Annotated in this window: 55 protein-coding genes and 2 pseudogenes; 30 read left to right on the top strand and 27 right to left on the bottom strand. The window is 70.2% G+C overall.

Annotated elements, in window-relative coordinates:
- The 7 genes and pseudogenes from ETD86_RS17715 to ETD86_RS17690 all read left to right on the top strand — a co-directional run.
- The coding region (locus ETD86_RS17715) for an ABC transporter permease (protein ID WP_170223130.1) at window positions 1-546 on the top strand (546 nt) is incomplete at its 5' end.
- Window positions 543-1394 carry an ABC transporter permease gene (locus ETD86_RS17710; protein WP_138667251.1) on the top strand — a complete coding sequence of 284 codons (852 nt, stop codon included), beginning with the start codon at window positions 543-545 and terminating at the stop codon, window positions 1392-1394. The genes ETD86_RS17715 and ETD86_RS17710, both read left to right, overlap by 4 nt.
- Window positions 1391-3088, top strand: a complete 1698-nt coding sequence (locus ETD86_RS17705; RefSeq protein ID WP_138667250.1) for an ABC transporter ATP-binding protein — start codon at window positions 1391-1393, stop codon at window positions 3086-3088. The genes ETD86_RS17710 and ETD86_RS17705 overlap by 4 nt, the downstream gene beginning before the upstream one ends.
- A gap of 14 nt (window positions 3089-3102) precedes the next feature.
- Window positions 3103-3858: a (2Fe-2S)-binding protein gene (locus ETD86_RS17700; protein WP_138667249.1), complete on the top strand. Its 756-nt coding sequence runs from the start codon at window positions 3103-3105 to the stop codon at window positions 3856-3858.
- 57 nt (window positions 3859-3915) lie between these two features.
- The gene (locus ETD86_RS58205; RefSeq protein ID WP_246147973.1) at window positions 3916-4062 is read left to right on the top strand and encodes a (2Fe-2S)-binding protein; all 147 of its coding nucleotides are present in this window, start codon (window positions 3916-3918) and stop codon (window positions 4060-4062) included.
- An 18-nt stretch (window positions 4063-4080) separates the two neighbouring features.
- Window positions 4081-4263: pseudogene (locus ETD86_RS58200) on the top strand (2Fe-2S iron-sulfur cluster-binding protein); the annotation flags it as partial.
- Between the two features lie 85 nt (window positions 4264-4348).
- Window positions 4349-5062: an FAD binding domain-containing protein gene (locus ETD86_RS17690; protein WP_170223129.1), complete on the top strand. Its 714-nt coding sequence runs from the start codon at window positions 4349-4351 to the stop codon at window positions 5060-5062.
- Here the strand turns inward: ETD86_RS17690 and ETD86_RS17685 are convergent.
- The 11 genes from ETD86_RS17685 to ETD86_RS17635 all read right to left on the bottom strand — a co-directional run bounded on the left by ETD86_RS17685 (window position 5059) and on the right by ETD86_RS17635 (window position 14861).
- Window positions 5059-6435: an NADH-quinone oxidoreductase subunit N gene (locus ETD86_RS17685; RefSeq protein WP_138667247.1), complete on the bottom strand. Its 1377-nt coding sequence runs from the start codon at window positions 6433-6435 to the stop codon at window positions 5059-5061. The two genes, ETD86_RS17690 and ETD86_RS17685, sit on opposite strands and share 4 nt — an antisense overlap.
- Window positions 6432-7895 (bottom strand): complex I subunit 4 family protein, encoded by a 1464-nt coding sequence (locus ETD86_RS17680; protein ID WP_246147972.1) that lies wholly within the window; start codon window positions 7893-7895, stop codon window positions 6432-6434. Before ETD86_RS17680 ends, ETD86_RS17685 begins: the two co-directional genes overlap by 4 nt.
- Window positions 7892-9697: an NADH-quinone oxidoreductase subunit 5 family protein gene (locus tag ETD86_RS17675; protein WP_138667246.1), complete on the bottom strand. Its 1806-nt coding sequence runs from the start codon at window positions 9695-9697 to the stop codon at window positions 7892-7894. Before ETD86_RS17675 ends, ETD86_RS17680 begins: the two co-directional genes overlap by 4 nt.
- Complete coding sequence (gene nuoK, locus ETD86_RS17670; RefSeq protein WP_138667245.1) at window positions 9694-9999, bottom strand: NADH-quinone oxidoreductase subunit NuoK; 306 nt, start codon at window positions 9997-9999, stop codon at window positions 9694-9696. Before nuoK ends, ETD86_RS17675 begins: the two co-directional genes overlap by 4 nt.
- Window positions 9996-10622: an NADH-quinone oxidoreductase subunit J gene (locus tag ETD86_RS17665; RefSeq protein WP_138667244.1), complete on the bottom strand. Its 627-nt coding sequence runs from the start codon at window positions 10620-10622 to the stop codon at window positions 9996-9998. Before ETD86_RS17665 ends, nuoK begins: the two co-directional genes overlap by 4 nt.
- Entirely contained in the window at window positions 10622-11500 is an 879-nt protein-coding gene (locus tag ETD86_RS17660; protein WP_138667243.1) for a complex I subunit 1 family protein, read from the bottom strand. The genes ETD86_RS17665 and ETD86_RS17660 overlap by 1 nt, the downstream gene beginning before the upstream one ends.
- A complete protein-coding gene (locus tag ETD86_RS17655) occupies window positions 11493-12653 on the bottom strand; it encodes a hypothetical protein (protein ID WP_138667242.1) in 1161 nt (386 codons plus the stop codon). Before ETD86_RS17655 ends, ETD86_RS17660 begins: the two co-directional genes overlap by 8 nt.
- Window positions 12650-12997, bottom strand: coding sequence for an NADH-quinone oxidoreductase subunit A (locus ETD86_RS17650; protein ID WP_138667241.1), 348 nt, complete (start codon window positions 12995-12997; stop codon window positions 12650-12652). Before ETD86_RS17650 ends, ETD86_RS17655 begins: the two co-directional genes overlap by 4 nt.
- Before the next feature lie 392 nt (window positions 12998-13389).
- On the bottom strand, window positions 13390-14016 hold the full coding sequence (locus tag ETD86_RS17645; RefSeq protein ID WP_138667240.1) for a DUF305 domain-containing protein: 627 nt from the start codon (window positions 14014-14016) through the stop codon (window positions 13390-13392).
- 72 nt (window positions 14017-14088) lie between these two features.
- On the bottom strand, window positions 14089-14499 hold the full coding sequence (locus ETD86_RS17640) for a DUF6153 family protein (protein ID WP_138667239.1): 411 nt from the start codon (window positions 14497-14499) through the stop codon (window positions 14089-14091).
- A gap of 152 nt (window positions 14500-14651) precedes the next feature.
- On the bottom strand, window positions 14652-14861 hold the full coding sequence (locus ETD86_RS17635; RefSeq protein ID WP_138667238.1) for a heavy-metal-associated domain-containing protein: 210 nt from the start codon (window positions 14859-14861) through the stop codon (window positions 14652-14654).
- A gap of 146 nt (window positions 14862-15007) precedes the next feature.
- On the opposite strand from ETD86_RS17635, the pseudogene ETD86_RS60090 reads away from it, so the two are divergent.
- The 5 genes and pseudogenes from ETD86_RS60090 to ETD86_RS17610 form a co-directional block, all read left to right on the top strand.
- A pseudogene (locus tag ETD86_RS60090) lies at window positions 15008-15169 on the top strand (FAD-dependent oxidoreductase); the annotation flags it as partial.
- Between the two features lie 41 nt (window positions 15170-15210).
- Entirely contained in the window at window positions 15211-15405 is a 195-nt protein-coding gene (locus tag ETD86_RS60085; protein WP_138667259.1) for an oxidoreductase C-terminal domain-containing protein, read from the top strand.
- A gap of 74 nt (window positions 15406-15479) precedes the next feature.
- Complete coding sequence (locus ETD86_RS17620; protein ID WP_138667237.1) at window positions 15480-15854, top strand: BlaI/MecI/CopY family transcriptional regulator; 375 nt, start codon at window positions 15480-15482, stop codon at window positions 15852-15854.
- Complete coding sequence (locus tag ETD86_RS17615) at window positions 15851-16804, top strand: M56 family metallopeptidase (protein ID WP_138667236.1); 954 nt, start codon at window positions 15851-15853, stop codon at window positions 16802-16804. Before ETD86_RS17620 ends, ETD86_RS17615 begins: the two co-directional genes overlap by 4 nt.
- 43 nt (window positions 16805-16847) lie before the next feature.
- A complete protein-coding gene (locus ETD86_RS17610) occupies window positions 16848-17726 on the top strand; it encodes a F510_1955 family glycosylhydrolase (RefSeq protein ID WP_138667235.1) in 879 nt (292 codons plus the stop codon).
- Window positions 17727-17893: 167 nt separating this feature from the next.
- On the opposite strand, the gene ETD86_RS17605 is transcribed toward ETD86_RS17610, so the two are convergent.
- A complete protein-coding gene (locus ETD86_RS17605; RefSeq protein WP_138667234.1) occupies window positions 17894-18466 on the bottom strand; it encodes a TetR/AcrR family transcriptional regulator in 573 nt (190 codons plus the stop codon).
- 107 nt (window positions 18467-18573) lie between these two features.
- Between ETD86_RS17605 and ETD86_RS17600 the strand changes: the two genes are divergently transcribed.
- Complete coding sequence (locus ETD86_RS17600; protein ID WP_138667233.1) at window positions 18574-18753, top strand: hypothetical protein; 180 nt, start codon at window positions 18574-18576, stop codon at window positions 18751-18753.
- Window positions 18754-18758: 5 nt separating this feature from the next.
- On the top strand, window positions 18759-19280 hold the full coding sequence (locus ETD86_RS17595; protein ID WP_138667232.1) for a DUF2269 domain-containing protein: 522 nt from the start codon (window positions 18759-18761) through the stop codon (window positions 19278-19280).
- Here ETD86_RS17595 and ETD86_RS17590 read toward each other — a convergent pair.
- The 7 genes from ETD86_RS17590 to ETD86_RS17560 form a co-directional block, all read right to left on the bottom strand.
- The gene (locus tag ETD86_RS17590) at window positions 19234-19857 is read right to left on the bottom strand and encodes a MarC family protein (protein WP_211370112.1); all 624 of its coding nucleotides are present in this window, start codon (window positions 19855-19857) and stop codon (window positions 19234-19236) included. The two genes, ETD86_RS17595 and ETD86_RS17590, sit on opposite strands and share 47 nt — an antisense overlap.
- Window positions 19858-20017: 160 nt before the next feature.
- Window positions 20018-20260, bottom strand: a complete 243-nt coding sequence (locus tag ETD86_RS57000; RefSeq protein WP_138667231.1) for a hypothetical protein — start codon at window positions 20258-20260, stop codon at window positions 20018-20020.
- A gap of 401 nt (window positions 20261-20661) precedes the next feature.
- Complete coding sequence (locus tag ETD86_RS17580; protein ID WP_138667230.1) at window positions 20662-21834, bottom strand: NAD(P)/FAD-dependent oxidoreductase; 1173 nt, start codon at window positions 21832-21834, stop codon at window positions 20662-20664.
- Window positions 21835-21915: 81 nt separating this feature from the next.
- Complete coding sequence (locus ETD86_RS17575; protein ID WP_138667229.1) at window positions 21916-22857, bottom strand: RNA polymerase sigma-70 factor; 942 nt, start codon at window positions 22855-22857, stop codon at window positions 21916-21918.
- Window positions 22858-23651: 794 nt separating this feature from the next.
- Window positions 23652-24494, bottom strand: coding sequence for an alpha/beta fold hydrolase (locus ETD86_RS17570; RefSeq protein ID WP_138667228.1), 843 nt, complete (start codon window positions 24492-24494; stop codon window positions 23652-23654).
- Window positions 24495-24925: 431 nt separating this feature from the next.
- Window positions 24926-25876: an LLM class F420-dependent oxidoreductase gene (locus tag ETD86_RS17565; RefSeq protein ID WP_138667257.1), complete on the bottom strand. Its 951-nt coding sequence runs from the start codon at window positions 25874-25876 to the stop codon at window positions 24926-24928.
- 2 nt (window positions 25877-25878) lie between these two features.
- Window positions 25879-26664: an ABC transporter ATP-binding protein gene (locus ETD86_RS17560; protein ID WP_138667227.1), complete on the bottom strand. Its 786-nt coding sequence runs from the start codon at window positions 26662-26664 to the stop codon at window positions 25879-25881.
- A gap of 253 nt (window positions 26665-26917) precedes the next feature.
- On the opposite strand from ETD86_RS17560, the gene ETD86_RS17555 reads away from it, so the two are divergent.
- The 4 genes from ETD86_RS17555 (at window position 26918) to ETD86_RS17540 (ending at window position 30774) form a co-directional block, all read left to right on the top strand.
- The gene (locus ETD86_RS17555) at window positions 26918-27943 is read left to right on the top strand and encodes an ABC transporter substrate-binding protein (RefSeq protein WP_138667226.1); all 1026 of its coding nucleotides are present in this window, start codon (window positions 26918-26920) and stop codon (window positions 27941-27943) included.
- A 20-nt stretch (window positions 27944-27963) separates the two neighbouring features.
- Window positions 27964-28782 carry an ABC transporter permease gene (locus ETD86_RS17550; protein ID WP_138667225.1) on the top strand — a complete coding sequence of 273 codons (819 nt, stop codon included), beginning with the start codon at window positions 27964-27966 and terminating at the stop codon, window positions 28780-28782.
- Between the two features lie 216 nt (window positions 28783-28998).
- Window positions 28999-30300, top strand: a complete 1302-nt coding sequence (locus ETD86_RS17545; protein WP_138667224.1) for an alpha/beta fold hydrolase — start codon at window positions 28999-29001, stop codon at window positions 30298-30300.
- Window positions 30301-30348: 48 nt separating this feature from the next.
- Window positions 30349-30774: a hypothetical protein gene (locus ETD86_RS17540; RefSeq protein ID WP_138667223.1), complete on the top strand. Its 426-nt coding sequence runs from the start codon at window positions 30349-30351 to the stop codon at window positions 30772-30774.
- 48 nt (window positions 30775-30822) lie between these two features.
- Here the strand turns inward: ETD86_RS17540 and ETD86_RS17535 are convergent, their stop codons facing one another.
- The gene (locus ETD86_RS17535) at window positions 30823-31188 is read right to left on the bottom strand and encodes a hypothetical protein (protein WP_138667222.1); all 366 of its coding nucleotides are present in this window, start codon (window positions 31186-31188) and stop codon (window positions 30823-30825) included.
- Between the two features lie 148 nt (window positions 31189-31336).
- Here ETD86_RS17535 and ETD86_RS17530 point away from each other — a divergent pair, with 148 nt between their 5' ends.
- Entirely contained in the window at window positions 31337-31975 is a 639-nt protein-coding gene (locus tag ETD86_RS17530; RefSeq protein WP_246147970.1) for a TetR/AcrR family transcriptional regulator, read from the top strand.
- Here the strand turns inward: ETD86_RS17530 and ETD86_RS17525 are convergent.
- The 4 genes from ETD86_RS17525 to ETD86_RS17510 are packed head-to-tail and all read right to left on the bottom strand — an operon-like array spanning window position 31972 to window position 35653.
- Complete coding sequence (locus ETD86_RS17525) at window positions 31972-32199, bottom strand: hypothetical protein (RefSeq protein ID WP_138667221.1); 228 nt, start codon at window positions 32197-32199, stop codon at window positions 31972-31974. The genes ETD86_RS17530 and ETD86_RS17525 overlap by 4 nt on opposite strands.
- Before the next feature lie 13 nt (window positions 32200-32212).
- Window positions 32213-33550, bottom strand: a complete 1338-nt coding sequence (locus ETD86_RS17520; RefSeq protein WP_138667220.1) for a TRAP transporter large permease subunit — start codon at window positions 33548-33550, stop codon at window positions 32213-32215.
- Between the two features lie 46 nt (window positions 33551-33596).
- Complete coding sequence (locus ETD86_RS17515) at window positions 33597-34469, bottom strand: HpcH/HpaI aldolase/citrate lyase family protein (RefSeq protein WP_170223127.1); 873 nt, start codon at window positions 34467-34469, stop codon at window positions 33597-33599.
- The gene (locus ETD86_RS17510; RefSeq protein WP_138667219.1) at window positions 34466-35653 is read right to left on the bottom strand and encodes a CaiB/BaiF CoA transferase family protein; all 1188 of its coding nucleotides are present in this window, start codon (window positions 35651-35653) and stop codon (window positions 34466-34468) included. Before ETD86_RS17510 ends, ETD86_RS17515 begins: the two co-directional genes overlap by 4 nt.
- A gap of 68 nt (window positions 35654-35721) precedes the next feature.
- Here ETD86_RS17510 and ETD86_RS17505 point away from each other — a divergent pair, with 68 nt between their 5' ends.
- From ETD86_RS17505 to ETD86_RS17495, 3 genes are read left to right on the top strand one after another with little or no spacing between them, the layout of a single operon-like run.
- Window positions 35722-36375, top strand: coding sequence for a GntR family transcriptional regulator (locus tag ETD86_RS17505; protein ID WP_246147969.1), 654 nt, complete (start codon window positions 35722-35724; stop codon window positions 36373-36375).
- A gap of 49 nt (window positions 36376-36424) precedes the next feature.
- Complete coding sequence (locus ETD86_RS17500; protein ID WP_138667218.1) at window positions 36425-37144, top strand: hypothetical protein; 720 nt, start codon at window positions 36425-36427, stop codon at window positions 37142-37144.
- A gap of 21 nt (window positions 37145-37165) precedes the next feature.
- Window positions 37166-37849, top strand: coding sequence for an HAD family hydrolase (locus ETD86_RS17495; protein WP_138667217.1), 684 nt, complete (start codon window positions 37166-37168; stop codon window positions 37847-37849).
- Window positions 37850-37974: 125 nt separating this feature from the next.
- On the opposite strand, the gene ETD86_RS17490 is transcribed toward ETD86_RS17495, so the two are convergent.
- Window positions 37975-38754 carry an inositol monophosphatase family protein gene (locus ETD86_RS17490; RefSeq protein ID WP_138667216.1) on the bottom strand — a complete coding sequence of 260 codons (780 nt, stop codon included), beginning with the start codon at window positions 38752-38754 and terminating at the stop codon, window positions 37975-37977.
- A 91-nt stretch (window positions 38755-38845) separates the two neighbouring features.
- Here ETD86_RS17490 and ETD86_RS17485 point away from each other — a divergent pair, with 91 nt between their 5' ends.
- From ETD86_RS17485 to ETD86_RS17470, 4 genes are all read left to right on the top strand, one after another.
- Window positions 38846-39586 carry a GntR family transcriptional regulator gene (locus tag ETD86_RS17485; RefSeq protein WP_138667215.1) on the top strand — a complete coding sequence of 247 codons (741 nt, stop codon included), beginning with the start codon at window positions 38846-38848 and terminating at the stop codon, window positions 39584-39586.
- A 509-nt stretch (window positions 39587-40095) separates the two neighbouring features.
- On the top strand, window positions 40096-40323 hold the full coding sequence (locus tag ETD86_RS17480) for an ABC transporter ATP-binding protein (protein ID WP_211370110.1): 228 nt from the start codon (window positions 40096-40098) through the stop codon (window positions 40321-40323).
- Window positions 40320-41594: an alpha/beta fold hydrolase gene (locus tag ETD86_RS17475; RefSeq protein WP_138667214.1), complete on the top strand. Its 1275-nt coding sequence runs from the start codon at window positions 40320-40322 to the stop codon at window positions 41592-41594. Before ETD86_RS17480 ends, ETD86_RS17475 begins: the two co-directional genes overlap by 4 nt.
- Window positions 41587-42942 (top strand): aminopeptidase P family protein, encoded by a 1356-nt coding sequence (locus ETD86_RS17470; RefSeq protein WP_138667213.1) that lies wholly within the window; start codon window positions 41587-41589, stop codon window positions 42940-42942. Before ETD86_RS17475 ends, ETD86_RS17470 begins: the two co-directional genes overlap by 8 nt.
- Before the next feature lie 12 nt (window positions 42943-42954).
- Here the strand turns inward: ETD86_RS17470 and ETD86_RS17465 are convergent, their stop codons facing one another.
- Window positions 42955-43806 carry an ACT domain-containing protein gene (locus tag ETD86_RS17465; protein ID WP_138667212.1) on the bottom strand — a complete coding sequence of 284 codons (852 nt, stop codon included), beginning with the start codon at window positions 43804-43806 and terminating at the stop codon, window positions 42955-42957.
- 497 nt (window positions 43807-44303) lie between these two features.
- On the opposite strand from ETD86_RS17465, the gene ETD86_RS17460 reads away from it, so the two are divergent.
- From ETD86_RS17460 to ETD86_RS17445, 4 genes are read left to right on the top strand one after another with little or no spacing between them, the layout of a single operon-like run.
- A complete protein-coding gene (locus tag ETD86_RS17460) occupies window positions 44304-45386 on the top strand; it encodes a hypothetical protein (protein ID WP_138667211.1) in 1083 nt (360 codons plus the stop codon).
- 13 nt (window positions 45387-45399) lie between these two features.
- Window positions 45400-46542 carry a toxic anion resistance protein gene (locus tag ETD86_RS17455; protein WP_246147968.1) on the top strand — a complete coding sequence of 381 codons (1143 nt, stop codon included), beginning with the start codon at window positions 45400-45402 and terminating at the stop codon, window positions 46540-46542.
- A complete protein-coding gene (locus ETD86_RS17450) occupies window positions 46539-48107 on the top strand; it encodes a VWA domain-containing protein (RefSeq protein WP_138667210.1) in 1569 nt (522 codons plus the stop codon). Before ETD86_RS17455 ends, ETD86_RS17450 begins: the two co-directional genes overlap by 4 nt.
- Window positions 48094-48714, top strand: a complete 621-nt coding sequence (locus tag ETD86_RS17445) for a hypothetical protein (protein ID WP_138667209.1) — start codon at window positions 48094-48096, stop codon at window positions 48712-48714. Before ETD86_RS17450 ends, ETD86_RS17445 begins: the two co-directional genes overlap by 14 nt.
- Window positions 48715-48752: 38 nt before the next feature.
- On the opposite strand, the gene ETD86_RS17440 is transcribed toward ETD86_RS17445, so the two are convergent.
- Complete coding sequence (locus tag ETD86_RS17440) at window positions 48753-50831, bottom strand: alpha-galactosidase (RefSeq protein WP_138667208.1); 2079 nt, start codon at window positions 50829-50831, stop codon at window positions 48753-48755.
- Window positions 50832-51096: the final 265 nt, after the last annotated feature.

Below are 51096 nucleotides of genomic sequence, written 5' to 3'. Positions count from 1 at the left end.
GTGCTGGACTCGTTCCCCCAGTTCTGGCTGGGTATGTTGCTCATCGTCCTGTTCGGGGTGCAGCTGCAGGTACTGCCGACGTTCGGTGTGTCGGGCGTCGAGGGCGTGACGGTCTCCGGCGTGCTGCTGCATCTGATCCTGCCGGTGAGCACCCTGACGCTGACCGGGATGGGCTATCTGTTCCTCTATACGAGGTCGTCGTTGCTGACGGTGCTGACCAGTGAGCCGATTCAGCACGCGCACGCCCGCGGCGTCCCGTATGGGCGGCTCGTCAGGCGGCATGCGCTGCGGCCCGCACTGCTGCCCGTGCACACGATCCTCATGATGGAGATCGGCTTCCTGGCTGCGGGCTCGATCGTGGTGGAGACCGTTTTCGCCTATCCCGGGCTCGGCCGCCTGACCTTCGACGCGATCGCGGCCCGCGACTATCCGCTGATGCAGGGCGCGTTCCTGGTGCTGACGCTGATGGTCGTGCTGATGAACGCGGTGGCGGACGCCACGTACCCGTTGCTCGATCCCCGTGTCAGAACCGGAGGCGGCCGATGATGTTCCTGCGCGCGCCCCGCCGCAACCTCCTCGGCACGCAAGGGCTGATCGGCGCCGGGATCCTGGCCGCGATCGTCGGCGTCGCGCTGTATGGCACGCTGCTGCCCGACGACGCGGGTCGCGCCCGGGTGGCGCAGCCCTACGCCCCTCCGGGAGCGGGGCTGCCGCTCGGGGCCGACGATCTCGGCAGGAACCTGCTCGACCAGCTCATCGTCGGCGCCGGCGCCTCGCTGAGCCTGGCCTTCATCGTGGCGGCGGCCACCACCGTGCTCGCCGCGCTGGTGGGCGGGGCGGCCGGAATCGGGCCGCGCTGGCTGTCGGCCACGCTGATGCGCGGCACCGACGTCATGCTGGTGCTGCCCGAGCTGATCCTCTACATCCTCGCGGCGGCGTTCCTCGGCCAGTCCTTCGGCACGCGGGTGACGATCCTGGCCTTGATCCTGTGGCCGGTCCCGGCTCGGGTGCTGCGGGCCGCCGTGCTGACCGCGTGGTCGCGCGGCCACCTGGAGGTGGCCCGCGCGATGGGGGCGCCGCGCTGGTGGCTGCTCCTGCGGCACGGCTCCTACCTGATCGGGCCGCTGCTCATCCCGGTCTTCGTCCGTACGGCGATGCGTGCCGTCATCTACGACGCGACCCTGTCGTTCCTCGGACTTGGGGACCCGACCGCACCGAGCTGGGGCACCACGCTGTTCTGGGTGCAGACCAACGGCGTGTTCCTGTCGGAGGCCTGGCTCTGGTGGGCGCTGCCGCCGGGCGCCGCGATCACGCTCACCGTGCTGGCCCTGGCCCTCATCGGCACCGCCGTCGAGGAACGCCTCAACCCCGCGCTCAGGGAGGCCACCCGATGACGCTGTCACTGCGCGACCTCACCATCTCCTACGGCGGCCTGACGGCGGTGGACGCAATCAGCCTGGACGTCGCGGAAGGCGAGGTCGTCGCGCTCGTGGGCGAGAGCGGCTGCGGCAAGACCTCGCTCGCCCGCGCCCTGCTCGGGCTGCTCCCCCGCACCGCTTCCGTCACCGGCTCCGCGTGTCTCGGTGAGGACGAGCTGGCCGGGCGTACCGACTGGAAGGACATCCGCGGCCGCCGGGTCGCCATCGTGCCGCAGGGCGCGATGACCGGCCTCAGCCCGGTGCACCGGATCGGCGCCCAGCTCACCGAGATGCTCACCCTGCACGGCGGCCACGCGGAACCGGCCGAACTGCTGGAACGCGTCGGGCTCCCACCGGCCATGCTGCGGTGTTACGCGCACGAGCTGTCCGGAGGCCAGCGGCAACGGGTGGCGATCGCCCTGGCGCTGGCGGGCGAGCCACGGCTGCTGATCGCCGACGAGCCCACCACCGGGCTGGACGCGATCACGCAGCGGCAGGTCCTCGCCCTGCTCGCAGGTCTCGGCACCACCATGCTGATCGTCTCGCACGACCTCGCCGGGCTGATGCCGTACGCGGACCGGGTCGCGGTCATGTACGCGGGCCGCCTCGCCGAGGTGCGCCCAGCCGGCACGCTGGCCGCCGAGCACGCTCACCCGTACACCGCGGGCCTGCTCACCGCCACGCCGGTCGCGGACCGGAAGGTGCCGTGGGGGAGCATTCCCGGCTCCGCGCCCGCGCTCGACCTGCTGCCGGAAGGGTGCCGGTTCGCCCCGCGCTGCCCGCTGGCCACCAGCCTGTGCGCCGAGGAAGCACCGCAACTGCGCTCGCACGGCACCGCACAGGTGGCCTGCCATCATCACGACAAGCCCACATTCCCGGTAGTTCCACAAGGCGACCACCCGCTGGGAGCTCCGGTGGTCCGCGTGGCCGGTGTCCATCACCGCTACCGGACGCGGTCCAGGACCGTAGAGGCGCTGCGTGGCGTCGATCTCGACATCCACGCCGGAGAGATCGTGGCGCTCGTGGGCGAGAGCGGCTCCGGCAAGAGCACTTTGGCCAGGATCATCCTGGGCCTGCTGCGCCCGTCGAGCGGCCGGGTCGAGATCGCGGGCGAGGAGCTCACCACGCGGCGCGGCCGCGCGCTGCGCCGCCTGCAGCAGCGGATCGGCTTCGTCCACCAGGACCCCTACGACGCGCTCCACCCCGGGATGCGAGTGGCGAGTCTGGTGGCCGAACCCCTGGTGACGACGGGCACCCCGCGGGAGCACCGGGCCGCGCGGATGCGGGACGCGGTGAGCGCGGCCGGGCTGCCGGTGACGGACGAGTTCCTGCAGCGCTTCCCCGGCCAGCTGTCGGGCGGGCAGCGGCAGCGCGTGTCCATCGCCCGGGCGCTGGCGGCCGACCCCATCCTCCTGATCGCCGACGAGGCCACCTCGATGCTGGACGTCTCCACCCGCGCCGGCATCGCCACCACGCTCCGCACGCTGGCCGTCGAGCGCGGCCTCGCCGTCCTGTTCGTCACCCACGACCTCGGAGAGGCGGTGCAGTCGTGCGACCGGATCGTGGTGCTGCGCAGCGGCACCGTCGTCGAGCACGGGCTGTCCGCCGACCTTGCCAGCGCGCCTTCCCACCCGTACACGGCCCAACTGCTTGAAGCAGCTCAGACCTGACAAGGATGGACAGAGTGACAGACGTCTTCGCACGCCTGGAATCCTTCGGCGACCGCTTCCAGCTCCAGCGCGGGCTGGCGCCGGGAGAGGACTGGCTCGCCTGTGACCGGCTGCTCGATCCGTGGTCCGCGGAGCTGAAACAGGTGCTGGAGGCCGAGCGACGGGCCAGCGGCCAGGTCTCCGATCACGCGACCGCACTGACCGTGATGGCGGTGTACGCGGGCACCGTGACCGCGGCCGCCGTGCTGGCCTGGGCGGTCGACGGCGTGGTGATCGACATGCGGCCGCACAACGTCGCCATCCGGCTCTCCCCGCATCACGGCTTCGAGGCCGTCGCCCTCCGCGAACCCACCGTCACCGACGCGCCCGTGGAGACCCTGGTCGCCTGGGTGCTGGACGATCACCTGCTGCCCCTCGCCCGGGCCATGCACCTCCGTACCCGAGCAGGGTTGCGTCAGCTCTACGGCGGCGTGGCCCATGGCTGCGCGGCCGCCTTCTGCATCGCCAGCCGGCGCGGTGGCGACGTCGACCAGCTGGAGAGCGCCTACCAGACCTTTCTCGCCGCCGCCACCGGCGGGCTCGACCGCCTCGGCGAGGTGATCCGGCTCAGGGAAGGCGAGCGGGAAGGACTCTTCTACCTGCGCAACACCTGCTGCCTCTACTACACCTCGGCAGAGAAGGTGAAGTGCTCCAGTTGCTGCCTGGACACCGTCGAAGACCGCGTGGCGAACTACCGGCGAGTGCTCGCCAACGGTGTAGTCCCGCATTGACGGGTAGGGTGATACCGATAAGTCGTACACCGATGTACGAGATATTCGGAGGCCTTGATGATCCCGGTCCACATGAACGTGAACGGGCAGCAGCATGAGCTGTCCCTGGAGGATCAGGGTGCCTGCGGAGCCTGCACGGTTCTCGCCGACGGCGAGCGGATCAACGCGCGCCTGACGCCCGCCGTGCAGTGCGACGGCGTGTAGATCGTCACCATCGAGGCCATGGCGGGTCACGAGCTGGGCGCCCAGGTGCAGGAGGCGTTCCTCGCGCACGATGGATTCCAGTGCGGCTACTGCACCTCTGGGCAGATCTGCTCAATCGTCGCGATGCTGGCCGAACACCGCGACGGCCGGCCGAGCGCGGTGACCGAGGACCTGACCGGGACCGCGGCGCTCACCGACGACGAGATCAGGGAGCGGATGGCGGGCAACCTGTGCAGGTGCGGCGCCTACAACGCCATCGTGCCGCCATCCGGGAGGTGGCCGAGGCATGAGGGAGTTCGCCTACGTACGAGCAACCGACGTGGCCGAGGCCGTCGGACTGGCGGGCCCGCAGGTGCGATACCTGGCCGGCGGGACGAACCTGTTCGACCTCATGCGCGAAGAGGTGGAGCGGCCCGAGCAGGTCGTCGACATCTCCCGTCTGCCGCTGTCGGCCATCGAGGACGTTCCGGACGGCGGGCTACGCCTGGGTGCGCTGGCCCGTAACGCGCAGGTGGCCGCCGACGACCGGGTCCGCCGGCGCTACCCGATACTCGCGCGGGCTCTCCTGAAGGGAGCCTCGCCGCAGGTGCGGAACCGGGCGACGGTCGGTGGCAATCTGCTGCAGCGGACACGCTGCCGTTACTTCTACGACCTCGGCGCCGCCTGCAACAAGCGGACGCCCGGTGCGGGTTGTGACGCGCTCGCCGGGTTCAACCGCGGGCACGCCATTTTGGGAGCGAGTCCGAGCTGCGTGGCGGTGCATCCCTCCGACATGTGCGTGGCGCTGGCGGCGCTCGACGCGACCGTCAATCTCACCGGCCCCGAAGGCGACCGGAGCGTGCCGGTCACGGATTTTCACCTCCTGCCGGGGGAGACACCGCAGGTGGAGACCATGCTGCGCGCGAGCTGGGCATCGTGGCGTGGCCGCGGCTCTGGCCAACGCGATCTACCACGCCACCGGCACCCGCATCCGGTCCCTTCACACCGGACAAGCTGCTAGAGGGCATTGGCTAGCACGACGCCGCTGCCGACGCCGAGGAGGAGCGAGACCGCGGCGGCGACGTACACGATCCGGGCCGCGCGTGTTGCGACGGTGATCGCATCTCCGGGTTGGAAGGCGGGCCGGATCCAGCGGAGGTAGTAGAAGACGCTCGCCACGGTGTTGATCGCGGCGACCACGGCCAACCAGGCGTAGCCGCCGTCCCAGGCGGCGGCGAAGACCAGCACCTTGCCCACGAAAACGGCCGTAGGTGGCGTGCCGACCAGCCCAAGCAGGCAGACGATCAGCGCGAGGACCAGGCCGGGCGAGCGGCGGGCCAGCCCGGCGTAGCCAGCCAGCCGGTCCTCGCCCACCGCGAGCACGACCGCGAAGGCGCCCAGGTTGGTGATCGCGTACGCGGCCACGTAGAACAGCAACGCCGGTTCGGCGAGGTCGCTCTGCCCGGCCATGGCGATGGGGACGAGCAGGTATCCGGCCTGGCTGATGGTCGAGTACGCCAGCAGGCGGCGCACGTTGTCCTGGTGGAAGGCGGCCAGGTTACCCAGCGTCATCGTGGCCGCGGCAATGATCGCGATCAGCGGCCGCCAGCCGATCTCCAGGCCGGCGAAGACCTCGACGGCCAGACGGAACAGAGCGACGAAGGCACCGATCTTGGGGACGGTGGTGACAAAGGCCGCGACCGTCCGCGAGGCACCCTCCGTCACGTCGGGCACCCAGAAGTGCGCCGGCACTCCCCCGGCCTTGAACAACAGGCCCCCGAGCAGGAGCACCACGGCGAGCCCGGCCGCTCCACCCCGAACCGGACCGAAGTCCTGGTATGCCGTCGTCCCGGCGAGACCGTAGAGCAGGGTGACCCCGGCCAGCATGAGCACGCCGAGGAAGGCGCCCATCAGGAAGTACTTGAGCGCGGCCTCGGTGCCTGCCTCGTCCTTGGCGAACCCGGCCAGCGCGTAGGCGGGGATGCTCGCCAGCAGGTACGCGGCGACGAGAACGAGCAGGTCGCCGGCGCCCGCCAGGATGACCGTGCCGAGCGCGGCCAGCATGAACAGCACGTAGACCTCGGTCTCGCGGCTGTTGCCCCGCGCCCATCCAGCGGCCAGAACGAGGACGAGGAAGTTCGCGACGATGACCGTGGCCCTGGCCACATGGGTCAGCAGATCCACCGAGTAGGCCTCGAAGGCCATCGTGTCCGGCCGGAGAGCCGCGACCGAGGTGGCGGCCAGCGCGGCCACCAGCGCGATCCCGCAGATCCAGCCCACCCATCGTTGCCGCCCGCGCGGCAGGAACAACCCGGCGAGCAGCCCGATCACGGCTCCGGCCAGGATGAGCAACTCGGGCAGGAGGTCGACGGGGTTCTCGGTCATGCCGGTCATCGGCTCACCCCGGTAACCAGCGCCGCCGAGAACGGTTCGATGAAATCGAGCAGCCAGCCCGGCACAATGCCGATCACCAAGGACAGGACCAGCAACGGGGCGATCGAGGCCACCTCGTGTGGCTGGGCTTCGGAGACGCGCAGCTCTCCCAGAGGACCGAGGAACGCCTTCTGCAGAAGCCGCAGCAGCAAGGCGGCAGTGATCAGGATGCCCACGATGCTCAGCCCACCGGCCACGACCGCGCCGGTCATGCCGGTTCCTATCACGCCTGCGAAGATCTGAAACTCGGCGATGAAGCCGGACAGCCCGGGCAGTCCCAGCGAGGCGAAAGCGGCCACGGCGGTCATCAGGGTGAACGTCCGGGCGCTGGCCGCGATCCCCCCGAACCGATCGAGGTCGTAGCTGTGCGCCCGATCCCAGAGGATGCCGGTGAGCAGGAACAACGCACCGGTGATCAGGCCGTGGCTGACCATCTGGGTGACCGCGCCGGTGACCGCGAGTTGCCTGGCCTGGACATCGCCTGCCGCGAGCCCGGCGGCGCCCAAGGCCAGCACGATGTAGCCCATGTGGTTGACAGAGGTGTAGGCGATCAGCCGCTTGATGTTCTGCTGCGCCAGGGCGACGAGCGCGCCGTACAGAACGCTGACCACTCCGACGACGATGATCACCCATGCGTACTGCCGCCACGGCCCGGGGAGCAGGGGCAGGGCGATTCTCGCGAAGCCGTACGTGCCCATCTTGAGCAGGATTCCCGCCAAGATCGCGGAGCCGGCGGCGGGGGCGTCGGTGTGCGCCGGGGGTAGCCAGGTGTGGAAGGGCACGGTCGGCGTCTTGACCGCCAGCCCGATGCCGACGGCCAGCAGCACCAACGCGCCCGCCTCCGGCGGGCTCGCGGTCAGGTCGACGATGTCGAAGGTGCGCGGATCGCTGCCGAGGTAGAGACCGATGAAGCCCAGCAGGAGAGCGAGCGAGCCGAGAAAGGTGTAGAGGAAGAACTTCAGCGCCGAGCGGGCCCGGTCCCCGTGGCCCCAGCCGACGATCACGAAGTACATGCCCACGATCGACAGGTCGAAGAAGACGAAGAACAGCAGCAGGTCCAAAGCCGCGAACAGGCCCGTGGAGACCGTCTGCAGGAACAGGAAGAGCGCGGCGTACGACTTGGGCCGCTCTGCCTGCGTCAGCGAATAGATCGCGCACGAGAGGAACAGCACCGCGGTGAGCGCGATCAACGGCAAGGACAGACCGTCGACGCCGACGTGGTAGCCCGCGCCCACCGACGGGATCCAGCGCAGCCGTTCCTCGTAACCGATCCCTCCGCGGTAGCCGAGCCACATGACCACGACCAGCACCAGGTCGGCCGCCGCGGCGGCTACCCAGATCCAGCAGGCCGGCAGCCGCGGCACGGCCAGCAGCGCCGCGGCCAGCAGCGGCAGGAAAACGGTCAACGAAAGCACGGTCACCTCACCAACATGATCACGATCGCCAGCAGGGCGACGGCCACCGTCGCCTGGGCGAGGTAGGTGTGGACCTGGCCGGTCTGCGGCTTCCTGGCCAACTTGCCCAGCCGCCCGGCCATCGCCGCCGTGCCGCGGACGACGCCGTCCACGCCGGTTTCGAAGGGCGACCGGGCGAACCTGGCCATCGCCATCCCGCCGCGGGACACGGCACGCACCACGCCATCGATCACCGCATCGTCGAAACGCGCCAGCGCCTTGGCCACCACCATCAAGGGCTGCCAGACCACCGCCACCGCGAGCGGCTCCAGGCCCAACCAGCCGGCCAAGAAGGCGCCGGCTTCGAGCTCCGCTCGCCGGCGCAGCCTTACCCCGATCACCAGCATCACCACGGCCAGGGCCAACACGCCCGACGCGGCCAGCTCGCCCGCCCCGGGAAGGGGTCCGGCCGCGTTGAGCAGGCGGGTCCAGCCGCCAAAGAGGAGCCCGATGATCCCCAGCGTCGCGGCGAGCAGGGCGAGCAGAGGCAGCGGCAGGCGTTCGAGCAGCCTGATCCGGGCTCCGTCACGCCGCGCCGCCTCGGGCGACCATACGGCGATCAGCGCCTTGGCGGCGTACGCGGCAGAGAGCACGGCCGCAGCCAGCGCCACCGCATGCAGAGCGGGATCGCCCACTGCGGCGAGCACCATGTCCTTGGTCACCCACAGCGACAAGGGCGGCAATCCGGCCAGCGCCAAAGCGCCGACCCCGAAAGTGACGCCGACGAGGGGATACCGCCGCGCGGCACCCTGAAGTTCTGGCAGGTGCTCAGTGCCGAGCGCGGTCAGCCAAGCTCCGGCTCCCAAGAAGAGCAGGCTCTTGACCGCCGCGTGCGCGACCAGGTGAGCCGCGCCCCCGGCGATCGCCGAGACGCCCGCGGCCAGCACCATGAACCCGATCTGCGCGCACGTGGAGGCGGCCAGCAACTGCTTGAGGTCACGTTGCGCGAACGCGACAGCGCCGAGCAGCAGCGCCGTCAGCGCACCGACCCAGGCAACGACGGTCGCTGCCCAGCCGGTCGCCACCAGCACCGATTGCGTACGCAGAAGCAGATAGGCGCCCGCGGCGACCATCGTGGCCGAGTGCAGCAGCGCCGACACCGGGCTCGGGCCCGCCATCGCACGCGACAGCCAGAAGGAAAAGGGCAGCTGCGCCGACTTCCCCAGCGCGGCCGCGACTAGACCGGCCGCCACGAGGTCCAGCCATGGAGAGCTCGTGGCGGTCAAACCGGTCAGGTTCAGCGAGTGCGATCCCGCGATAGCGCAGCCGGCGGCCAGGTAGAGCCCCATGTCGCCCGCGCGGGTGGTGACGAAGGCGATCGTCCCCGAGCGCACCCGATCCCGCTCGCGCCACCAGAAGCCGATCAGTGCGTAGGACATGGCGCCCATGACTTCCCACGCCATCAGCAACAGGACGAGGTCCGTAGCGGTGACGGTGACCAGCATCGCGCCCATGAAGATCAGCATCAGGCCGAAGAACCGGCCCGTGGACTCGCGGATCTCGCCCGCAGCGAAGACGAGAACCGCCAGCGCGACCACCGACACGGTGACCACCATGACCGCCGACAGCCCGTCGACCGCCAGCCCCGACTCGAAACCGGCGAACAACTCGATGGTCATGGCGGGACGCTGGATCGCGGCCCAGATGGCCAGGAGCACGGTAGCCGAGGCGACGAGGAGCCCGATCGCGGGTCCGGCCCGCCGAAGGATGATCAACGCACCGCCGGAGACGATCGGAAGCGCCGGAAGCAGCAAGACGAGGATGTTCATCCCTTCAGGTCCTTCGCCTCATCCGTCAGGTCGACCTCCCGCGCCCGGAAGAGCGCGGTGACGACGGCGAAGCCCATGGCCATCTCCAGGGCCATCACCGTGATCGCCACCAGGACGAGGACCTGGCCGTCGGCGGTCTCGGGAGCCAGGAAGTACCAGAACGCGCCACCGGCCACGATCAGCCCATTGATCATCAGCTCCAGGCCCATCATCAGCATCACGATCGACTGCTGGGACAGCGCGCCGTACAGACCGACCGCGAACAACGCGGCACCCAGCAAGAGGAAGGACTGGAGCGTCATCCGGACTCCTCGCGAGGATCGGGCGAGCCGCACGAACCGTGCCCGTGATGGTGCTCGGCGGCGGGGAGCCCCGGGCCTTGGCCTGGGCCAGGGTCGAGCGGGCGGCGGCGCTTCAGGTCCTCCCCGTAGCGGTCGTACCGACCCCGATGAGTGGCGAGCACGACGGTCGAGATCATCGTCGCGAGGATGGCCACACCGATGACCATCATGACGAGCATCTTCGATCCCATGATCGCCATCCCGAGCTCGCGGGTGGGATCGGCTGGAGGCTCGCCTCTGCGCTGTGGCCAGGACGTGAGGAAGATCCCCGCCGTCAGGAGGACGAAGACCGCCCCCGATATGATCACGGCCCCACGGTTGTTGTGGACCATCTTCATCGGCATGAGACCCGCCGGGTTCATCATGTACATGATCATGAAGACCGCCATGATCAGCATCTCCATGACCATCATCAGGATGATCAGGACGCCGAGATACTCCAGGTCGATGAGCAGGAACGCCGCCCCGACCGCCAGCAGGGAGGCGAGGAGGGCGAACGTCGCCCGCGCCATCGAGTCGACGACGAACACCACGATCCCGGCGGCCACGGACACGACGGCCAGAATCCAGAAGGCGACGGCCATCACAACACCACGATTCCGACGACGAGCAGCTGAACGAGCGACAGCGGGATCAACACCAGCCAGGACGCCTGGGTGAAGCGATCCATCCTGATGGCGGGCACGCGATGCCGTACCCAGACCAGCAGCCCCAGCACAGCCGCCGTCTTGACCAGCACCCACAACCAGCTCGGCAACACCGGGCCCGCACCACCCCCCAGGAACAGCGGTACGGCCGCCGCGGCGGCCACCACCAGCAGCGCATAACGCCCTGCCTGGAAGAGCAGCCGATCAGGCCCCGACAACTCGGCACGCACGCCACCTGCGAGATCAGTGCCCACCGGCTGGCTCATCGGCCCCCAGAACGCCATCGCCAGCGCGGACACCAGATAGATCAGAAACGCGATCGGCATCCACACCACGAACCAGAGTCCCTGCTGCGCCTGCACCGCGTCGCCCATCCGCAGCGACCCCGCACCGAGCGCCACCGTGATCAGCGCGAACATGTGCGGCAGCTCGTACGCCAGCCCCTGGGCGACGAGCCGGTAGGCGCCGGCCAGCGGATACACCGAATTGACCGCCCAGCCGGTGAGCCAGAGCGACCCCCAGACGCACACCTCCATGGCGTTGAACCAGACGATGCCCACGGCCAGATCCGCGACAGGGGCGTCGCCCAGTGGGATCACGATTCCAGCCAGCACCGGTGCGACGATCAGGCTGATAACGCCGATCCGCAGGAGGAGTGTGTCACGCAGCAACGTGCGCCGACGCTGCTGGACGAGCAGCCGCGCCACTTCGCCGAACGGGGCACCCACCTGGGCCCCACCCAGCCTGGCGTCGAGACAAGCGGCGGAAAGCCCGAGGCCGACGAGTGCCAGCAGAAGAACTGCGCCTTCAAGCATGAGCGACCGCCGGTTCTGGATCGAGGCTGGCGATGATCAGCCTCGCCGTGGCCAGCTCTCCGCCGACGAGCAGCCCGGGGTGCAACGTGTGCCTGACCGGAGGTGCGCCGTCGAGCGGCGTTTCGTCCTCGAGGGCATCGATCGCCGCCCGCGTCCGGGTCAGCCACCCGTCCAGCCTGGACACCGCGTCGCCGTCCTCGATCGATCCGACGTCGCGCAACATCCAGCGCAGGGTTCTGGAGCGACGCACCTGTCTTTCGAAGCTCCTGTACGGCGCGGCGAGCTCGGCACGCGGTGCGTCAGCGAGCAGGCGATCCCTCAGCGCCCTGGCGCGCCTCGCGGCACCAGACCATCCAGAAACCGACAGCAATCGGCCCAGGCTGTCGAGGTAGGCGGCAGCCTGCCGCCGCCCGGCCTCGGCGCGCGTCACCGGGTGGCCGGCCGCCGCCTTGTTCCAGGGCTCGGCCCAGAACGACTCGCCGCTCCCCAGCCACCTGACGGCGGCGTCCTGGATCACGTCGCCTTGCAGGACGCTCTCCACCACCAAGCCACGCGGCCAATCCGACAAGATCGGCCCTATGGAGACGTGCAAGCGGTCCAAGCTCAGCCCGTCACGATCGGGGCCACGACCTGCCATGGGCAGGCCACCGGGATTGCCCATGTGGTGCTCGTGGTGACCGCCCTCATGCCCGTCGTCGTCATGTTCCTGTCCGTGACTCGCATGCGAATCATGGCCGTGATGGGATGAACCCCCGTCCGGCGTGTGGGAGTCGCTGTTCCGGTCCGCATCGGGTGACCATGGCTTGCCCGCCCGAGCAGCGGCATCCCTCCACTGTGCGTCCTTGTCGGCCAGGTGGGCGACCGCACGATTTAGCGCCTGACCGATCGACGGTGGAGTGGCGTCGCTGGGCAGATCGACTCGCGCGCGTGGTCCTGGCAGGTCGTCCCAGACCGTACGGATCGCCGCTTCGAACTCTTCGCCGGGAGTGCCACAGATGACGAGGAGGTCGGCTTCGCTCGCCGGCTCCGCGGGCCGCCATCGCCGCCGCGCGATCTCGGCCTCGCCGAGCAGCCGAGCCCGGGTGCCGTGCTCAGCGGAGACGACGAACGGCCGAGGATGGTCCGCGGCCCGCTTGAGGAGCCACTCCGTCACGACCACCGGAAGGCCCCCTCCCGCCAGGCGTAGACCACGCCGACCATCAGGAGGCCGAGGAAGATGAACATCTCCACCACGGCCACAGGACCCACTTCGGCGACGACGAGCGCCCAGGGGTACATGAAGACCATCTCCATGTCGAAGGCCAGGAAGACCAGGGTGACGGCGTACCAGCGCACGTGGTAGCGGGAGAGGGCATGCTCTTGTGGCCGCGTCCCGGACAGGAACGGACCCGTGCCGAGCGTTCCACGGGGGCTGATGACCAGGGAGACCAGATAGATCGCGAGCACACCGACGGCGAGCAGGGCCACCAGGCCGAGAACGGCCGCCCAGGGTGCCATCGACCTTCCCCCAGAATGTCTACTAAGATCCGTAGTTCCCGCTATGGCTTCTGACAATCATTTACGCGCTCGGGCACATCCCAGCGTCTCGGCGGCGGACCGCCTTCACCCATCGTCCGCGTAGAGAGGCCCGGCTTGGCGGTGGCATTCATGACGGACTTACCAGTTCGTATCCGGCTTCCTCGACAGCGGAGGCGATCCTCGCCTGGTCGATGCCGAAGACGGTCTTCCATCAGTGCTCACATGTCCAGCCGTTTCGGCTTCTAACGGGAAACCCCTCTCCGGTATCTCTCCGACGCGCGATTCTGAGCAGATTGATGGCGCCGGTCAACAGAGACAGCCGGAGGGCGATGACCCGCCCAGGCGCAGGTCGCGCCCGGGCGGGTCAGACATCAGAGCCGATCAAGGATCTTCTGCAGTTGCTCCACCTCGGCTTGCTGAGTGGTCTCGATGGTCTTGGCCAGTTCCTTGGCCTCCAGGTTCGAGCCGTCGGTCTGCTCGGTGCGGGCCATCTCGATCGCTCCGTTGTGGTGGGCGATCATCTGCTGGGCGAACAGCTTGTCGAACTCCTTGGCCTTGGCCGCCTCGAGCTTCTTCATCTCCTCTTCGGACATGACACCCGGCATCTCATGGCCCATGCCATGCCCCGTGTCACCCTCGGAGGCGGCCTTGCCCCACTCGGTGAGCCAGGTCTTCATGGCCTGGATCTCCGGGTCCTGAGCGGCCTTGATCTTGGCGGCGAGCTCCTTGATCTCCGGATCGCTGGCCCGCGTCGCCGCGAGATCGGCCATCTCGACCGCCTGCTGGTGATGGGGGATCATCATCTGCGCGAACATGACATCCGCGTCGTTGAAGGCGGCTGACGGCGAAGCGCTGGCGGTGGTGGCGGCAGGCGCGCTGCTGCTGTTCATCCCCTCATGTCCCGCCATGGAGTCGCCGTCACTCCCACAGGCGGTCAGCAGAGCGAGTGCACCTGCGGCAACGGCGAAGGACAGCTTGCGGTTGATACGCATAGTCATTTGATCTCTCGATGTTGTCGGAACTTTCGGCCTGTCGCGGACGGTCTCAGAGCTCGTCCGCAGGTCATTGGCCTATATGCGCAATATCGAGAGACTTGCCAGATTCACGGACGTGGGCTTCGGCGGAGGGCGGGCGACCTGCCGCACCGACGGCAGCACCCCACTGCTGTCCCCGAGTCGTCGCCGCACTCGGATCCAGGCAGCGACCAACAGCACGACCATGAGCGAGGACAGGATGGCCAGGCACACGCTGGTCGGGTCGAGTCCGGGCCTCTTCTGCTCGGGAACGAATGCCTGCAGTCCCGCCGGAACGGTGAGAGGGCGCTTTTGAGCGACGCCCATGCCGTGGGCATCCGGCGGCGAGCCGGCGTGCCGGCCGTCCACATGTCCCAGGGTGTGCATGCCGCCCACGCCCAGGGCGAGGGCGACGAGCAGGAGACCGCGCGCGACCCGCAACACGAGGCGTCGCCGCACGACTCCCATCAGCCCTCCCCTGGTGATCGACGTATTCCGAGTCCCATAGTACTAACGAGCCTCGTAGTACCGGCCGAAGCCGGCCGGGTGCCGTCATGAGGAGGTACGGCCCCCGGCCGGCCACCGTTCACCAAGAGAAGCCGCTTCCACCGGGCGTCAGGTCAGGCGGAGGCCAGCTCGTAGCCCGCCTCCTCGACAGCGTCGCGGACAAGCGCCTCCTCAATGGGCGCGTCCCCCGTCACAGTCACCTTGCCGGTGGCGAGGTCCACGTCCACGGCCGTCACGCCAGCGATCTTGCCGACCTCGGACTTGACACTGCCGACGCAGTGGCCACAGGTCATCCCGCTCACAGTGTACGTAGCGCTGGTCATCTCAACCTCCTCATCAATACCCCCAACAGGTATCCGTCGCCTGCACAATACGCCAGCATGGCCACCCGAACAACCATAACCCCCTAGGGGTATATGAGAGGTAAATCACGCCGACCACTTATACCCCCTGGGGTATTGTCCTCCGCATGAGAGAGCTGAATGTCATCGCGGTCGTCGGAGCGTCCCTGGCCGGTCTGCGTGCCGTCCAGGCGCTGCGACGAGAGGGCTTCGACGGAACGATCACACTGATCGGCGGGGAAAGGCATCTCCCCTACAATCGCCCACCCCTGTCCAAGAGCATGCTCAAGGGCGACGACGAGGTCACGCTGCCCGCTGTGCACGGGGCCGCATCCAGATCGCCCGCCTGCCGCACCTTGCCGACGCCAGCCGCGTCATCGCCGGATCGCCGCAGGACAACCGCTTCGCGGTCGCCTTCGCCAGAGATGGTGCGCTCGTCGGCGCGGTCGCGGTGAACGCCCCCAAGGACCTGATCCGCGTCAAGCGTGCCATCGTGGCCGGCCACCGCCTGGGCACCCTGGCATAGCGCGAAAGCACGCCTACCCGCTTGTCTACGACCGCCGGTAGCATCAACGAACGGCGGGTAGAAGGGACTGGCAAATGGTGCGTGGTCTGGGGGAGCTCGAATCCGCGATCATGGATCGCATGTGGGCCACCAACGCGCCCGCCTCGGTCAGGGACGTCCTGGAGCACCTGCGGAAGGACCGCGCCTTGGCCTACACGACGGTGATGACCGTGATGGACAAGCTCCACACCAAGGGCCTGCTCAAGCGCAAGCCGGTCGGCCGGGCGTACATCTACGAGGCGGTGTCGTCGAAGGAGGCCTACACCGCCGACGTGATGCGCGTGTCCCTGGCCAAGAGCGGCAACAGGGCCGCCACCTTCGTGCACTTCCTCGAACGGCTTACCCCTGAGGAGGCCAGTGCCTTGGAGGCGGCGCTTCAGGTGTACCCGCCGAGCGGACGCAGCTCGTGACGGTGGCGATCGCTCTCGCGGTGTACGCGGCTTTCGCCGCCGTGGCGCTGCCGCGGCTGCTGCGGCGGGCCGCTTGGACAGACCGAGCGCCCCGGCTGGCCATCGCCATGTGGCAGGCGGCGGGCGCCTCGGTGGTGGTCTCGGTGTTGCTGTCAGCGTTCGCCATCGCCGTCCCCGCCTCCGTGGTGGGGCACGGCCTGGCCGCGCTGTTCGAGGCCTGCGCAGCTCTGCTGGGCCACGGAGCGACCTTGAGCACGCCGAGCGCCCGGATCGGCCTCCTTATCGGTGGACTTGTCCTGGCGCGGCTTGCCTATACCGGTGGAGCCGTCCTGCTGGGCGCGCGCCGCGGACGCCGACGGCATGCCGAGGCGCTCGCCCTGCTCGGCAGGCACGATCACGACCTCGGCGCGCTCGTGGTCGACTACGAGGAGCGCCTGGCGTACTGCCTGCCCGGCCGGAAGGGGCACGCCGTCATCACCACCGGGGCGCTGCGCTCGCTGGCACCGGAGCAGGTCACCGCCGTGCTCGCCCATGAGCAGGCACACCTGCGCGGGCGCCACCACCTGGTGCTGGCCGCCGCCGAGGCCCTGGCGCGGGCGTTTCCCCGCATCCCGCTGTTCGATCAGGCGCGAGCAGAGATCGCCCGCCTGGTCGAGCTGCTGGCCGACGATGAGGCCGCACGCCATCACCCACGCATCCATATCGCGGCGGCCCTGGTCCGGCTGGCGACGGGACGAGTTCCCGCATTCGCGCTGGGTGCGGGCGGAGAAACGGCGCTCACCCGCGTCCGCCGGATGTTGCATCCGCAGGCGCCGCTCGAATGGCGCGAACGCCTCTCGGGGCTCTTGGCGGTGACGGCGCTGCTGGCCGGTCCCACTGCCCTGGCCGCGGCCCCGGGTGTGGGTGCCTTTCTCGCCCACCACTGCCATTCCTTCCTCATCACGCTTTGATCTTCTACGAAGGGCGATAGTAGCGGGTAGTAGACTCGTGCCCATGGGGTGTGTGAGTCGGCGGCTGCGCACAAGCGCCGCAGGCGTGGCGCTTGTGGCGGCCCTGGCGGGCTGTGGTCAAGCGGCCCCGGAGCACGGCGGGCAGGCCGACCCCGACCTGGGTGTGGGCCATGTCCACGGACTCGGCGTCGATCTCGCTGACGGCAGCCTCTACGTCGCGGGACACCACGGACTGTTCAAAGTCACGTCTCCGACGACGATCGCCCGGGTCGCCGACCGCGACCAGGACCACATGGGCTTCACGATCGCCGGCCCGAAGACCTTCCTGGCCAGCGGTCATCCTTCCGCCGAGGACGTCTCGCCGGAACGCCCACCGCACCTCGGCCTTATCAAGTCGACGGACGCGGGTGTCACCTGGAAGGTGATCTCGGCGGACGGCTCCGCGGACTTCCACTCCATCCAGCCCGCCGGGGACAGCCTGTACGCCTTCGACAGCCAGACCTCGAAGGTCTGGCGAAGCTTCGACGGCGGCGCCACCTGGACGCAGGGCACCGAGGAGAAGGTGATCGACCTCGGGGCCGGCGCCGAACAGCCCTCGCGCATCTACGCCACCACACCAGACGGGCTGAAGGTGAGCGAGGACGGCGGCGTGAACTTCACCGACGTGGCGAAGGCACCCCTGCTCAGCCACGTGGACGTGCTCCCCGGCGAGGTGCTGGTTGGGGCCGGAGCCGACAGGAAGATCCACACCAGCCAGAACGGCGGCAAGAGCTGGTCGGCCGTCGGCGAGCTCCCTGGCCAGGCGGCCGCGTTCACGGCCGTGAACCGGCAGCGCCTGCTGGCCGCCATGGAGGACGGGACGGTCCTGGATTCCAAGGACGGCGGCAAGACCTTCACCACGGCTTTCGCCCCTCCCGGCTGAGCGCCGCCGTCAGACGGCTAGACGGCGATACCGCCCGCCTGCCGAGGAGGAATGCGCCAGGTACCGCCTTCTCGATCGCTTGATGATCAGGATGGGTCCGACCGGCGCGGCGAAGTCCCCGGCCGGGACAGCCACCGCGTCGACCAAGGACACGGCCGCCGCCTGGACTACCTCAGCAACCCAGTCAGGATGACCTTGACGAGTCGGCGGGCGGCGACCTCGGACGGCAGTTCACCGGCCGCCGATACGGCGTGGAGGCAGTAGGTTGCGAGCTCGTCCGGCGCGACGTCATCGCGGAACACCCCGCTCCGCACGCCTTCCGCCAAGACGTCCCGGATCATGTCGTGGAGCTGTCGCTGTGCTCGTGCAACCTGCTCGTCGCGGTGCAGGTGCGCCATGAGCGCACCATCGCCGTGCCCCCGGGACCGCTGGGTGATGTGCGCGTACGCCTCCAGCACAGCGTGCAGCCGCGTGTCAGGGCCGCCGGCCTGGTCGCGGACACGAGCGAGTTGTCCGAGATGAGCGGTGATCTGCCGCTCGTGCCAGGCCAGCAGGATCGTTTCGACGTCCGGGAAGTACTTGTAGAGGGTCGCGCGCCCGATCCCGGCCTGCTCCGCGATCTGGGACATCGTGACCGACCGCAGCCCGTGCTCGGCCACGAGTGCCGAAGTGCGGTCGAGGATCGCATCACGTACATCACGGCGATGCGCCTCGATCGTCTCATTCCACAGCCTGGGCATGCTTTGAGCATACGACACGAAAGGATCAATACACTATGTATTGCCATAGACGGAGTGTTTCGTAAACATGAGCCTACGCAGGCCGACAATCCATGGAGGACAGCCATATGGCTGATGAACGCGACCCCGCCGACAGCGATGTCGGCATGCCACGCTGGGTGAAGGTGACGGGGATCATCGCCGCCGTTCTGGTCCTGCTCTTCGTCGTCCTGCTGCTCAAGGGTGAGCACGGGCCCGGCCGCCACTCGGCTGCGACGTCGGCGGTCGCAAAACTCGTCACCTCATGAGGACCATGGCGCCCCCGGTCCGCAAACTGGTCCTCACCACGCACATCACCTCGTCGGTGGGCTGGCTCGGCGCCGTCCTCGCCTTCCTGGCCCTGGCTGTCATCGGCTTGACCAGTCAGGACGATCAGACCGTACGAGCCGTCTACCTGGTGATGGAGCCGGCCGCCTGGTACGCCCTCATCCCGCTGGCCGTCGCCTCGCTGCTCACCGGCCTCGTCCAGTCCGTGGGAACCACGTGGGGCCTGTTCCGGCACTACTGGGTCATCTTCAAACTCCTGATCAACCTCGGCGCCATCGTCGTCCTGCTGATGTACACCGAGACGCTCGGCTATCTGGCAGGCCTCGCAGCAGCACCGGACACCGACCTGGGCCTGCTGCGAAATCCCTCCGTCCTCATCCACACCGTGCTCGCCCTGATGCTGCTGCTAGCGGCCACCGTGCTGGCGGTGTACAAACCGCGCGGCCGCACACGGTACGCGCTCAGGACACGCCCCACCGCATCCAGAACTGCAGCGCCCCAGCGATGAGCTGAACAGCGATCGCCGCAGCCAGAAGTCCCATGATCCGGGTGACGAGGTTGAGACCGTTGTCCTTGAGCAGGCGTCCGATGAACGGAGAGAAGCGCAGCGTCAGCCAGGTCAGCAGCAACGCCGCAGCCAGGGCCAACACGACGGCCGCCACGGCCGGAGCGCTGCCGGCCTGCTCCACGTAGAGCATGGTCGCTGCGATCGCACCCGGTCCTGCCAGCATCGGCGTGCCGAGCGGGACGAACGCCACCGCGCCGCTCTCAGCGTCGGCGCGCTTCCGCGCGCAATCCGTTTTGAGAAGGTCGAGCGCGATCAGCGCCAGCAGCACGCCTCCGGCGACCTGCAGGGCTTGGAGCGAGATGCCCAAGGCGTCGAGCAGATGGTTTCCGGCGACGGCGAAGACCCCTACGATACCCGCGGCCACCAGCACCGAGACGCGGGCCGTCCGCCGCTGGGCCGACGGGCTCTGGTGCCGCGTCAGCGTCAGGAACACCGGAATCGCGGCGAGCGGATCGAAGATGACGAGCAACGTGACGAAAGCCTGCACGAAAAGGCTGGAAGACATGGTGCGCCCCACGGGTGACCGGATCGGCCCCGTCCACGTGCGTGAGCGCTAGGCGGACGGGCTGGGCCTGGTGACCGTGGGGTGGCAGGGCACCGTCCAGCGCAGCCACACGGCGTTGCTGTCGTTCATGACCCGTACCTCCTCGGCCGCCTCAACCCGGCGCGCTTTTCTCCTATTCCAAAGGGATGGCTCCGCCGTCGATCGGCGACGGAGCCATCCCGAGTCGTTCTACGTGAAGCCGGTTGCGCAGCGGCTGGAGCTCGTCCTCCGGCTCCTGCTCGGCCGCCAGCTGCTCGGCGGTCGCCGGAGTGCGCTGCGGAGGCCACGGCTCCGGACCACCGTGCCACGCGGCCTCAGCCGGCTCCCAGCTCGGCAACCCGTTCGCGAAGGGCAAGACCCGGTAGTACGCGTTCATCTCATCTCGCCGCGGCGGGCGGACTTGAGCAACCACGGCGAACATTGAATCCACAACCATCGCCTACAGACAACCTTCGGTTTCTGAAGATCGCCCTGCGGGGCCACCCGGACCCCGCAGAGCCTTCAAAAGCCAGGCACATTCAACAACCCCGAACCGCCGTTTTCTTACATGATCCGGGTCATACCACCCTTGAACCGGCGGGCAGAAGCTGGAGTGGCCGCTCGACACGCTCACCGCCGCCGGGTGCCGAAAGGTCAGCCGGGTCCTGCTGACCGGCCGAAACCCGAGGAAGTCCGAGCCGTGCTCCAGCCTCAAGTACCCGTGCTTCTCGTACAACTTCCTAGCAGGCAGGAAGAACTCGGCGATCTGCGGGCCGGAAAGGTCGTCCACAACGATGTTCATACAGTCGTCTGCTCATGCGTCACGCGGTGGCGCCGGGTCGGCATCCCAAGTGTCGGGTTGGCGACGCTCCATGCGGCGCCCTTGCAGATCACTTCCTTGTAGGCGGCGGCCAGCCGGCCGGTCAGGACCGCCTGCTTGGCACGGTCGTCGGCCGTGACGTACTGGATCAGGCCCTCCTTGCGGCCCAGCGAGACGCACTGGTTGAAGTAGCCGATCGTCTTGTCCGGGACCTTCCGGCCGGTCAGGCGGGCCGCGATGGCGTCGGCGGCCAACGAGGCGGTGGGGATTCCCGAGGCGCACGACATCCGTAGCGGCTTGTCGCCGGCGCCCTTCGCCATGGCCGCGTCGCCGACGGCGTACACATCGGGGTGTGAAACCGAGCGCATGGTCGGGTCGACCACGATCTGGCCGGTGCCGGAGACCTCCAGGGAGGTCGCCTTCGCGATCGGGTGGACCGCGAAACCGGCGGTCCATACGGTGACCGCGGCGGGGATGACCTTGCCGTCGGCGGTGGTGACGTGGTCGGGTTCGACGCCGCTGATGGTGGTGTGTTCGTACGCGGTGATGCCGAGCTTGCCGAAGACCTTCCTTACGTGCTCGCGGCCCTTGGGTGAGAGCCAGTCGCCGAGGCTGCCGCTGACGGCCAGAGCGACGTCGAGGTCCGGGCGGGCCTCGACGATCTCGGTGGAGGCCTCCACGCCGGTGAGGCCGCCGCCGACCACCACCACGGCCTGCCCGGCGTCGAGGCCCGCCAGGCGCTCGCGTAGCCGGAGTGCTCCGGTACGGCCGGCGATCTGGTAGGCGTGCTCGGCGGTCCCGGGTACACCCTGGCTGTTCCAGCCGCTGCCGAGGGCGTACACGAGGGTGTCGTACTCCAGTTCTTCGGCACCGTTCGCGCCGGTGATGGCGACGGTCTTGCGGTCGGCGTCGACGCCGGTGACTTTCGCGATCCTCAGTGCGACGCCGGTGCCGGCGAAGATCTCGCTGAGTGGCCGGCGCCTGAGATCCTGGCCGGTCGCCAGCTGGTGGTTGCGGATGCGTTCGACGAAGTCGGGCTCGGCGTTGACGAGGGTGATGGCGACGTCCTCGCGGCGCAGCCGCTTGGCCAGGCGGCCGGCGGCGCTGGCTCCGGTGTATCCGGCTCCGAGGACGATGATGCGGTGCTGCATGTCAGGCTCCTGTCCGGTTCGGATTTGTCACTTGAACCGGATGGCCCGCCGTTTCCTGACAGGAGCACGATGTGATACACGTCACATCACGAGCAGGGGCTCCCCATGGGCGGCCGCCGCCCATTGCTCGGTCGCGCGTGCGAGCTTGTCGGGGTTTGCCTGGGTACGGCAGGCGGTGATGCCCTCGGCGGTGACCTCCAGGCACATGATGGCGACGACCCGGCCCTCCACGACCGCCACAACGGCGGGTTCGCCATTGGCGGTCCAAGCGTATATCTCGGGCGTGCCGCCGACGACGACGCGCTTGGCCTCGGCGGGCTTGAACATGCCCCACACGAACTTCGCGACCGCGACGGCTCCCTCGAACGCCTTGGTGCGTGCCGGGACCTTCCCTCCGCCGTCGCCGATGGAGATGGCGTCCTTGGTGAGCAGGCGTACGAGCTCATCGGTCTGGCCACTGGTGGCGGCCGCGAGGAACTCCTCGACGATCCGCCGGGCGGCGGCCTCGTCGATCTCGGCGCGGGCTTTGCCGTACGCGACATGCTTCTTGGCACGGTGAAAGATCTGCTGGCTGGCCGCCTCGGTGATGTCGAGGATCTCGGCGATCTCCCGGTGCGGGTAGTCGAAGGCCTCCCGCAGCACGTACACGGCCCGTTCGTTGGGTGACAGGCGCTCCATGAGGGTGAGGACCGCGTACGAGACCGATTCGCGCTGCTCAGCGGTGTCGGCCGGGCCGAGCATCGGGTCCCCGGCGAGCAGCGGCTCGGGAAGCCATTGGCCCACGTAGGTCTCGCGGCGCGCCCGCGCGGAGGTGAGCTGGTTGAGGCACAGGTTGGTGAGTACCTTCGTCAGCCAGGCCTCGGGGACCTCGATGCGGTCGACGTCGGCGGCCTGCCAGCGCAGGAACGTCTCCTGCACGGCGTCCTCCGCCTCGTCCGCGGAGCCGAGGAGACGGTAGGCGATGGCCTCCAGACGGGGCCTCGATAGCTCGAACCGGTCGACGTCGTCCACCGTTAAAGGCATGACCCGATCCTAACGGCGTGACAGCGCACGCAGTGTGCCTCTGGCCTCAAGCGATCACGGCAGCTTGATCGACTACTGGTCCGTAGGGAAAGGGCGCGCCACGGCGGACGGCGGACAGCGAGGGAACCGATGGCCCATCATTTACCGGGCTCACCGAGCCCTGCCGGACCTGCGCCAGGACCAGCTCGTAACTACCGATCAGCGCAGCTGAAGGCCTGGAACTTGATCTCTGCGCGCCCATTCTCAGTCCGAAGAGGATGAGTTCTCCACCCTGCCCTTCCCTGCACTGTCGCGCCGCGCTATCTGGGATATGACGGCTCAAGTCCTGCCCCCTTGCGGGCGTGACTCCGATGTTCTCTGATCTGTCATCAGAGCTCAGATACTCGTCGTGATCGCAGCCGAGATCCGCCGGAACGCAGCGTAAGCTCCCCTAACGGACAGATCACCTTCACCGTCACCGAGCAGACAGCAGGCACCCTGACGTTCGCGGTGACCGCGGGCACCACACAGGTCTTCGACGACTCCCCTGGGCATCGCCACCTCGATGGCGCGATCTCGGCGGGTTTCCGGAAAAGGGGCCGTATCGCAGTGTCGGGGTGGAACCCATGCTCGGCGCCGTGTTCGACCTGGCGAAGCCGGTCCCGGGGAGGCGGCGGTCGTCCCCCCGTCCGGTGAGCTGACCTGGCGGCTCGTGCTGACGGCGGAGCGGACATTCTGGCCGTCATCGAGCACGCCTGCGGCTCGCTGTGCGCGAGCCGGACAGGGCGAGGGCCTGGATGGCGGCCAGGCATCGCCTAATCGGCCTTTACGGAGCAGACCGCCGATCCGATCAGGGACGTGACCGCGCCCGGGTGCGAGACCAGGGTCAGGTGGGACCCACCCGCGAACTTGGTGACCTTCGAGCGGGCCCGCTGTGCCATGGACAGCTGTGACGCCGGCGTGATGATCCGGTCGCCGGTGCTGACGAAGTACCAGGAAGGGATCTTCTTCCACGCCGCGGCCCGTGACGGGGTCTGGAACGCGCTGGTCGAGGCGGCCCGCTGCGAGGCCCACAGGCGTACGGCGGTGTCCCGCGGCAGGTCCGAGGCGAACGAGCCGACGAAGACGTCCCGCTTGAGGTACAGGTCGCTCGCGCCCTGAGGCGCGTTCGCGTAGGACGCCTTGTCGTACAGGGATTCCGGGTCGCCGTTGAGCGCGGAGCCGGATCCGCTGAGCTGGGCGGTGGTCTCCCCGATGTCCGGTACGGCGGCGTCGACGTACACCAGGGCCTTGACGTTCGGGGCGTTCGCGGCGGCGTTCGTGATGACGGAACCGCCGTAGGAGTGCCCCACGAGGACGACCGGGCCGGAGACGGTCTTCAGGAAGTCCGCGACGGTCGCGGCGTCGTCGTCGAGGTTGCGCAGCGGGTTCCCGATGGCGCGCGCGGTGTACCCGGCCCGGCGCAAGGCGTCCGCCACTCCGTTCCAGCTCGAGGTGTCGGCCCATGCCCCGTGGACCAGGACGACCGTCGGTTTGGTCGTGCCCGATGACGGGCAGGGCAGCGGTCCGCTCGCCTGGCTCGTGGTCGGAGGCGTCGCCACCGTCGCGGTGAGCGTGGCCAAGAACGCGACCGTCTTTCCCGCACGTCTACAGCTCATCTTCTCTCCCCCATGACCTGATCGTGCTGCTGAGGAGCCCCGTCGCGCGCTGACCAGGTTCTTCTCCTACCTCAGAAGCAGCACCGCTAACTCAAGGCGGACCACCGCCGTGACGGCCGTGGCACATCTCCCGGCGACGGCCCGGCGTCGCGCCGACTTTGGTCCTGTCTGGGCCACTGTGGCTGCTCGAGGCAGGGCCGGGGTTATGTCCGCCTGGCGCCACGTCGAACCACACCACGATGCCGTGCTCGTCCACGCTCCGGTGCAGCGCCAGGATCCGCCTGGTCCCCCGATGTCGTTCACGTGCGGGATCCAGACGGATATGTCCGGGGTGTACCAGGACGGCGGCATGCCGCAAAGCTGCGGGGTCCACTCGCCGATCCAGGAGTTCCTCGGTGCCGGCGGGCCAAGGCAGGGAGGCCCAGCGGTCGTCAACGCCCACTGTCGAGTTGCGGCAGCACCTTGGCTGCGATCAGATCCAGGTGATCGAGATCAGCGAAGTCGAGCAGGCGCAGATGCACCCGGGTGGCGCCGATCGCGGCGAACTCGCCGATCCGATCGACGAGCTGGGCGGGCGAGCCGATCACCGGATCCTCCGGAGGCAGCGCGCTCGGCACGTGCAGCGGAGCCGCCCGGCGCCGGGCCTCCGCATCGTTGCGCCCGATCGCGACGACGATGCCCGCCGAGAGCACCAGCGAAGCACGGCCGTCGCGAGTCCGGCCGATCCGCTCCTGCGCCTCGACGACGCGCTCGAACGCCTGCGCGGTCTCTGACACGTTCCTGAACGGCAGGTTGAACTCGTCCGCGTAGCGGGCGGCGAGCCGCGGGGTGCGCTTCGGTCCGCGGCCTCCGATGATGATCGGCGGCCAGGGCCGCTGCACCGGCTTGGGCAGGGCAGGGGCGTCGACCAGCCGGTAATGCTCGCCGTGGTGGCTGAACCGGCCGCCGGACGGCGTGGCCCACAGCCCGGTGACGATGGCGAGCTGCTCCTCCAGCCGGTCGAAGCGCTCACCGAGCGGGGGAAACGGGATGCCGTAGGCGGTGTGCTCCCGCTCGTACCAGCCTGTGCCGAGGCCCAGCTCCACCCGGCCTCCGCTCATCTGGTCCACCTGCGCGACGGTCACCGCGAGGGGCCCGGGCAGCCGGAAGGTCGCCGAGGAGACCAGTGTGCCCAGCCGGATCCGGGAGGTCTCCCTGGCCAGGCCGGCCAGGGTCACCCAGGCGTCCGTGGGGCCGGGCAGGCCGCCCTCGAGCTCCATGGACCGGTAGTGGTCGGCGCGGAGGAAGCCCTCGAACCCGCCGTCCTCGGCCAGCCGTGCCATCCGCAGCTGATCGTCGTAGGTGGCGCCGCGATGCGGTTCGGTGAATAGGCACACGCGCATGCTCACTGTCCCCTCTCCCGGGCCACCGCCGACGTGCCCCACCCCACCAGCAGCTCGTGCAGATCGGCGCTGCATCGTGCGACCTCTTCGAAATGGGCGTTGCGGCCCAGGGTCCGCGGGCGCGGTATGCGGATGTCGACCACCTCCCGGATTCGTCCCGGACGCGGCGTGAGAACCACCACCCGATCGGCCAGGAGCACCGCCTCGTCGATGGAGTGGGTGACGAAGACGATGGTCGACGCGTTCTCCATGTGCACGCGCTGCAACTCCACCGACAGTTCCTCACGAGTGATCGCGTCGAGCGCGGAGAACGGCTCGTCCATCAGCATCACCCGGGGGTTGCCGATCAGAGACCGGCAGAGGGAGACCCGCTGCTGCATGCCGCCGGACAGCTCGTGCGGCAGGCGCTTCTCGAAGCCGGCCAGCCCGGCCATCTCCAGAAGCCGCACGGCGCGCTCACGATGCGCCGCCCGGCGCCAGCCGAAGATCTCCACCGGGAGCAGCACATTGTCGATGACCGACCGCCAGGGCAGCAGCGCCGGCCGCTGGAACAACATCGCGATGTCGCGCCGTGCCTTGGTGACCTGTTGGCCCGCGACCGTGATCTCACCTTCGGTCGGCGGCAATAGCCCGGCGATAAGCCTCAGAAGTGTGGATTTACCGCATCCTGACCGGCCGACCACAGCGACGAACTCTCCGTCGGCCACCGTCAGGTCGATCCCGCGCAGCGCCTCCACGACTCCGGATCGTCCACTGAAACTACGGGAAACCCCGGCCAGCCCAATCATGCGCGCAGCTCTCCATCTGACTGCGGTTTTGACCCAGTCGAACCAGAGTATACGGATTGACAAGAAATGGAAGCCTTGTGGGGCTAGACACCATTTATTGTATTATTTAACGCGATTACCATCTGAGGACCCAGGCACCTCATACGCTGTCCGCGAAGCCGCCCCGCGACATCACCTCACCCATGAGCTCCCGGCCACAGCCCCGAACGTCCCTACCGCGGGCCGGTCGGCGCCGGATGAAAGGAAACGGTGCATGAGCAGGCTCACCCGTACTGTCGCCGCTCTCGCCTTGACCTGTGCGTTCGTCGTTGCTTGCAGCAATTCTGACAATCAACAGCAGACATCGCCTTCTAGCAATAAACCACTAGAAAAGGTGACTTATCTGACCTCGTTCGGCAATTTCGGGCGAGACGCGTACGCCTGGGTCGCGAAGGACAAGGGGTTCTTCCGTGAGGTCGGCCTTGACGTGGACATCAAGCCCGGGGGCGGCACGGGCGACAACATTTCGAAAATCGAGGCCGGAGCGGCGATGTTCACCCCGGTCGACCTCACCGGTCTCCTGCTGGCACGCGGCAACGGCGGCGCCAAGAGCATCGTCGTGGTGGCCGGGATCCAGCAGCGCACCATGGCCGCGCTCATCAGCCTCGAGGGCAACGGGATCGCCACGCCGAAGGACCTGGAGGGCAAGACACTCGCCGACACTCCAGGATCGGTGGTGCGCAACCTCTTCCCCACCTACGCCAAGCTGGCGGGCGTCGACGCGACGAAGGTCACCTGGGTCAACGGCGCACCCGCGAACCTCATCGGCCTGCTGGCAAGCGGCGCCGTGGCGGGCATCGGTCAGTTCGTGGTGGGCGAGCCGACGGTGGAGTCCGTGGCCAAGGGCAGGCAGGCGGTCGTGCTTCCCTACAGCGATGTGATGAGTGATCTCTACGGCAACGTGCTGGTCACCACGACGAAGATTGCCCGGGAGCAGCCGGACCTGGCCAAACGTTTCATCACTGCCCTGATGAAGGGGCTCGTTCACAGCATCGACAACCCGGACGAGGCCGGCCGAATCCTCCAGAAGAACGTCCAAGCATCGGCGGCCGCCCCCGCCGCCGCCGAATGCACCCTGATGAGTGCTTTCGTCCGGCCGGAGGGCTCCGGCGCCGCGGTGGGCACGATCGATACGGAGCGAGTCTCCCGCAGCATCAAGCTTCTCCAGGACGCCGACGCCATGCCGGCCGGGCTCTCCCCCGACCAGCTCATCAGCGCAGAACTGACACCGAAGCCCTGAGCGGACCAGGAGCACGTGACATGGCTGAGGCGGGCGACACCCGGCCCTCGAGACGTGGCGCGCCCAGTGGGCGCGCGATGGTCACGGCGGTGGGGTGGCCCGCTTTCGGACTCGCGGTCACGATCAGCGGCTGGTGGCTGGTCACCTCGGTCTTCCCCCTCGTCCATCCGGCGGTGCTGCCACCGCCGGCCGAGGTCCTGGCCGCTTTCCAGGCGAAGTCGGCGGAACTGCTCGACGGTCTGGCCACGACAACGCTGGAGACAGTGGCCGGCTTCCTGATCTCCGTGGTCGCCGGGGTGTTGATCGGACTGCTTCTGGCAGCCTCGCGGGCGGCCGAGCGGATGTTCTCGCCCCTGCTGGTGGCGATCAACGCGGTGCCGAAGATCGCGCTCGGGCCACTGCTGGTCGTCTCGCTCGGCTGGGGGCAGCGGCCGATCCTGACCATGGTCTTCCTGCTCTCCTTCTTCCCGATCGTGCTCTCCACCGCGACCGGCCTGACCACGACGCCCGCCGAACTGGCCGAACTGGCCCGATCGCTGGACGCCTCGCGCTGGCAGACCTTCCGCAAGGTACGGCTACCGGCCGCGCTGCCGCACATCTTCGTCGGGCTGAAGGTCGCCATGCCGCTGGCCGCGATCGGCGCGGTGATCGGCGAGTTCCAGGCCGGCGAAGGCGGCCTTGGCTACCAGATCGTCCAGTACAGCGGAATCGCCGACAGCGCCACCGCCTGGGCGGCGATCACCCTGGTGGGAACGATGAGCGTCGCACTCTACTCCGCCCTTGTGCTTGTCGAGCGACTGGCGTTGCCCTGGGTGCGGGAAACCACGTCGGAGCGCTGACCTTCATATCTTCATTCGCGATCTGCGTCGTTGACGCCGCGCGGTCATGCGAGAAGAGGCCGGGGCGGGCCGGTGGCCCGGCTCCGGGCGCCGTCTACTTCGGCGCGATCGGCCCGCGCGCGGGCGGCGGACCGAAGCGAGGGCCGCGCTCCCGGTGGGAGCCCGTGGTTCGGCCTTGTCCTCCGAGGAGGGTGATGCGTGTACTAACGTCCCCTTGTGGCTTCTTTCGCCAGGCTGGCCGGGCGGGCGGTGGCGGGTGCCGGAGTACTGGCGCTGTCGCCGGTCCTGGGGCTGGCCACGCTGGCCGGGATGGCGATGGTCGGCGCGGAGCCGACGACGTTCGTGGTGACGGGCCTGGCGGTCTTCGGGTCGGTGTTCTTTCTGGGCCTGCTGCTGTGCGTGCCGAGGCCGAGAGCGGCGTGGGGGCGATGGTTACGGGCGGCGGTGATCCTCGGGGTGGAGACGACGGTGGTCTGGCAGGTCAGCGTGGCCACGTTGCGCCCGGCTCCGTACCACGCTCCCCTGGCGCCGGTGGCCGGGCAGCGCGAGTGGCGGCTGCCGACGGGCTCGGAGCTGGCGTACGTACGGCTCGCGCCGAAGCGGGTCACCCGGCCCGACCCCGTGGTGTTCCTGCACGGCGGGCCCGGCGTGGCGGACCTGGCGGCGTCCTCGGCGTTCCTCGGGAAGCTGACGGCGGACGGCTACCAGGTGTACGTCTATGACCAGCTCGGAGCCGGGCGCTCGGCGCGGCTGCGGGACCCTCGGGGGTACGGGCTGACGCGCGACGTGGAGGACCTGGAGGCGATCCGCCAGGCCGTGGGCGCCAAGCGGCTGAACCTGATCGCCCAGGACTACGGCGCCCAGCTCGCCGCCGCCTACCTGGCCGCGCACCCGGACCGCGTCGCGAGGGCGGTGCTCTCCTCCCCCGCCGGCCTCTCCCAGGGGTCCCCGGCCGCGCCCGTCCTTGCTTCCCCTTCCGAGCCGTCCCAGGGCGCACCCGCTTGGGAGTCCCAAGGGCGAGAGGCGGATGGGAAGGTCGAAGTGGCGGCGGTGTTCGGACGCGACGGGACGCCGGATCCGCGCCTGCTCGCCGTCTCCACGCTGCTGCGGGTGGACGCGCGCGCGGCGCACGCGTTCGCGGGTGACCGGGAGCTGGGCGCCTATCTCGACCTCGTCCGCCAGGGAGCCCCGCATCCCTGCCCCGCCGCCGCAACCGGTTCTGGGGGCTACGTCGCCCTGACCGGGCGGACGGCGCCAGGCTCGCTCCGGCTGCGCCTGAGCGGGGTGACGGCGCCCGTGCTGATCGTCAAGGGCGGGTGCGACGAGCAGAGCTGGGCGTCGGCCATGAGCTTCCGGCGAGCGCTGCCCTCGGCCACGTTGGCTTACCTCGGCGGCAGCACCTACCGGAGCGAGGCGTATCTCGGACTCCTGCGGGCGTTTCTGTCCGGCCGTCCGGTTCCCGCCTATGAGGGCCAGGACCCGCCTCCCGGCTACCGAGGCCCCGCCGGGGCTTCCTGAGGCGAAGCCCGACGTTGCGGAGGTCGCTGCGGCGGTAGGTTCACCGCCATGAAGTCCGGTTGCCTCATCGCGGTCGTCAGCGCCGTCGCGACGCCCGTTGTCGGATTGTTCCTCCTGTTCTCCGTCCCCGCCTGGATGAATGACGAGAAGCTGGACATGTTCGAAGAACGTTTCCTGGACTACCCCTTGCCGCCTTCGACCTTCTTCTCCGACTACAACGCCGACAGTTCCATAGCGTTACGCGGGAACGGCAACCACTGCGATTACCGCGTTCGCATCTCCCTCCAAACCAGCCTCTCCGAGGAGGAGATCATCGCCTACTACGACAAAGCGGTCGTCACGGGTGTCGATGCGGCCGCTGCGCCGATCACCGTCTACTTCCACAGGGAATCGATGGGATCAGGTGGCATGCGGCGTTTCATCGCCGAAGTGAACGACAGCACTGAGGCGGGGTTGGATCTCCGCTGCCACTGACCGGCGCTCGAGCCGCGTGGCGGGCCTCGGCAGGCGGCGCAGAGGCCATCAGCGGGTGACGATGGCCTGGGTGGGACCGCAGGTCATCGGCTCCCATGCCGTCCACCGGCAGACGGCGGCGCCGATGTGGGTGATCTCCTCGACCGACCCGTCAAGGGACACCTGGAACGGTGTCGTGGTCTCCACCGCCGCCGGTGAGCAGGCAGGCTCCGAGTACGACCACCGCTTGATGTAATACCCGACGCCCGGAGGCTGGTAGGTGGTCTCGATGAAGGCCCTGGCGCACTGGCCGGCATAGGCCCAGATCTCCCCACTGACCACGCCGTTCTCGTACGTCCCGGATATCGAGGCGAGGTACGTCGGGTGGTACAACGGACCCCAGAACACCAGGAAAAGCGCCACGAGTTTTGTCATGGTCACCAGCGTCAAGGGATCACCGGCGGCGTGGCATGAGGAGGGGCATACTCAACTCTTGCCGCCGTACTTCACGTTCGAGGTCCGGCGGCAGACGACTAACCCTACGGTAGTAGAACGGAATTATTCGTTCCCTTACACTGAGGGTATGACCACTACTCCCATGAGCGGCCGCAAAGCGCAGGCCGCGCGTAACGACGAGCTGATCCTCCAGGCGGCCCGGGCCGTCTTCACCGCCGATCCCGGCGCTCCCATCGCGGCCGTGGCCGAGAAGGCGGGCGTCGGGATCAGCGCGCTCTACCGCCGTTATCCCAGCAAGGAAGCCCTGTTGCAGAAGTTGTGCGGCGACGGGCTCGAGCTCTACATCGAGGTGACCGAGCGGGCGCTGGCCGACGAGGGCGACCCGTGGGAGGCGTTCGCCGGGTACATGCGCGGCATCGTGGACGCCGACACCAACTCGCTGACGATCAAGCTGGCGGGGACGTTCCACCCGACGGAGGAGCTGGGCCGGTCCGCGGTCAAGGCCGGGGCCCTGGCCACCGAGATGCACCACCGAGCGGTGGCGGCCGGCGTGTTGCGCCCGGACGTGACGCCGGCGGACATCGCGCTGCTCTTCGAGCAGATCGCCTCCATCAAGCTCGGCGACGAGGAACGCACCTCGCAGCTGCGCCACCGCTACCTGACGCTCGTGATGGACTCGCTGCGCGTGCCGCCGGCCCACCGCGACCTCCCGGGGCCGGCCCCGGAGGACGGAGAGCTGTCGGCCCGCTGGTGGCAGCCGTCCTAATCCTCGCCGCCCGTCCAGTGGAACAGATACGACATCACGAACCCGAGCAGCCCGGTCACCCCGGCCGCCACGGTCATCGCCAGGCCCAGCGCGGACACGGCGCCCGAGACCAGGCCGGGGCTGCCGGCGACGAGCCCGACCGCCTGGGCCAGCACGACGGCCACGCCGAGCGCCAGGAACAGCACCAGGCCGATCTTGAAGAGAACCATGGTGAGGCGTTTCATGACGGGGCTCCTCTCAGATCGGCAGGACGCCGGCCGCGACCAGCACGCCGATGACCAGGGTCGGGATGACGAACCAGACGATCAGCCGGCCGAACGTCCTGGCCGGGTCGACCTGGGCGATGCCGCTGGCGATGTAGATCGGGGCGGCGCCGGGCGGCGAGGCGCCCTCGGTCGACGCGAAGATCATGATCGCGGTGGCCGCGGCGGCCGGCGCGACCCCGGCCGCGGTCAGGGCGCTGAAGGCCACCCCGCCCACCGCGGCGATCGTGGCCGTGCCGGTCAGCGGCGCGGCGATGACGACGATCAGCAGGCCGACGAGCGTGGCGATCACCGCGGGCGGGGCGTCCAGCCCCTTCATGATCGCGGTCAGCTGGTCGACCAGGCCCAGCTCGCCGAGGCTGGCCGCGGCCGCGAAGGCGAAGAACAGCGTCGCGCCGATCACCGCGTACCTGGGGGCCATGTCGCCGAGCAGTTCGCTCCAGGCACGAGCGGTCCGCGGCAGCCGCCGCCACGCGACCGCGAGGGTCACCAGTACGGTCAGCACCGGGATCCACACGACGATGCTGATGTCTTCGGCCGCCTCGCCGACCCGCGACTCCATGAGGCGCACGCCGAAGTCGAGCGTCATCAGCACCGGGACGAGGATGCCCGCGTACACCAGCAGCGAGGTCCACCCGGCTCGCAGCGCCTCACGGAGCGGGACGAGGTCGGAAGCCCCGGCGGCGGCGATGCGGTGCCGCCGCACCCACGCGAACACCACCACGAACCGGTACGCCACCGTCCACAACCCGCCCACGAGGGCGGGCACGAACAGCTGGTCGGCGGTCAGCACCGGCGCCACCGCAGCCGAGCCGAGCAGCAGGAACATCGACGAACTCGGCGGGATCGAGATGCCGAGGCCGGCGTTGCCCGCCACCAGCGAGGCGGCCAGGTCGGGCCGCCAGCCGGACCTGGTCAGCCATGGGATGGTCACCGAGCCCACGGAGGCGGCGATGCCGGACCCTGACCCGGCGGGCCCGCCGAGCAGCGCGGCGGCCGAGGTCGAGACGTAGCCGGCGCCGCCGCGCAGCCGCCCGAAGATCGAGTTCAGGACGGTGACCTGCTCCTGGATGAGGCCGAGCCTGGTCAGCAGGTAGCCCATGAACACGAAGGCCAGCGCGGCGAACACGACCTCCTCGGCCAAGGCGTCGGCGATGCCGGCCCAGGCCAGCGCGAAGAAGTCGGCCCCGCCGAAGAGGCACACGCCGGCGAACCCGATGAGCATCGCCTCGCCGATGTTCCGTTTCAGCACGCCGTTCCAGACGACGATGATGGCGATGTAGGCGATGAGCGCCCATACGGCGATTCCCATGGCGAGATGTCCTCCAGTGGGTGTGGGGGTGGTTCTGCGTGCGCGGCTATTCCGTGTCGGCGAGTTGCCGGGCCAGGGCCACGGTGCGGCGGGCGCGGGCGACGATCGGGGCGTCCGCGAACCGGCCGTCGGGCAGCGCGACCGCGCCGAGCCCGTCCTGCTCGGCCTGCTCGGCCGCCTCGACGATCTCGGCGGCCCTGGCCGTCTCCTCCTCGGTGGGGCGGAACGCGCTCCTGATCGCGGAGATCTGGCGGGGGTGGATGGCGGTCCTGCCGAACAGGCCGAGCGCGCGGCCCGCCCGGCAGGAGGCGACGAGCCCGGCCTCATCCTTGACGTGCGGATACACGGACATGGGGACGGGCGGCAGGCCGGCCGCGGCGGCGGCGAGCACGACCTGCAGCCTCAGGTGGTTCATGGCGCTCTCGTCGGTGATGGACAGCTCGGCGGCCAGGTCCTGCTCGCCGAGCGCGACGCCGGCCACGCTCGGGTGCGCGGCGATGTCCCGGGCGGCCACGATCCCGGCCGCGGACTCCAGCAACGCGTACGCGCGAGCGCCGGTGACCGCGTTCAGCACGTGGGGGGATTCGACCTTGGGCACCCGTACGGCGTCGGCCAGCTCCCCGATCGCCGCGAGATCGGCCTGCCCCCGCTCGGTGGCCAGGTCGTTGATGCGCACGTGCACGGCGACGTCCGCGGTCCGTGCCCGCAGGTAGGCGGCGGCGTTGGCGCGGGCCTCGTCCTTGCGCGCGGGCACGACCGCGTCCTCCAGGTCGATGATGACCACGTCGGCGCCGGACGCGACGGCCTTGGCGAACCGCTCGGGCCGGTCCCCCGGGACGTACAGCCAGGTCACCGGCGGCCAGGTGCCGAGGGGCCGGGTGGCGGGCGGCGGGGTCGGAGCGCTGCCGGGCACGTTCACGCGATCACCCCCGCCTCGCGCAGTGCGGCGATCCGCTCGCCGGTGTAGTCCAGCTCGGCGAGCACCTCGTCGGTGTCGCGGCCGAGCGACCGCCCCGGCCAGCGGATCTCACCGGGCGTGTGCGACAGGCGGAACATCACGTTCTGCATGGTGAGCGAGCCGAGCTCCTCGTCGGGCAGCTCGACGAACGTGCCGAGCGCCGCGTACTGGGGGTCCTCGGCGAGGTCGGTCACGTCGTAGATGGGCGCGACCGCGGCCTGCACCTCCTCGAAGCGGGCGATGACCTCGGCGGCGTCCCGCTCGGCGATCCAGGAGCCGACGGCCTCGTCCAGCTCGTCCACGTGCTGGACCCGGCCGTGCCCGGTGGCGAACCACGGCTGCTCGACCAGGTCGGGCCGGCCGACGAGGGTGATGACCCGCTCGGCGATGGGCTGGGCGCTGGTGGAGATCGCCAGCCAGCGGCCGTCGCGGGTCCGGTACGTGTTGCGCGGGGCGTTGCTGCTCGACCGGTTCCCGGTCCGCCGCGGCACCACGCCGAGGGCCTTGTACGCGGTCATCTGCGGCCCCAGCAGGCCCAGGATCGGCTCGATGATCGCCATGTCGATCACCTGGCCGCGTCCGGTGCGTTCGCGGGCGTGCACCGCCACCATGATCGCGTACGACATGGCGAGGCCCGCGATGCCGTCGGCGAGCGCCAGCGGCGGAAGCGTGGGCGGCCCGTCGGGCTGCCCGGTCATGGCCGCGAACCCGCTCATGGCCTCGGCCAGCGTCCCGAACCCCGGCTGCCGGGCCATCGGCCCGGTCTGCCCGAACCCGGTCATCCGGGCCACGATCAGCCGCGGGTTGAGCTTCATGAGCTCGTCGGGGGCGAGGTTCCAGCGCTCCAGGGTGCCGGGGCGGAAGTTCTCGATGAGCACGTCGGAGCCTTCGGCCAGGCGGCGCAGGATCTCCTGCCCCTCTTCCCTGGACAGGTCGACGGCCGCGGTGCGCTTGTTGCGCGACAGGGTCTTCCACCACAGGCCCACGCCGTTCACGGAGGCGCCGTGGCCGCGGGAGGGGTCGCCGCGCCGGGGATGCTCGATTTTGATCACGTCGGCGCCGAAGTCACCCAGCATCATCGCGGCGGACGGACCGGCGAACAACGTCGCCGCGTCGATGACCCGCAGGTCGGCGAGGCTCGTCATGGGTATGTAACTTATAAGAAATAAGTCATACGTCAACCGATGTAACCGATATGCGAGACACTGGGGAAATGCCAGGCACCGAGCCGCGTCCGCCCATGAGCAAGGCCGACTACGTCTACAGCGTGCTGCTCGACGAGATCCGCAGCGCGCGGATCCCCGGCGGCACGGCGTTGCGGGCCGGGCACGTGGCCAGGCGGCTCGGCGTGTCGGTCACGCCGGTCCGCGAGGCGCTGCGCAGGCTGGAGAAGGACCGGCTGATCAGCTACGAGGCGCATCACGGGGCGACCGTGGTCGACCTGGGGGACGAGGCGCTGGCGGAGTACTACGGCCTGCGCGCGGTCGTCGAGGGCCTGGGCGCCCGCCTGGCGGCGGCCCGGATCACCGCGCCGGAGCTGGCCGAGCTGCGCGAACTGCACGCCGCGATGGCTGCCGACGCCGCGGCGGGCAGGAACGACGGGCTGGGCGAGCAGAGCAGGCGCTTTCACCTGCGCATCGTGGACATCGGCGGGCCCGCGTTCCTTGGGGCGCACGCCAGGGCGGTGCGCAACAGCTTCCCGGTGCCCGCCGAGGCGTCGCTCTGGCTGGACGACGCCCAGGTCAAGGTCCAGCTGGAGGCCCACGAGGGCATCCTGGCCGCGCTGGAGTCCGGCGACGGCGACGCAGCCGAACGCATCATGATCGGCCATGTGCGCCAGGCCGGGGAGTTCCGCGCCCACCTGTGACCCATGTGTCACTCTGGTGGTCTGGCACCGATCCGAAAGGGCGCAGACCGTGGCGGACGCGTGGATCCTGCATCCCGACTACCGCACCCCACCGATCCCCGAGGGTGTGCTGCCCGGCCCGTGGCGGCATCCCGACGGCGGTCAGCTCATGAACGGCGCCTACGAGCGCCTGCTGCCGGATCGGCAGTCCGAGGTCGTGACCGTCTGGTTCGGCTACCCACTCAGCCACTGGCGCGGCCCGCGCATGCCGCGTTTCAGCAGCCCCATGGTGTCGGCCTGGAACCCGGTGCTGTCCCAGGGCCTCACGCTTGATCCCGCCGCGCCGGTGCCGTACGCGGACGAGTTGTGGTGTGACCGGTGGATCGCCGAGGCCCTGCTGTACGGGCGCAAGCCGCACGGGGCGTTCACGCTGCCGGCCGAGGAGGCGCTGGGCTGGCTCGCCGAGTGCGGTGGTGCCGGGCTGGTGTACCAGGCGCGGGTGATCGGGGAGCTGATCCGGGTGGTGGCGGGGACGGCCGAGCCGTACGCGCGCCTGTTCGACCTGGACGCGCTGATCGCCGACTACCGGGACGTGCTGCCGCCGGAGCCGGCCGAGCGGGAGGCCGCGGCGCTGGACGCGCACCGCCACCACTCCCCCGCGCTGGACTACGTCCTGAGCGACGACGCCGAGGTCCGTTTCGCGCAGGCCCCGCTGTCGGTACGCGGCCTCACGCTGGGTTATCCGCCCGGCGAGACCGCCGCCCGCATCGCAGCGGAGGCCATGGCGTGACCCGGTAGGCTGGAAATTGTCATGATCAAAGGCGTTCTGTTCGACCTCGACGGCACCCTGCTCGACCACCGGGGCGCCGCCGACGCCGCGATCGCCGGCTGGGTGTCGGCGCGCTGCCCCGGCCATCCGCGCCTGGCCGACGTGCCCGGGCTCTGGGCCTCCCTGGAGGGGCCGTATCTGGCGATGTGGCAGGCGGGCGAGTGCTCGCTGCAGGAGCAGCGGCGCCACCGGCTGCGTGCGCTCTGCCGGGAGCTGCTGGTGGCCGAGCCCGGCGACCTGGACGCGGCCTACGCCGACTTCACCGAACGGTACCGCCAGGGCTGGACCGCCTACCCGGACGCGGCCGACGCCGTGGCGGCGCTGTCCGGGCTCGCGCTCGGCGTGCTGACCAACGGCGGACAGCGGATGCAGGAGGCGAAGGTCCACGCGATCGGGCTGGCCGGGCCGCTGCGGACGGTGCTGACGGGCGAGGTGCTCGGTGGCTTCTTCAAGCCGTCGCCCGGCGCCTACACCGGGGCGGCGGCCGCGCTCGGGCTGATGCCGGAGGAGGTGCTGCTGGTGGGTGACGACGTGGCGAACGACGTGACGGCGCCGGCGGCGACCGGGATGCGCTCGGTCTGGCTGGACCGCCTCGGCGTCGATCCCGCGCCGCCCGGCTTCCCCCGGATCACGACGCTGACCGACCTGCCGGGCCTGGTCCGCTAGCGCCTAGCGCCGCCCTGCCACGGCTGGACCGCTGCCGCACGCTCAGCCCTGCCGGACCCAGCCCTGCCGGACGATGGGCCCTGCCGGACGATGGGCCCTGCCGCACGCTCAGCTCTGCCGGGCGCTCAGCTCTGCCGGACGCTCAGCTCGGCCAGTGCCGAGCCGGCCAGGTCGAAGCCGCCCACGTGTGCCAGGTAGTCGCCCTTCACCAGCGGGTCGCCCACGTACACGCCGCCTGCCTGGCGGACCAGCAGCGCCCCGGCCGCCACGTCCCACGGGTTGGACCCGGTGCCGTAGGTGGCGTCCGACCATCCGGCGGCGACGTGCGCGAGGTTGAGCGCGGCGCTTCCCGGCCGCCGCACCGCGGAGAACGACTCCAGCAGGCGCGCGTAGCGCCGCAGTGCCGCCTCACCCTCCGTGGCCAGGTCGAGCGGCGTGGGGTAGGCGCACAGGAGCATCGCCTCGCTGTCGGCGGTCGCGCCCCGGCTGCGGATCGGCGTGCCGTTGCACCAGGCGCCGGCGGTGGTGGCGGTGAACTCGTCGTCGCGTACCGGGTCGTACACGACGCCTGCCACCAGCTCGCCGCGCACGGCGGCGGCGATGGAGACGCAGAAGAACGGCAACCCCGTCGCGAAGTTGGCGGTCCCGTCAATGGGGTCGACGTACCAGGTGAGGTCGCCGGAGCCGGTCGAGCCGCCCTCCTCGCCGACGATCGCGCTGCCGGGCACGCGCGCCTCGATGACCGCGCGGATGGCCTCCTCGGCGGCCCGGTCGTGCTCGGTGACGGGGTCGTGGAAGTCGCGTTTGGTGGTCACTTCGGGGCGGGAGCGGAACGCCTTGCGGAGCCGGGGGCCGACGGACCTGGCCGCCTCGGAGGCGGTGTCGAGCAGCTGTGTCGCATCCATCTTGTTTCCAGCCTAGCCGCCCTGGTCGCGGCGGCAGCGGGCGGGTCGGAAGCATTTGTCAGGACATTCTGACCTCGGTTAAGCTGATCACATGACCGCGAACCTCGCCATCGACCTGGACCGGTCCAGCCCCGTGCCGCTGTATTTCCAAGTGGCCGAGCAGATCGCCGAGGCGATCCGGCGAGGGGACCTGGCGCCCGGCTCCCGGCTGGACAACGAGATCCTGCTCGCCGACAAGCTCGGTCTGTCCAGGCCGACGATCCGGCAGGCGATCCAGTATCTCGTGGACAAGGGCCTGCTGGTCCGCAAGCGGGGCGTCGGCACGCAGGTGGTGCACGGCCAGGTCAAGCGCTCGGTCGAGCTCACGAGCCTGTACGACGACCTGCGCAGGGCGGGCCAGGAGCCGGCCACGCAGGTTCTGGCGCTGGAGCCGCGCCCGGCCGAGGAGGAGATCGCCGGCATCCTGGGCGTGGCGGCCGGCGCCGAGATCCTCTACGTGGAGCGCCTGCGGTTCGCGGCCGGGGAGCCGCTGGCCGTGTTGCACAACTGGCTGCCGCCGGGGCTCGCCCCGCTGACCGCCGCCGGCCTCGAGGGCCGGGGCCTGTACGAGTTGCTGCGCGGGGCGGGCGTGCGGATGCGGGTGGCGAACCAGCGCATCGGGGCGCGGGCGGCCACCCAGGCGGAGGCCCGGCTCCTGGAGGAGCGCCGGGGGGCCCCGCTGCTCACCATGATCCGCACCACGTACGACGACCAGGGGCGTGCGGTCGAGCACGGCTCGCACGTCTACCGCGCCTCCCACTACTCCCTGGAGGTCACCCTCATCGAACGCTGACCCCGGCGGCCGCGGCATGCGGCGCGCACCCGGCGATCAAGCGGCGTGCAATCCCGCCCACGTAGAACTACCCAGGAAGATCCGAGATGCGGCCGCCCCGGGATTCCCGCGCAGGCCGGGGTGGAGAACCTGGCCGACACGGGAGTGACGGTCAACGGCCAGCCGCTGGTGAGCTTCGTGCTCGCGGTCCGCATGGCGGACGGGACGGCGTACCAGGTCACGCACCGGCAGACGCTGCCGCGCATCCCGATGGGCGTGGTGGCGCCCGGCGCGACGGTCCCGTCAAGGTGGACCCGCAGCGGCGCGACCGCGCGCGCATCGACTGGGCGTCCTGACGGCCGGCGCCTTACGGGGCGTGACGATGGCAGCCTCGGCCATCGGCCGTCCGGCGGGGGCCGGACGGCCGTTTTCGTCGTTTCGTTCTGTTTGAGTACGTGTCCGACCCTTGGCAACACACCTTCCCGACACCTAGGGTCCAGTGCAATGCCACACATTACTGGGAAGGTGACATGAGGCCCTCAACCCCGCGCGCCGGCCGTCAACGCGAGGCCCATGATCTGGCCGTCGTGCGCCAGATCGCGCACCGGGTGGCGGTGATGAGCAAGGGGCGGATCGTCGAGCTCGGCGACGGCAAGCAGGTGTTCGGCGACCCGCGCCACGAGTACACCAGGACGCTGCTCGCGGCCATTTCCCGCATCAGCCCGGAGTGGGAGCGCCGCAGAAGGGAGAGGTCTTGATCACCGCGACCTACACGATTCCCGGGATGCGGGTGCGCGACCACGAGGTGGAGGTGCCGCTCGACTGGTCGGACCCGGGGGCCGCCATCACGGTGTTCGCCCGGGAACTGGTGGCTCCGGACCGCGACCGGGAGGACCTGCCGTGCCTGCTGTTCCTGCAGGGCGGACCGGGCGGCAAGGGGCCGCGGCCCGTGGGCACGTCGGGGTGGCTGGGGCGGGCGCTGGAGACGTACCGGGTGATCCTGCTCGACCAGCGCGGCACCGGCCGCAGCTCGCGCATCGACGGGCGGGTGATGAGCGCGCTCGGCCCCGAGGAAGGGGCCGGCCACCTGGCGTTCTTCCGCGCGGACTCGATCGTGGCCGACGCCGAGCACCTGCGGAAGGCCGTCTTCGGCGGCGGGCGCTGGTCGACGCTGGGGCAGAGCTACGGCGGCTTCCTGACGCTGACGTACCTGTCGGCGGCGCCCGAGGGGCTGAGCGCCTGCTACGTGGCGGGCGGGCTGCCGGCGCTGGAGCCGGACGCCGAGGAGGTCTACCGGCGTACCTATCCGCGGGTGGCGGCCAAGAACGCCGCGTTCTACCGCCGCTACCCGCACCACGCCGAGACCGCCGCGCGGCTGGCCGACCGGCTGGCCGGCGGCGACGTACGGCTGCCGGACGGCGACGTCCTGACCGTGCGGCGGCTGCAGTCCCTCGGACTCGACTTCGGCATGAAACCGGGCTACGAGCGCATGCACTGGCTGCTCGACGAAGCGGAAGGGTTGCCGGAGACGTTCCTGCACCAGGTGCTGGCGCGCACGTCCTTCGCCGACAACCCGCTGTTCGCGGCGTTGCAGGAGAGCATCTACGGTTCCGGGGCGGGAGCGACCGCGTGGGCGGCCGAACGGGAGCGGGCCCGGCATCCGGCCTTCGCCGAGGACGCCAGGCCGCTGCTGTTCACCGGGGAGATGATCTATCCCTGGATGTTCGAGGAGATCCGCGCGCTGCGGCCGTTCCGCGCCGCCGTCGAGCTGCTCGCCGAGCGGGCGGAGTGGCCGCGCCTGTACGACCTGGACCGGCTGGCCGCCAACGACGTCCCGGTGGCCGCGGCGGTGTATTTCGACGACATGTACGTCGACTCCGGCCTGCAACTGGACACCGCTGCCCGCATCGGCAACGCGCAGGCGTGGGTGACGAACGAGTATGAACACGACGGCATCGGCGAGGACCGCGTCTTCGCCCGGCTGACCGGGTTGGTCCGCGACATGGGAGGAGGAATCACCGGTGAGTGACGGCAGACTGCCCAAACTGTCGGAGATCCCCGCGTTCACCGAGTACATCACCCAGGGCTGGGACGCCCCCGCCCGCACCCCCGACCTGGTGACGGGAGTGGCCGAGGCGGCGGCCGGCCACCGGGCCCGCCTCGCCGCCGCGCTCCCCGGCACCACCGTGGTCGTGGCGGCCGGCCGCGCGCCGGTGCGCAGCAACGACACCGACTACGACTTCCGGGTGGACAGCGACTTCTACTGGCTGACCGGCTGCGCGGCGGCGCAGGCGGTGGCCGTGGTCCGGGACGGCGACGCCACCCTGTACCTCCCGCCGCCGGCGCGCCCCGGCGACCCGGGCTTCTTCTCCGACGCCGTGTACGGCGAGTTGTGGGTGGGCCCGTCGCCGTCGCTGGAGGAGTGGTCGGCCGCGCTCGGGATCGAGGTGCGCCCGCTGCCCGCCTTCCCCGGGCCCCCTCCCGGCGCCCTCCTGGCGGGCCCCGGATGGGAGGAGCCATCGGAGGAGCTCGGGCGGACGCTGGCCGAACTCCGCATGATCAAGGACGAGTGGGAGATCGCCCAGCTCCGCGAGGCCGTGGACCGTACCGTCGAGGGTTTCGCGGCCGTGCTAGCCGAGGTGCCCGCCGCCGTGGCGGGCGGGGGCGAGCGCTGGCTGCAGGGCACGTTCGACCGGTACGCCAGGACGTACGGCAATGGCCCCGGCTACGCGAGCATCGTGGGCGCCGGGCCGCACGCGCCCACCCTGCACTGGGTGCGCTGCGACGGCCCGGTGCGTCCCGGCGAGCTGCTGCTGCTCGACATGGGCGTCGAGGTCCGCAGCCACTACACCGCCGACGTCACCCGCACCTTCCCCGTGTCGGGCTCCTTCTCCCCCGCCCAGCGGCAGGTGCACGACCTGGTGGAGCGGGCGCACCGGGCCGGGATGGCGCAGGTCGCGCCGGGTCGGGCGTTCACCGATTTCCACCACGCCGCCATGGAGGTCATCGCGCACGGCCTGCACGACTGGGGGCTGCTGCCGGTCTCGGTGGACGAGGCGCTGTCCGCCGACGGCCAGCACCACCGCCGCTACCTGGTCTGCGGCATCGGCCACCATCTGGGGCTGGACGTGCATGACTGCGCCCGCTCCCGCCCGGAGGCCTACCACGGCGCGCGGATGGCGCCCGGCATGGTGCTGACCGTGGAGCCGGGCCTGTACTTCCACGCCCACGACCGCACGGTGCCGCCCGAGCTGCGCGGGATCGGCGTGCGCATCGAGGACGACCTGCTCGTCACCCCCGACGGGGCGGAGGTCCTTTCCGCCGCCCTGCCCCTGGACGCGACCGGCCTGGAGCACTGGGCGAAGGAACAGGCCTGACCGTCCCCCGGCTCACACCGACCGGCTGTAGCGGGCCTGCCTCGCGGCGGCGGTCAGGGCCGCCGCCCTGGCCGCCTCGGTCGGGGTGAACGGCAGCTCGGGCCGCCTGATCAGCAGGGCGCGGTCCGGGTTGACGGAGATCACCATGGTGGTGTTGAGCTCGGCGCCCTCGTCCACGGTGTCGCCGGGCCGCCGCCACTCGACCTGCGAGACCCGCAGCAGCTCGCCCATGGCCTCCGGCAGCCGGTCGGGGTCGGCGCTGACCCGCTGGGCCAGGACCAGCGCCTGCACGCCGGGATCGGTGAGGTCCTTGACCTGGGCGGGCACGATGACGACGTCGTGCCCGCCGGCTTCGGTCAGCGCCTTGGCGAGCACGTCGAGCACCAGATCACGGGGTGCCTCGATGACGAACTCGTCGAGCGCGTCGCAGCCGGCGGGCGTGATGGCGCTGCTGCCGGTCGGCGCGATGTGCAACGCCAGGATGTTGCAGCCCAGCCGGCCGAACGCGCCAGCCACCGTCGCCAGGCGTCCTGGGCGCTCCATCACCCGCATGCGGACGCGCCACAACGCCATCGGGGATCCGGCTCCGTCGTCCACCGGGAGCGCCGCGCCCCTGCGCGCGGGGCGGCGGCCGATCCGCTTGTGGATCGCGGCTCCGGCGATCAACGCCACGCCGAGCCCGATCAGCACGACGGGCCCCGGGTCCTCGTGCCCGAGCAACGTCGCGAGCAGGTGCGCCAGGCCCACCGCGAGGAACAGGGCGGCGAGCTCCGCGATCTCCCGCCGCCACGAGCGTCCTTGCTGGGTGCCCTGTTGGATGACATGTCCGGAACGTGGGTGCATGACCTTAGGTGCGTCGCTCATGGCACCCAGTCTCCGCACGGGTTGTTACATGATCACGGTCGGCGCGGTTGCGGCGACATTAAAGCGCGTTCACCACATGACCCTGCGCTTACCTCCTCGTGAAGGCGTATCCGCCCTTGCCGGCTCCCCGGTAGCGGATTTCGCCGCCGGTCACCGCCGGCTTGCCCGGCTGCGCGCCGGCCGGCGAGCCGATCCAGCCGCCGCCGGCGGTCGCCCCAGCGGTTGTCGCGGCGCCGCCTGGCGAGGATCATCGTCGGGCAGCTCATCGACGATCTCCCAGCGGCCGAGACCGCCCGCGACCCCGAGGTGGAGCAGGCGCCGTAACCAGACGACGCCACGCGGCAAACCTTCCGCACGTGGCTGCGAGGTCCGGACAGCCCGGTCGCCCGTGAACGGTGGATGAATTCTGCCGTAAGGTCGGCTTTCCACCCGCGCGAATCCCCCGGCCGCCCTCCCATAATCCCAGGTATGGGGGATATTTCGCGAAATGGGGTGCGATGAAGCGTTGGATCGGCGTCATTCTGGCGGTGGTTCTGGCCGGGGTGGCGGTGGTCGCGATTCTCCTGGGCGGCCAGGAGAACAAGGGCCAGGAATTAGCCCTGGTACGGGGGGTCATCGGGTCGGAGAAGAAGCCGTTCTTCGACGATCCGCGGGTCAAGGCGGCCTTCGCCGCACACGGCCTGCGCGTCGAGGTGGACACGGCCGGTTCCCGGCAGATCGTCACCGACGTGGATCTGAGCAGGTACGCTTTCGCCTTCCCGTCCAGCGTTCCGGCCGCGGAGCGGATCAAGCGCGACCGCAAGGCCACGACGACGTTCTCGCCGTTCTACTCGCCGATGGCGGTGGCGACGTTCGAGCCGATCGCGGCGCTGCTGACGAAGGCCGGCGTGCTCCGCGATTCCGGCAAAGGCCACCAAACCCTCGACATTAAGAAATATCTAGAATTAGTTGCCAAAGGCACCCGATGGGATCAAATTCCAGGTAATTCGGCTTACCCGGCTCGCAAACGAGTGCTGCTGACCACGACCGACATCCGCACGTCCAACTCCGCCGCCATGTACCTGTCGGTGATCGGTTACGTGGCCAACGGCGATGACGTCATCAGCTCCGACGCCCAGATCGCCGAGGTCGCCCCCATGGTCGCGCCGGCCGTGCTCGACCAGGGCTTCGCCGAGTCGACCAGCGAGGCGTCGTTCGACGACTACCTGGCGCTGGGCGCCGGCAAGACGCCGATGCTGGTGGTGTACGAGGCGCAGTACCTGGCGCACGTCTTCGCCGGCGACGGCGCGATCAAGCCCGGCATGCGGCTGGTCTACCCGTCGCCGACCGTGCTGAGCAAGCACACCCTCGTCCCGCTCTCCGGCCACGGCACGCGGGTCGGCGAGCTGCTGACCAAGGACCCGAAACTGCTGGCCCTCGCGGCCGCGTACGGCTTCCGCACCACCGACCCCCAGGCGTTCGCCGACCTGGTGGCCAAGACCAAGGCGCCGGCCGCGGCCGACCTGGTCGATGTCGTCGAGCCGCCGACGTACGAGCGGCTGGACAAGCTGATCACGGCCATCGACGCCGCCCGGCCCTGACCAAGGAGATTCTTTGTCCGATCTGGTGCTCACGCCGCCCGCCCCGGTCGCGCCGGTGCCGGCGGAGACGGCGGCAGGCATGCTGCCGATGGCCGGCGAGCGCGCGGCCGAGCTGACCGCCAAGGCACGCGCGTTCACCGAGGAGCTCGGCGGGCTCGACCCGCGTTCGCCGGAGTTCTCCCGCAAGGTGCACGACATCGCCTCGATGGGCGACACCGAGATCAGGTCCGCCTCGCAGGTGGCCAACCGCATGCTGAAGCGGCCGGTGGCGGCGCTCGACGCGGCCAGGGGCGAGGGCTCCGACGCCCAGGCGAAGGTCGCCAAGGACCTTGTCGCGCTCCGCCGTACCGTCGTCGACCTGGATCCGAAGCAGGCCGCGAGCGGGACGCGCAAGCTGCTGGGGCTGATCCCGTTCGGCGACCGGCTGCGCGACTACTTCGCCAGGTTCCACTCCGCGCAGAAGCACATCGACGACATCATCCGCGCGCTCAAGTCCGGCCAGGACGAGCTGCTGCGTGACAACGCCGCCATCGAGGGCGAGAAGGCGAACCTGTGGGAGGCGATGACACGGCTGCAGGAGTACGCGGTCATGGCCCAGGCCATGGACGCCTCCCTGGAGGAGCGGATCGCGCAGGCCGACGAGCAGCGGGCCACCGCGCTGCGCTCGGACGCGTTGTTCACGGTGCGGCAGAAGCACCAGGACCTGCTCACCCAGCTGGCCGTCTCGGCGCAGGGATACCTGGCGCTGGACCTGGTACGCAAGAACAACCTGGAGCTCAGCAAGGGCGTGGACCGCGCCACCACGACGACGGTCGCGGCGCTGCGCACGGCGGTGACGGTCGCCCAGGCGCTGGCCGGGCAGAAGCTGGTGCTCGACCAGATCAGCGCGCTGAACGCCACGACCAGCGACCTGATCCTGGCCACCAGCGAGATGCTGCGCACGCAGGCGGGCGCGATCCAGAACCAGGCGGCGTCCGCGACCGTGGACCTGGACACGCTGCGGCAGGCGTTCGACAACGTCTACGCCACGATGGACCTCATCGACGCGTTCCGCGCGAAGGCGGTCGAGAGCATGGCGACCACGGTGGACAGCCTGTCGGCCGAGCTGGACCACGCGAAGACGTACCTGGAGCGGGCCGGGGAGGGCGCCCAGTGAGGCGGGATCCCGGGACGGCCCTCCGCTGCGCGCTCGCGAGCGTCCTGCTGCTCGCCGCCGCCGCGTGCGCTCCCGGCGACGAGGTCGCCGACGGGCCGGACGTGCTGCGGGTGCTGGCCGGCAGCGAGGTCAAGGACCTAGAGCCGCTGCTGCGCCGGGCCGAGCAGGAGACCGGCGTCAAGGTCAGGCTGACCTACACCGGCACCCTCGACGGCGCCGAGCAGGTCGCGAGCGGCCGCGCCGCCGGGCGGGTGGACGCGACCTGGTTCTCCTCCAACCGCTACCTGTCCCTGATCGACGGCGCGCAGGCCAAGCTCTCCACCCAGACCAAGACGATGGTGTCGCCCGTGGTGCTGGGGCTGAAGCCGGCCAAGGCGGCCGAGCTCGGCTGGAACGGCAGGCCGGTGTCGTGGGCGGACATCGCGGCGGCGGCCGAGGACGGCCGGTTCAGCTTCGGCATGGCCAACCCGGCCTCGTCGAACTCGGGCTTCTCTGCCCTGGTCGGGGTGGCGGCGGCACTGTCGGACGCGGACGGCGCGCTCAGTGCCGAGCAGGTGGCGGCGGTCACGCCGAAGTTGAAGGAGTTCTTCTCGGCGCAGCGGCTGACGGCCGGCTCGTCGGGCTGGCTGGCCGACGCGTACGCCCGCGACCCGAGCGTGGACGGCATGGTGAACTACGAGTCGGTGCTGCTGGGCCTGCGTGAGCGGGTCACGCTGATCTACCCGAGCGACGGCGTGGTCAGCGCCGACTACCCGCTCACGCTCCTGGCCTCCGCCCCGGAGGAGAAGAAGGCCCTGTACGGCAAGCTCGCCGCCTGGCTGCGCACCCCCGACGTGCAGAAGGAGATCATGACCGGCACGCACCGGCGGCCGATCGTCCCCGGCGTCGCACCAGGCGCCGAGTTCGGCTCTGCGCAGCTCATCGAGTTGCCGTTCCCGAACCGGCGCAGCACCGCCGACGAGCTGATCACCACCTACCTCAATCAGGTGCGGGTCCCGTCGTCGGCGACGTTCGTGCTGGACACGTCCGGATCGATGAAGGGCGAAAGGATCGAGGCTCTGCGCACCGCCCTGGTGGCGCTGACCGGTCCGGACACCTCCGCCTCCGGCGCCTTCACGCGGTTTCTCAACCGCGAGAGCGTGACGATGATCCCGTTCGACGACCGCCCGGACGCGCCGGTGCCGTTCACCGTCCCCGACCGCGACCCGGAACCGGTGCTGGCGCAGATCAAGGCGTTCGCCGAGCAACTGGACGCGAACGGCGGCACCGCGATCTACGACAGCCTCAGAGCCGCCTACGACCGGCCGGTGACGCCCGGCCGGTACAGCTCGATCGTGCTCATGACCGACGGCGAGAACACCGACGGCAGCGACTACGCCGCCTTCGAGTCCCACTACCGGTCGCTGCCGGAGGAGCAGCGGCGCACGCCGACGTTCGTGGTGTTGTTCGGCGAGAGCGACGTCGAGGAGATGCGGCAGGTCGCGCAGCTGACCGGCGGAGCCGTCTTCGACGCCCGCTCGACCTCGCTGAGCAGCGCGTTCAAGGAGATCCGTGGCTATCAGTGACCGGGTGCCGCGCTACCTGGGCTCCAACAGGAACATCGCCGGCTCCTGCCTGGCGCTGCTCGGCCTGCTGGCCCACTTCCTGGGGCTGGCGGGCGCGTACTGGCCGGTGGTCGTGGTCGCGTTGTACGGGGTGGGCGCGTTGCTCGCCCCGCCGGACCGCGTCAAGCTGACGATCTCGCACGCCGAGGTCGAGACGCGGGCGCTGCGCGAGGACCTGTACGCGCTGCTGCGGCGGATCGAGGGACGCTTCCCCACCGACGTGGACCGGGCGGTGCAGACGCTGGGCGAGGTCCTCGACGACGTGCTGGGCCGGGCCGAGCAGCTGACCGCCTCGCCCGATCAGCTGCACGTGGTGTCGCAGACGATCCGCAGCTATCTGCCCGCCAGCCTGGAGGCGTACGCGAACCTGCCGCGCGGCTACGCCCTGTCCCGGCGGGCCGACCGGGAGCGCACCGCGCACGAGGAGCTGATGGCCCAGCTGGCGCTGCTCGACGCCCAGATGCGCAGGGTCGCCGAGGCGATCCATCGGGGCGACGAGCAGGCGCTGCGCGACCAGGGCCGCTTCCTGCGCGACAGGTTCGGCGGCTCCGAGCTGGACCTGGAATAGGCGCGTGCCCTCACCGGGCGACCGGCGAGGGCCCTCGACTAGCTCGCCACCCTCTCCACCTCGATGACCAGCACCGACGTCGGGCGCAGCGCAGGGGCGGGCAGCCCGAGCTGGCTCAGCGCCGAGCCCGGCAGCCGCACGGGCGACGCGGCCCACTCCGGCATCGCCGCCCCCTTCGGGACGGGCCCGGCCACGCGGACCTCGTACACCGCGGCGGGGTCGAGCCCAGGCAGCCGCAGCGGCGCGGGCGCGGACTCCACCCGCGAGGTCAGCTGGACGTAGCCGTACACGCCGCGCTCGGGCAGCACCACGCCGTGCAGCAGCGACGACGGGTCAGGGTGGTCGGCGCGGACCACCCGCCCGGTGTGCAGCACCGGCCGCAGCCGCTTGTGCAGGGCGATCCACGTGGCCAGCTCCTCGAGGTCGGACTCGCTCGCCGACGTCAGGTCCCATTCCACGCCCATGTGGCCGAACAACGCGGTGCCGGCGCGGAAGGCCAGCGCCAGCGAGCGGCCGGTGATGTGGTCGTGCGGGGCGCCGACGTGGGCGCCCATCCGGTCCGGCGGCACGAGCAGCCCGGTCCAGCGCTGGATGGCCTGCCGGTCGAGCGCGTCGTTGCTGTCGGAGGTCCACACGCGATCGGTGCGGGCGAGGATGCCGAGGTCGACGCGGGCGCCGCCGGACGAGCACGACTCGATCTCCAGCCCCGGATGGCGACGGCGCAGTTCGTCCAGCAGCCGGTAGGTCGCCTCCGTCTGGGCGTGCACGCCGGCCACGCCGTCGTGGACGGGCTCGGCGATGTCGCGGTTGTGGTCCCACTTGATGTAGTCGAGCGCGTACTCGCCGACCAGGGTGTCGAGCCGCTCCAGCAGGTAGTCGTACGCCTCCGGCCGGGCCAGGTCGAGTGTCTGCTGGTTACGCTGCGGCGGCGGCACCCGCTCCGACCGGCCGAGGATCCAGTCGGGGTGGGCGCGGGCCAGGTCGGAGTCGGGGTTGACCATCTCCGGCTCGAACCAGAGCCCGAACTGCATGCCGAGCTTGCGCACGTGGTCGGCCAGCGGGTGCAGCCCGCCGGGCCAGACCCCATCGTCGACGTACCAGTCGCCGAGCCCGGCGCGGTCGTGGCGGCGGTGCCGGAACCAGCCGTCGTCGAGCACGAACCGCTCGATCCCGGCGGCCGCGGCCTTGTCGGCCAGCTCCAGCAGCCGGTCGAGGCCGTGGTCGAAGTACGTGGCCTCCCAGTTGTTGAGCGTGACCGGCCGGACCGGCAGCGGGCGGGCGGCCCGCAGGTGCTCGTGCAGCCGGGCGCTCGCCTCGTCGAGGCCGCTGCCGGACCAGGTGAAGTACACCGGCGGCGTGCGGTAGCTCTCTCCCTGGGCCAGGGTGATCTCGCCGGGCTCGAGCAGCTCACCGGCGGCCAGCAGCGCGGGCCCCTCCTGCAGCCGCTCGGCGTAGTGCACGTGGTCGCCGCTCCAGCCGGCGTGCACCGCCCACACCTCGCCGGCGCCGAAGCCGAACCCGCCGGTCCCGGCCACGAGCAGCCCGGTGGCGTCGTGCCCGGTGCGGCCGCGCCGGTTCTCCCTGCTCCACACGCCGTGCCCGAACGCCCGGCGCTGCGGCACCTTCTCCAGCGCCCACCGCCCGGTGAAGTCCAGCAGCTCACCGGCCCGCGCGGGCACCGGCAGCGCGCACACCAGCTCCGCCAGCCGGTACGGCGTGGCGGCGGTGTTGGTCACCGTGTGCCGCAAGGTCACCAGGCCGCCGGCGTCCATGACCAGCTCGCTCACCAGCGCCAGCCCGGCCCGCTCGTCGGAGGCGGCGATGCTCACCGTGCCCCCGGCTCCCGGGGTGGCGTCCACGTCGAACCGGTCGAGGGTCCACCGCACCGGCCAGTGCTCGCCGGTCCTGGTGCCCGACAGCCCCGGCCTGCCGTACCAGTTGTCGCCCTGCGCGGGCAGCAGCGGCAGCGCGGAGGTCGTGGAGGCCAGCACGGGAAGAAGATCGGGCCCGGCGACGCCGCCGAGGTCAGCGCCGAAGTGGCGCACCCGTGGGAGGCCCTGGCCGCCGGTGTCGAGCAGCAGGGCCGTGCCCGCGGCGGAGAGGATGACGGGGGACAAAGTCGGGCTCCTTACTCAGGCGGGGGTGTGACCTGAGTGGAGACGCTACCCGAACCCGTCGTGGTCGCCGGGCCCGGGGAGGCCCCTCCGGGGGCGGGAGCCGGAGGGGCCGGGTCGGAGGGGCCGGGCGAGAGGCGTCAGACGGAGATGCGGCCCGCGCCCGCGCCCGCGGTCACGATCGACTTGACGTTGGCGGGGGTGTCGAGTGAGGAGGAGTAGGGGATGGAGCCGACGCTGCGGCCCTGGTCACAAGTGCCGGAGGGGA

Source organism: Nonomuraea turkmeniaca (assembly GCF_005889735.1).
Classification (GTDB): Bacteria; Actinomycetota; Actinomycetes; order Streptosporangiales; family Streptosporangiaceae; genus Nonomuraea; species Nonomuraea turkmeniaca.
The sequence above is the reverse complement of the archived record's forward strand: the minus strand, read 5'-3'. Positions and strand labels throughout refer to the sequence as shown.

What these genes read in the sequence shown, in the direction of transcription:
- ETD86_RS17710 (WP_138667251.1), top strand. Translation starts at nt 543, where the DNA reads ATGATGTTCCTGCGCGCGCCCCGCCGCAACCTCCTCGGCACGCAAGGG.
- ETD86_RS17705 (WP_138667250.1), top strand. Translation starts at nt 1,391, where the DNA reads ATGACGCTGTCACTGCGCGACCTCACCATCTCCTACGGCGGCCTGACG.
- ETD86_RS58205 (WP_246147973.1), top strand. Translation starts at nt 3,916, where the DNA reads ATGATCCCGGTCCACATGAACGTGAACGGGCAGCAGCATGAGCTGTCC.
- ETD86_RS17690 (WP_170223129.1), top strand. Translation starts at nt 4,349, where the DNA reads ATGAGGGAGTTCGCCTACGTACGAGCAACCGACGTGGCCGAGGCCGTC.
- ETD86_RS17685 (WP_138667247.1), bottom strand. Translation starts at nt 6,435, where the DNA reads ATGACCGGCATGACCGAGAACCCCGTCGACCTCCTGCCCGAGTTGCTC.
- ETD86_RS17675 (WP_138667246.1), bottom strand. Translation starts at nt 9,697, where the DNA reads ATGAACATCCTCGTCTTGCTGCTTCCGGCGCTTCCGATCGTCTCCGGC.
- nuoK (WP_138667245.1), bottom strand. Translation starts at nt 9,999, where the DNA reads ATGACGCTCCAGTCCTTCCTCTTGCTGGGTGCCGCGTTGTTCGCGGTC.
- ETD86_RS17665 (WP_138667244.1), bottom strand. Translation starts at nt 10,622, where the DNA reads ATGGCCGTCGCCTTCTGGATTCTGGCCGTCGTGTCCGTGGCCGCCGGG.
- ETD86_RS17660 (WP_138667243.1), bottom strand. Translation starts at nt 11,500, where the DNA reads ATGCTTGAAGGCGCAGTTCTTCTGCTGGCACTCGTCGGCCTCGGGCTT.
- ETD86_RS17650 (WP_138667241.1), bottom strand. Translation starts at nt 12,997, where the DNA reads ATGGCACCCTGGGCGGCCGTTCTCGGCCTGGTGGCCCTGCTCGCCGTC.
- ETD86_RS17645 (WP_138667240.1), bottom strand. Translation starts at nt 14,016, where the DNA reads ATGACTATGCGTATCAACCGCAAGCTGTCCTTCGCCGTTGCCGCAGGT.
- ETD86_RS17640 (WP_138667239.1), bottom strand. Translation starts at nt 14,499, where the DNA reads ATGGGAGTCGTGCGGCGACGCCTCGTGTTGCGGGTCGCGCGCGGTCTC.
- ETD86_RS17635 (WP_138667238.1), bottom strand. Translation starts at nt 14,861, where the DNA reads ATGACCAGCGCTACGTACACTGTGAGCGGGATGACCTGTGGCCACTGC.
- ETD86_RS17620 (WP_138667237.1), top strand. Translation starts at nt 15,480, where the DNA reads ATGGTGCGTGGTCTGGGGGAGCTCGAATCCGCGATCATGGATCGCATG.
- ETD86_RS17610 (WP_138667235.1), top strand. Translation starts at nt 16,848, where the DNA reads ATGGGGTGTGTGAGTCGGCGGCTGCGCACAAGCGCCGCAGGCGTGGCG.
- ETD86_RS17605 (WP_138667234.1), bottom strand. Translation starts at nt 18,466, where the DNA reads ATGCCCAGGCTGTGGAATGAGACGATCGAGGCGCATCGCCGTGATGTA.
- ETD86_RS17600 (WP_138667233.1), top strand. Translation starts at nt 18,574, where the DNA reads ATGGCTGATGAACGCGACCCCGCCGACAGCGATGTCGGCATGCCACGC.
- ETD86_RS17595 (WP_138667232.1), top strand. Translation starts at nt 18,759, where the DNA reads ATGGCGCCCCCGGTCCGCAAACTGGTCCTCACCACGCACATCACCTCG.
- ETD86_RS57000 (WP_138667231.1), bottom strand. Translation starts at nt 20,260, where the DNA reads ATGAACGCGTACTACCGGGTCTTGCCCTTCGCGAACGGGTTGCCGAGC.
- ETD86_RS17580 (WP_138667230.1), bottom strand. Translation starts at nt 21,834, where the DNA reads ATGCAGCACCGCATCATCGTCCTCGGAGCCGGATACACCGGAGCCAGC.
- ETD86_RS17575 (WP_138667229.1), bottom strand. Translation starts at nt 22,857, where the DNA reads ATGCCTTTAACGGTGGACGACGTCGACCGGTTCGAGCTATCGAGGCCC.
- ETD86_RS17570 (WP_138667228.1), bottom strand. Translation starts at nt 24,494, where the DNA reads ATGAGCTGTAGACGTGCGGGAAAGACGGTCGCGTTCTTGGCCACGCTC.
- ETD86_RS17565 (WP_138667257.1), bottom strand. Translation starts at nt 25,876, where the DNA reads ATGCGCGTGTGCCTATTCACCGAACCGCATCGCGGCGCCACCTACGAC.
- ETD86_RS17560 (WP_138667227.1), bottom strand. Translation starts at nt 26,664, where the DNA reads ATGATTGGGCTGGCCGGGGTTTCCCGTAGTTTCAGTGGACGATCCGGA.
- ETD86_RS17555 (WP_138667226.1), top strand. Translation starts at nt 26,918, where the DNA reads ATGAGCAGGCTCACCCGTACTGTCGCCGCTCTCGCCTTGACCTGTGCG.
- ETD86_RS17550 (WP_138667225.1), top strand. Translation starts at nt 27,964, where the DNA reads ATGGCTGAGGCGGGCGACACCCGGCCCTCGAGACGTGGCGCGCCCAGT.
- ETD86_RS17540 (WP_138667223.1), top strand. Translation starts at nt 30,349, where the DNA reads ATGAAGTCCGGTTGCCTCATCGCGGTCGTCAGCGCCGTCGCGACGCCC.
- ETD86_RS17535 (WP_138667222.1), bottom strand. Translation starts at nt 31,188, where the DNA reads ATGACAAAACTCGTGGCGCTTTTCCTGGTGTTCTGGGGTCCGTTGTAC.
- ETD86_RS17530 (WP_246147970.1), top strand. Translation starts at nt 31,337, where the DNA reads ATGACCACTACTCCCATGAGCGGCCGCAAAGCGCAGGCCGCGCGTAAC.
- ETD86_RS17525 (WP_138667221.1), bottom strand. Translation starts at nt 32,199, where the DNA reads ATGAAACGCCTCACCATGGTTCTCTTCAAGATCGGCCTGGTGCTGTTC.
- ETD86_RS17520 (WP_138667220.1), bottom strand. Translation starts at nt 33,550, where the DNA reads ATGGGAATCGCCGTATGGGCGCTCATCGCCTACATCGCCATCATCGTC.
- ETD86_RS17510 (WP_138667219.1), bottom strand. Translation starts at nt 35,653, where the DNA reads ATGACGAGCCTCGCCGACCTGCGGGTCATCGACGCGGCGACGTTGTTC.
- ETD86_RS17505 (WP_246147969.1), top strand. Translation starts at nt 35,722, where the DNA reads ATGCCAGGCACCGAGCCGCGTCCGCCCATGAGCAAGGCCGACTACGTC.
- ETD86_RS17495 (WP_138667217.1), top strand. Translation starts at nt 37,166, where the DNA reads ATGATCAAAGGCGTTCTGTTCGACCTCGACGGCACCCTGCTCGACCAC.
- ETD86_RS17490 (WP_138667216.1), bottom strand. Translation starts at nt 38,754, where the DNA reads ATGGATGCGACACAGCTGCTCGACACCGCCTCCGAGGCGGCCAGGTCC.
- ETD86_RS17485 (WP_138667215.1), top strand. Translation starts at nt 38,846, where the DNA reads ATGACCGCGAACCTCGCCATCGACCTGGACCGGTCCAGCCCCGTGCCG.
- ETD86_RS17480 (WP_211370110.1), top strand. Translation starts at nt 40,096, where the DNA reads ATGAGGCCCTCAACCCCGCGCGCCGGCCGTCAACGCGAGGCCCATGAT.
- ETD86_RS17465 (WP_138667212.1), bottom strand. Translation starts at nt 43,806, where the DNA reads ATGAGCGACGCACCTAAGGTCATGCACCCACGTTCCGGACATGTCATC.
- ETD86_RS17460 (WP_138667211.1), top strand. Translation starts at nt 44,304, where the DNA reads ATGAAGCGTTGGATCGGCGTCATTCTGGCGGTGGTTCTGGCCGGGGTG.